This is a genomic window from Methylobacterium sp. HJ2, from assembly GCF_056431005.1.
Genome location: NZ_JBWJYM010000009.1, coordinates 1 through 57,671, shown reverse-complemented (window position 1 = coordinate 57,671; position 57,671 = coordinate 1). Strand labels below are relative to the sequence as shown.

45 protein-coding genes and 1 pseudogene (1 of these 46 running past the window's edge) are annotated in these 57,671 nt (G+C 71.0%); 30 read left to right on the top strand and 16 right to left on the bottom strand.

What is annotated here, in order from left to right; genetic code table 11:
* Positions 1 to 685, top strand: the 3' portion of a protein-coding gene (locus ACS5RC_RS20400; RefSeq protein WP_478345746.1) for a WcbI family polysaccharide biosynthesis putative acetyltransferase. 299 nt of this gene lie to the left of the window's left edge; only the last 685 of its 984 coding nucleotides appear in the window; its start codon lies off the left edge, out of view; it ends in the stop codon at positions 683 to 685.
* Between the two features lie 33 nt (positions 686 to 718).
* Here the strand turns inward: ACS5RC_RS20400 and ACS5RC_RS20395 are convergent, their stop codons facing one another.
* A complete protein-coding gene (locus ACS5RC_RS20395; protein ID WP_478345745.1) occupies positions 719 to 1,114 on the bottom strand; it encodes a response regulator in 396 nt (131 codons plus the stop codon).
* A 396-nt stretch (positions 1,115 to 1,510) separates the two neighbouring features.
* Here ACS5RC_RS20395 and pal point away from each other — a divergent pair, with 396 nt between their 5' ends.
* The 5 genes from pal (at position 1,511) to glmM (ending at position 7,742) form a co-directional block, all read left to right on the top strand.
* Positions 1,511 to 2,011: a peptidoglycan-associated lipoprotein Pal gene (pal, locus tag ACS5RC_RS20390; RefSeq protein WP_478345744.1), complete on the top strand. Its 501-nt coding sequence runs from the start codon at positions 1,511 to 1,513 to the stop codon at positions 2,009 to 2,011.
* Positions 2,012 to 2,139: 128 nt separating this feature from the next.
* The gene (ybgF, locus tag ACS5RC_RS20385) at positions 2,140 to 3,081 is read left to right on the top strand and encodes a tol-pal system protein YbgF (protein WP_478345743.1); all 942 of its coding nucleotides are present in this window, start codon (positions 2,140 to 2,142) and stop codon (positions 3,079 to 3,081) included.
* A gap of 19 nt (positions 3,082 to 3,100) precedes the next feature.
* Positions 3,101 to 4,150, top strand: a complete 1,050-nt coding sequence (tilS, locus tag ACS5RC_RS20380) for a tRNA lysidine(34) synthetase TilS (protein ID WP_478345742.1) — start codon at positions 3,101 to 3,103, stop codon at positions 4,148 to 4,150.
* A gap of 81 nt (positions 4,151 to 4,231) precedes the next feature.
* Positions 4,232 to 6,154 (top strand): ATP-dependent zinc metalloprotease FtsH, encoded by a 1,923-nt coding sequence (ftsH, locus tag ACS5RC_RS20375; RefSeq protein WP_478345741.1) that lies wholly within the window; start codon positions 4,232 to 4,234, stop codon positions 6,152 to 6,154.
* A 247-nt stretch (positions 6,155 to 6,401) separates the two neighbouring features.
* The gene (gene glmM, locus ACS5RC_RS20370; RefSeq protein ID WP_478345740.1) at positions 6,402 to 7,742 is read left to right on the top strand and encodes a phosphoglucosamine mutase; all 1,341 of its coding nucleotides are present in this window, start codon (positions 6,402 to 6,404) and stop codon (positions 7,740 to 7,742) included.
* Between the two features lie 140 nt (positions 7,743 to 7,882).
* On the opposite strand, the gene ACS5RC_RS20365 is transcribed toward glmM, so the two are convergent.
* From ACS5RC_RS20365 to ACS5RC_RS20350, 4 genes are all read right to left on the bottom strand, one after another.
* On the bottom strand, positions 7,883 to 10,438 hold the full coding sequence (locus ACS5RC_RS20365) for a carbohydrate-binding domain-containing protein (RefSeq protein WP_478345739.1): 2,556 nt from the start codon (positions 10,436 to 10,438) through the stop codon (positions 7,883 to 7,885).
* Positions 10,439 to 10,703: 265 nt separating this feature from the next.
* On the bottom strand, positions 10,704 to 11,795 hold the full coding sequence (locus ACS5RC_RS20360) for a glycosyltransferase (protein ID WP_478345738.1): 1,092 nt from the start codon (positions 11,793 to 11,795) through the stop codon (positions 10,704 to 10,706).
* A 41-nt stretch (positions 11,796 to 11,836) separates the two neighbouring features.
* Complete coding sequence (locus ACS5RC_RS20355; RefSeq protein ID WP_478345737.1) at positions 11,837 to 13,147, bottom strand: polysaccharide biosynthesis protein GumE; 1,311 nt, start codon at positions 13,145 to 13,147, stop codon at positions 11,837 to 11,839.
* 72 nt (positions 13,148 to 13,219) lie between these two features.
* The gene (locus ACS5RC_RS20350; protein ID WP_478345736.1) at positions 13,220 to 14,500 is read right to left on the bottom strand and encodes a polysaccharide biosynthesis/export family protein; all 1,281 of its coding nucleotides are present in this window, start codon (positions 14,498 to 14,500) and stop codon (positions 13,220 to 13,222) included.
* 1,369 nt (positions 14,501 to 15,869) lie between these two features.
* Here ACS5RC_RS20350 and ACS5RC_RS20345 point away from each other — a divergent pair.
* From ACS5RC_RS20345 to ACS5RC_RS20310, 8 genes are all read left to right on the top strand, one after another.
* Positions 15,870 to 18,059, top strand: coding sequence for a P-loop NTPase (locus ACS5RC_RS20345; RefSeq protein ID WP_478345735.1), 2,190 nt, complete (start codon positions 15,870 to 15,872; stop codon positions 18,057 to 18,059).
* On the top strand, positions 18,059 to 19,378 hold the full coding sequence (locus ACS5RC_RS20340; RefSeq protein WP_478345734.1) for a glycosyltransferase: 1,320 nt from the start codon (positions 18,059 to 18,061) through the stop codon (positions 19,376 to 19,378). Before ACS5RC_RS20345 ends, ACS5RC_RS20340 begins: the two co-directional genes overlap by 1 nt.
* Before the next feature lie 65 nt (positions 19,379 to 19,443).
* Complete coding sequence (locus ACS5RC_RS20335) at positions 19,444 to 21,036, top strand: WecB/TagA/CpsF family glycosyltransferase (RefSeq protein WP_478345733.1); 1,593 nt, start codon at positions 19,444 to 19,446, stop codon at positions 21,034 to 21,036.
* Positions 21,037 to 21,115: 79 nt separating this feature from the next.
* Entirely contained in the window at positions 21,116 to 21,829 is a 714-nt protein-coding gene (locus tag ACS5RC_RS20330; protein ID WP_478345732.1) for a sugar transferase, read from the top strand.
* Positions 21,826 to 22,851 carry a glycoside hydrolase family 5 protein gene (locus ACS5RC_RS20325; RefSeq protein ID WP_478345731.1) on the top strand — a complete coding sequence of 342 codons (1,026 nt, stop codon included), beginning with the start codon at positions 21,826 to 21,828 and terminating at the stop codon, positions 22,849 to 22,851. The genes ACS5RC_RS20330 and ACS5RC_RS20325 overlap by 4 nt, the downstream gene beginning before the upstream one ends.
* A 90-nt stretch (positions 22,852 to 22,941) precedes the next feature.
* The gene (locus tag ACS5RC_RS20320; protein WP_478345730.1) at positions 22,942 to 24,459 is read left to right on the top strand and encodes a lipopolysaccharide biosynthesis protein; all 1,518 of its coding nucleotides are present in this window, start codon (positions 22,942 to 22,944) and stop codon (positions 24,457 to 24,459) included.
* Positions 24,460 to 24,533: 74 nt separating this feature from the next.
* Positions 24,534 to 25,706, top strand: coding sequence for an FAD-dependent oxidoreductase (locus ACS5RC_RS20315; RefSeq protein ID WP_478345729.1), 1,173 nt, complete (start codon positions 24,534 to 24,536; stop codon positions 25,704 to 25,706).
* Positions 25,703 to 26,803 carry a glycosyltransferase family 2 protein gene (locus tag ACS5RC_RS20310; RefSeq protein WP_478345728.1) on the top strand — a complete coding sequence of 367 codons (1,101 nt, stop codon included), beginning with the start codon at positions 25,703 to 25,705 and terminating at the stop codon, positions 26,801 to 26,803. Before ACS5RC_RS20315 ends, ACS5RC_RS20310 begins: the two co-directional genes overlap by 4 nt.
* Here the strand turns inward: ACS5RC_RS20310 and ACS5RC_RS20305 are convergent.
* A pseudogene (locus tag ACS5RC_RS20305) lies at positions 26,759 to 27,064 on the bottom strand (hypothetical protein); the annotation flags it as partial. The gene ACS5RC_RS20310 and the pseudogene ACS5RC_RS20305 overlap by 45 nt on opposite strands.
* 494 nt (positions 27,065 to 27,558) lie before the next feature.
* On the opposite strand from ACS5RC_RS20305, the gene ACS5RC_RS20300 reads away from it, so the two are divergent.
* Positions 27,559 to 29,343, top strand: coding sequence for a glucan ABC transporter ATP-binding protein/ permease (locus ACS5RC_RS20300; protein WP_478345727.1), 1,785 nt, complete (start codon positions 27,559 to 27,561; stop codon positions 29,341 to 29,343).
* A 176-nt stretch (positions 29,344 to 29,519) separates the two neighbouring features.
* On the opposite strand, the gene ACS5RC_RS20295 is transcribed toward ACS5RC_RS20300, so the two are convergent.
* Complete coding sequence (locus ACS5RC_RS20295; RefSeq protein ID WP_478345726.1) at positions 29,520 to 30,413, bottom strand: YihY/virulence factor BrkB family protein; 894 nt, start codon at positions 30,411 to 30,413, stop codon at positions 29,520 to 29,522.
* 126 nt (positions 30,414 to 30,539) lie between these two features.
* On the opposite strand from ACS5RC_RS20295, the gene ACS5RC_RS20290 reads away from it, so the two are divergent.
* The 3 genes from ACS5RC_RS20290 (at position 30,540) to ACS5RC_RS20280 (ending at position 35,582) form a co-directional block, all read left to right on the top strand.
* On the top strand, positions 30,540 to 31,430 hold the full coding sequence (locus ACS5RC_RS20290; RefSeq protein WP_478345725.1) for a DMT family transporter: 891 nt from the start codon (positions 30,540 to 30,542) through the stop codon (positions 31,428 to 31,430).
* A 174-nt stretch (positions 31,431 to 31,604) separates the two neighbouring features.
* Positions 31,605 to 33,284 (top strand): acyl-CoA dehydrogenase family protein, encoded by a 1,680-nt coding sequence (locus ACS5RC_RS20285; RefSeq protein ID WP_478345724.1) that lies wholly within the window; start codon positions 31,605 to 31,607, stop codon positions 33,282 to 33,284.
* Between the two features lie 366 nt (positions 33,285 to 33,650).
* Complete coding sequence (locus tag ACS5RC_RS20280) at positions 33,651 to 35,582, top strand: C1 family peptidase (protein WP_478345723.1); 1,932 nt, start codon at positions 33,651 to 33,653, stop codon at positions 35,580 to 35,582.
* A gap of 41 nt (positions 35,583 to 35,623) precedes the next feature.
* Here the strand turns inward: ACS5RC_RS20280 and ACS5RC_RS20275 are convergent, their stop codons facing one another.
* Positions 35,624 to 35,806, bottom strand: a complete 183-nt coding sequence (locus ACS5RC_RS20275; RefSeq protein WP_478345722.1) for a hypothetical protein — start codon at positions 35,804 to 35,806, stop codon at positions 35,624 to 35,626.
* Positions 35,807 to 35,987: 181 nt separating this feature from the next.
* On the opposite strand from ACS5RC_RS20275, the gene ACS5RC_RS20270 reads away from it, so the two are divergent.
* From ACS5RC_RS20270 to ACS5RC_RS20250, 5 genes are all read left to right on the top strand, one after another.
* A complete protein-coding gene (locus tag ACS5RC_RS20270) occupies positions 35,988 to 37,262 on the top strand; it encodes a glycosyltransferase (protein WP_478345721.1) in 1,275 nt (424 codons plus the stop codon).
* A 325-nt stretch (positions 37,263 to 37,587) separates the two neighbouring features.
* Entirely contained in the window at positions 37,588 to 37,941 is a 354-nt protein-coding gene (locus ACS5RC_RS20265; RefSeq protein ID WP_478345720.1) for a phasin, read from the top strand.
* Positions 37,942 to 38,073: 132 nt separating this feature from the next.
* Positions 38,074 to 38,946, top strand: a complete 873-nt coding sequence (locus ACS5RC_RS20260) for a hypothetical protein (RefSeq protein ID WP_478345719.1) — start codon at positions 38,074 to 38,076, stop codon at positions 38,944 to 38,946.
* Between the two features lie 117 nt (positions 38,947 to 39,063).
* Entirely contained in the window at positions 39,064 to 40,320 is a 1,257-nt protein-coding gene (locus tag ACS5RC_RS20255) for an N-acetylmuramoyl-L-alanine amidase (protein ID WP_478345718.1), read from the top strand.
* Between the two features lie 167 nt (positions 40,321 to 40,487).
* Entirely contained in the window at positions 40,488 to 42,911 is a 2,424-nt protein-coding gene (locus ACS5RC_RS20250; RefSeq protein ID WP_478345717.1) for a penicillin-binding protein 1A, read from the top strand.
* 251 nt (positions 42,912 to 43,162) lie between these two features.
* On the opposite strand, the gene purQ is transcribed toward ACS5RC_RS20250, so the two are convergent.
* From purQ to ACS5RC_RS20225, 5 genes are all read right to left on the bottom strand, one after another.
* Positions 43,163 to 43,843: a phosphoribosylformylglycinamidine synthase subunit PurQ gene (gene purQ / locus ACS5RC_RS20245; protein WP_478345716.1), complete on the bottom strand. Its 681-nt coding sequence runs from the start codon at positions 43,841 to 43,843 to the stop codon at positions 43,163 to 43,165.
* Positions 43,843 to 44,082, bottom strand: coding sequence for a phosphoribosylformylglycinamidine synthase subunit PurS (gene purS / locus ACS5RC_RS20240; RefSeq protein ID WP_478345715.1), 240 nt, complete (start codon positions 44,080 to 44,082; stop codon positions 43,843 to 43,845). Before purS ends, purQ begins: the two co-directional genes overlap by 1 nt.
* A gap of 163 nt (positions 44,083 to 44,245) precedes the next feature.
* Positions 44,246 to 44,485: a hypothetical protein gene (locus ACS5RC_RS20235; RefSeq protein WP_478345714.1), complete on the bottom strand. Its 240-nt coding sequence runs from the start codon at positions 44,483 to 44,485 to the stop codon at positions 44,246 to 44,248.
* 198 nt (positions 44,486 to 44,683) lie between these two features.
* On the bottom strand, positions 44,684 to 45,286 hold the full coding sequence (locus tag ACS5RC_RS20230; RefSeq protein ID WP_478345713.1) for an ActR/PrrA/RegA family redox response regulator transcription factor: 603 nt from the start codon (positions 45,284 to 45,286) through the stop codon (positions 44,684 to 44,686).
* Positions 45,287 to 45,324: 38 nt separating this feature from the next.
* A complete protein-coding gene (locus ACS5RC_RS20225; protein WP_478345712.1) occupies positions 45,325 to 46,710 on the bottom strand; it encodes an ActS/PrrB/RegB family redox-sensitive histidine kinase in 1,386 nt (461 codons plus the stop codon).
* A 293-nt stretch (positions 46,711 to 47,003) separates the two neighbouring features.
* On the opposite strand from ACS5RC_RS20225, the gene ACS5RC_RS20220 reads away from it, so the two are divergent.
* Both ACS5RC_RS20220 and ACS5RC_RS20215 read left to right on the top strand, forming a co-directional pair.
* A complete protein-coding gene (locus ACS5RC_RS20220) occupies positions 47,004 to 48,305 on the top strand; it encodes a polyhydroxyalkanoate depolymerase (RefSeq protein WP_478345711.1) in 1,302 nt (433 codons plus the stop codon).
* Between the two features lie 167 nt (positions 48,306 to 48,472).
* A complete protein-coding gene (locus ACS5RC_RS20215; protein WP_478345710.1) occupies positions 48,473 to 49,207 on the top strand; it encodes a M48 family metallopeptidase in 735 nt (244 codons plus the stop codon).
* Between the two features lie 25 nt (positions 49,208 to 49,232).
* On the opposite strand, the gene ACS5RC_RS20210 is transcribed toward ACS5RC_RS20215, so the two are convergent.
* On the bottom strand, positions 49,233 to 49,622 hold the full coding sequence (locus ACS5RC_RS20210) for a hypothetical protein (RefSeq protein WP_478345709.1): 390 nt from the start codon (positions 49,620 to 49,622) through the stop codon (positions 49,233 to 49,235).
* A 199-nt stretch (positions 49,623 to 49,821) separates the two neighbouring features.
* Between ACS5RC_RS20210 and ACS5RC_RS20205 the strand changes: the two genes are divergently transcribed.
* Genes ACS5RC_RS20205 through ACS5RC_RS20190 form a run of 4 tightly spaced genes read left to right on the top strand, consistent with a single transcriptional unit; the run spans position 49,822 to position 54,598 of the window.
* Positions 49,822 to 50,355, top strand: a complete 534-nt coding sequence (locus tag ACS5RC_RS20205) for an invasion associated locus B family protein (RefSeq protein WP_478345708.1) — start codon at positions 49,822 to 49,824, stop codon at positions 50,353 to 50,355.
* A gap of 17 nt (positions 50,356 to 50,372) precedes the next feature.
* Positions 50,373 to 51,008 carry a hypothetical protein gene (locus tag ACS5RC_RS20200; protein WP_478345707.1) on the top strand — a complete coding sequence of 212 codons (636 nt, stop codon included), beginning with the start codon at positions 50,373 to 50,375 and terminating at the stop codon, positions 51,006 to 51,008.
* Entirely contained in the window at positions 50,995 to 53,025 is a 2,031-nt protein-coding gene (locus ACS5RC_RS20195) for a glycosyltransferase (RefSeq protein ID WP_478345706.1), read from the top strand. Before ACS5RC_RS20200 ends, ACS5RC_RS20195 begins: the two co-directional genes overlap by 14 nt.
* A gap of 1 nt (position 53,026) precedes the next feature.
* Entirely contained in the window at positions 53,027 to 54,598 is a 1,572-nt protein-coding gene (locus ACS5RC_RS20190; protein WP_478345705.1) for a glycosyltransferase, read from the top strand.
* Here ACS5RC_RS20190 and purC read toward each other — a convergent pair.
* Positions 54,592 to 55,386: a phosphoribosylaminoimidazolesuccinocarboxamide synthase gene (gene purC / locus ACS5RC_RS20185; RefSeq protein ID WP_478345704.1), complete on the bottom strand. Its 795-nt coding sequence runs from the start codon at positions 55,384 to 55,386 to the stop codon at positions 54,592 to 54,594. The genes ACS5RC_RS20190 and purC overlap by 7 nt on opposite strands.
* A 235-nt stretch (positions 55,387 to 55,621) precedes the next feature.
* Entirely contained in the window at positions 55,622 to 56,428 is an 807-nt protein-coding gene (gene nth, locus ACS5RC_RS20180) for an endonuclease III (protein ID WP_478345703.1), read from the bottom strand.
* Positions 56,429 to 56,448: 20 nt separating this feature from the next.
* On the opposite strand from nth, the gene ACS5RC_RS20175 reads away from it, so the two are divergent.
* Positions 56,449 to 56,970, top strand: coding sequence for a DUF2244 domain-containing protein (locus tag ACS5RC_RS20175; RefSeq protein ID WP_478345702.1), 522 nt, complete (start codon positions 56,449 to 56,451; stop codon positions 56,968 to 56,970).
* The last annotated feature ends 701 nt before the right edge of the window (positions 56,971 to 57,671 follow it).

The window sequence follows — 57,671 nt, the reverse complement described above, 5'->3', positions numbered from 1 at the left end:
CCTGATCCTGTTTCCGACGATCGTGTTCTCGGCCTTCCACCCCGACATGGTCTATGCTGGGCGCACGCAGGATCTCGCCAGCCAGAAGCTCGCGCCGTCCCCCCTCGGCCAGTACCACTCGGCGATCGCGCTCTGTGCGCACCGGCTCGGCCTGACCGTCGCCGAGACGGCATCCCTGTTCCGGGCCGACGTGTTCCAGCGGCTCGGCTACTTCGATCATTGGGATGCGGCCGTTCGCGAGCTGGTCTCGACGTCCGCCTCACTGAACTTCGGGCTGGAGCGCGAGGTCGCGCGCTGGAGCCGGCGCGGCGCCTTCATGCACGTGATCAACCATCCCAAGGCCTTCGTGACGGCTGACATCGCGCGGCGGCTGCTCACCGAGTCGGCCTTCTCGCCCGAGACCGTCGAGGTCGAGGATTACCTCGGCGACGAACTCGCCCGCGACGTGATCTGGCCGGTCTACCCGCCGATCGCCGAGCTGTTCGGGCTGACGGGATCCTACCTGTTCAAGCGCAAGCCCCGCGGCGACGCCTTCCCGCAGCTCTTCGACCTGACCGGCTTCCTCGCGGAGAGCTTCGCGCTCTACGACGCTGCGGAACCCGGGGACCTCACCTGCGCCCGCGTCGAGACCTGGACGGGCGCCCCCTGGATCGCCGAGATATTCCTCGCGGCGAGAGGCCGCTGAGCCGGCGAACGCCAGCGCGGCCTCACCAGCGGCTCACACGGCCGCGCGCACCGGGCGATCCGCGATCCCGTCGACCATCATCTTCACCAGCGCGTTGATCTCGCGGATCTGGAACGGCTTGCGCAGGTAGAGGCTGCCCGGCACGGCGCGCGGGTGTTGCCCCGTTCCGGTCGAGGTGTAGACCACGGGCCGGTCGTGATGCTGCGCCCGGAAGGCGTCGGCCACGGTCCAGCCGTCGATCAGGCCCGGCAGGTTGATGTCCGTGAACAGCCAGTCGACGGCGGCGCCGCGCTCGCGCAGGATCGTCAGCGCGGCCTCGCCGCTCGAGGCCTCGATCACCGTCACGCCGCGCGATTGGCAGAGCTGGGCGATAATCTCAAGGAGGATGTAGCTGTCCTCGACGATGAGGACCTTCTGGGCGGGGCGCATCGGCTCGATCCGGGAATGCTCTCCCCGAACAACTGAGTCGATCGCGTTGAGAATGCGTTAAGCCTCTCCGGGCCCGAGGCGGGGCGGTCCGGTCGCGATGCGGCGCGGCACACGCTGTGGCCGGTCTGCCACGCCGGCGGGGTCCGCGCCGCGTCCCCGGCGGCCGCCGCGAGCTTGCCGTATTCGGAGCGCGTCAGGAACGGACCAGCGGCTCAGCTTCGGTCCGGGGTGCGCGAGCGCACGGCGCGACCGGGACGGAGCCGATCGAAACCTGCCGTCAAGGTTGACGGAACCTTCGCTTAACCGAGCCGGCCTATCAAGGCGGCCGGCAAATGTCGCGGGATCAGCCGCGAAGACCGGTCGCCGGCCTTCGGCCCCCGTCTCGAGGAGTGTGTCATGACCCAGCCCGCGCGCCTGCGCGCCCTCTCCCTCGGCCTCGCCCTCTGCGCGGCGCTGAGTGTCGGCGCCTGCTCGAACGACAAGGATCTGGCGGACGCCTCCGCCTTCGGGGCGGGCGCCGCGACGCCGGGCAGCGCGCAGGATTTCGTCGTCAACGTCGGCGACCGGGTGTTCTTCGAGTCGGATTCCACGGACCTGACCCCGACCGCCACCGCCACCCTCGACAAGCAGGCCGCCTGGCTGCAGCGCTACCCGCGCTACGCCTTCCTGATCGAGGGCCATGCCGACGAGCGCGGCACCCGCGAGTACAACTTCTCCCTCGGGGCCCGGCGTGCCCAGGCGGTGAACGATTATCTCGCCTCGCGCGGCATCGCCGCCGGCCGGATGCGGACGGTCTCCTACGGCAAGGAGCGCCCCGTCGCGGTCTGCAACGACATCTCCTGCTGGTCGCAGAACCGCCGGGCCGTCACCGTGCTCGACCGCGGCGCCGGGACCTGAGCCGGCGACCTGCCCCGGAGCCCTGACGCCGGGCGCACGCGCCCCACTTTTGCCGCGGCGGCGCGCATCTGCTACCGGCGGGCCGGCGCCGCAGCGTCGGACCGCCGCAACGATCGGTGCCCTGAGCCATGCTTCGCCGCCTCCTGCTGACCACCTGCTTGGCCCTCGCGGCCGCCGCGCCCGCCTGCGCCCAGGACGCGTCGGAGTTCGTGGTCCGCCTCAATCGGCTGGAGAACCAGTCGCGGATGATGGCCGGGCAGATCGAGACGCTGCAGTACGAGAACCGCCAGCTTAAGGAGCAGCTGCGCAAGTTCCAGGAGGACGTGGAGTACCGCCTGTCCGAGGGCAAGCAGGAGGGCAAGGGCGCACGGTCGCCGGCCTCAAGCGGCCCCGTCAACGGCGGAAATCCGGGCTCCGGCAACCCGGCGGCCAAGCCGCAGCGGCGCGGCGACGCGTTCGATCCCGAGCAGAGCCCCGGCCAGCCCGGATTGCCGCAGCAGCTCGGCGCCACGATGCCCTCGGCCCCGATCGCGGGCGCGGCGCCCCAGCCGGTGCAGCGCCTGCCCCAGGGAGCGATCGAGGAGGGCGAGGCCGCGGACGAGCCGGTCGATCTCGCCCCGCCGCCGCGGATCGGCACGACGGGGGCCCTCCCGGCCGCCAGTGTGGCGGCGACCGCCACCGGCGATGCGCGCTCCGATTACGATGCGGCCTTCGCGCATATCCAGGCGCGCCAGTACGAGCAGGCCGAGATGAGCCTGCGGCAGTTCATCCAGTCCCACCCGCGCGACGGCCACGTGCCGGCGGCCACCTACTGGCTGGGCGAGAGCTATCTGCAGCGCAACCGCAATCGCGAGGCGGCCGAGCAGTTCCTGAAGGTGTCCACGGACTATGCCCGCTCGTCCCAGGCCCCCGAGGCCATGCTGAAGCTCGGCGTCTCGCTCAACGCCCTCGGGGCCCGCGAGCAGGCCTGCGCCACCCTGGCCGAGCTCGAGCGCAAGTTCCCGGCCGCCGGCCAGACCGTCCGCCAGGGCGTCGCCCGCGAGCAGAAGCGGGCGCGCTGCGCCGCCTGAGCGGGCGACAGGCCCGCGGATGGGCGGCGACCCGCTCACCGAACAGCTCACCGCCGCGCTCCTCCCGCACCTGGGCGCCGGGCCCTGCCTGCTGGCCGTGTCCGGCGGCCCCGATTCGACGGCCCTGATGCATGCCGCCGCGGCCATGGGCGCCGGCCCGGTGCAGGTGGCGACGGTGGATCACGGCCTGCGGCCCGAGGCGGCCGACGAGGCCCGCATCGTAGCCGGCCAGGCGGCCACCCTCGGCCTGCCGCACGCGATCCTCGCCTGGACGGGTCCGCACCCCGCGAGCGGGATCCAGGCGGCGGCCCGCGCGGCCCGCTACCGCCTGCTCGCCGCGCGGGCCGCGGAGATCGGGGCCCGCCGCATCCTGACCGGCCACACGCGCGACGATCAGGCCGAGACGCTGCTGATGCGCCTCGCCGCCGGCACCGGCCCCGCCGGCCTCGGCGGAATGCGGCGCGAGCGGCGGCTCGGGCCGGAGCTGATCCTGGCCCGGCCCTTCCTCGACCTGCCCAAGAGCGATCTCGTGGCCTGGTGCGAGGCGCGGGCCGTCGCCTACCTGCGCGATCCCTCGAACGCGGATCCGCGCTTCGCGCGCACGCGCCTCCGGCGCCTGATGCCGCTGCTGGCGGCGGAGGGCCTGACCGCGGATCGGCTCGCCCGCCTCGCCGAGCGCGCGGCCCGTGACGAGGCGGCGCTGCGCGCCATCGCCGAGGCCGCCCTCGCCGGGGCCCTGCGCGGGGACGACCCCCTCGCCCTCGACGGCGTCGCACTGGCCGCGCTGCCCGACGCCGTCTTCCTGCGCGTCCTCGACCTGGCGTTGGACCGGGTCATCGCGGGCATGGGCGAGGGCGGCGAGGCTGCGACGCCGCGCCTCGCGCGCCTGGAGCGTCTCGCCTTCGAGGACCTGCTGCCCGCGCTACGGGCCGGGCGCCCCCTGCGCCGCACCCTGCGCGACCGCGTCGTCGCCGCGGATGCGGGCGGGCGCCTGACATTCGGGGCCGCTCCGCCGCGACGCCGTGCCGGCCGCGTCGCAGGCCCGGCCGCGTTACTTGGCAAGGGGTAGGCCACTGCCTACATTGGCGACGAGTGCCGGATCGACCCGCATGGTCGGGCGAGGGGGCCAGCGCTCGCTAAGGATTGGTCGATGAACCCGAACTTTCGCAATTTTGCCTTGTGGGTCGTCATCTTCCTGCTCGTGCTCGCGCTCGTCACCCTGTTCCAGAATCCGGGACATCGGGGCGGCGGCAGCGAGATCGCCTACAGCCAGCTCCTCAACGATGCTGATGCGGGCAAGATCCAGTCGGTCGTGATCTCCGGGCAGGACGTCAGCGGCACCTATGTGGGTGGCGGCAACTTCACCAGCTACGCCCCCAACGACCCGAGCCTCGTGTCGAAGCTGCAGGGCAAGGGCGTGCAGATCACCGCCCGTCCGCCCTCCGACAACACGCCGTGGTTCATCCAGCTGCTGGTGAGCTGGCTGCCGATCCTCGTCTTCATCGGGGCCTGGATCTTCCTGTCGCGCCAGATGCAGTCCGGCGCCGGCCGCGCCATGGGCTTCGGCAAGTCGAAGGCGAAGCTCCTCAACGAGGCGCATGGGCGCGTGAGCTTCGACGACGTCGCCGGCGTCGAGGAAGCCAAGGAGGACCTGCAGGAGATCGTCGAGTTCCTGCGCGACCCGCAGAAGTTCCAGCGTCTCGGCGGGCGCATCCCGCGCGGCGTGCTCCTCGTCGGCCCGCCCGGCACCGGCAAGACCCTGATCGCCCGCGCCGTCGCGGGTGAGGCCAACGTGCCGTTCTTCACCATCTCGGGCTCCGACTTCGTGGAGATGTTCGTCGGCGTCGGCGCGAGCCGCGTGCGCGACATGTTCGAGCAGGCCAAGAAGAACGCGCCCTGCATCATCTTCATCGACGAGATCGACGCGGTCGGTCGCCATCGCGGCGCCGGTCTCGGCGGCGGCAACGACGAGCGCGAGCAGACCCTCAATCAGCTCCTCGTGGAGATGGACGGGTTCGAGGCCAACGAGGGCGTCATCATCATCGCGGCGACCAACCGCCCCGACGTGCTCGATCCCGCCCTGCTGCGGCCCGGCCGCTTCGACCGCCAGATCATGGTGCCGAACCCCGACGTCACCGGGCGCGAGCGCATCCTGCGCGTCCACGTCCGCAAGGTGCCGCTGGCCCCCGACGTCGACCTCAAGACCATCGCGCGCGGCACCCCGGGCTTCTCGGGCGCCGACCTCATGAACCTCGTCAACGAATCGGCGCTGCTGGCCGCCCGCCGCGGCAAGCGCATCGTCACGATGCACGAGTTCGAGGACGCCAAGGACAAGGTCATGATGGGCGCCGAGCGGCGCACCCTGGTGATGACCGAGGACGAGAAGCGGCTCACCGCCTATCACGAGGGCGGCCACGCCATCGTCGCCCTCAACGTGCCGGCGACCGATCCCGTCCACAAGGCGACGATCATCCCGCGCGGCCGGGCACTCGGCATGGTCATGCAGCTCCCCGAGCGCGACAAGCTCTCGATGAGCTACGAGCAGATGACCTCGCGCCTCGCCATCATGATGGGCGGACGCATCGCCGAGGAGATGACCTTCGGCCCCGAGAAGGTCACCTCGGGCGCCCAGTCGGACATCGAGCAGGCGACGCGGCTGGCCAAGATGATGGTCACGCGCTGGGGCTTCAGCCCGGAGCTCGGCACCGTCGCCTACGGCGACAACAACGACGAGGTCTTCCTCGGCATGTCGATGGGCCGGCAGCAATCGGTCTCGGAATCGACGGCCCAGAAGATCGACGCGGAGGTGCGCCGCCTCGTCGAGGCCGGGCTGGAGGATGCGCGCCGCATCCTCGGCGAGCGTAAGGACGAGCTGGAGGCGCTGGCTCAGGGCCTGCTCGAGTACGAGACCCTGTCCGGCGAGGAGATCCGCAACCTCCTCAAGGGCCACCCGCCCGTGCGCGACGGCGGCGACGTCCCTCCGACCCCGGCCCGGGGCTCCTCGGTGCCGACGGCTGGGCGCGGCCGGCCTCGCGAGAGCGACGGCGGCCTGGAGCCGCAGCCGCAGGGCTGAGCGCCGCGGCCTGCCGAAGCCGGGACATGAAAAGGGCGCCTTCGGGCGCCCTTTGTGCGTCGGTGCCCCGACGGGGATCCGACCCCGCGCGGCGCTTGAGCGAGGCCCGGATCCGCCAGTCCGGCGGGATTGTCCGGCCGCCGTGTGACAGGCACCGATTCACCGTGATGGCGGACTATCGACCGGACGCGCCCGGGATCGGATAGGGTGGCCGTGGGCGCGCGCGGTCGTTTGTGCGGAGAGGGATGTGCGGAAGTATTTCGGGACGGACGGCATTCGCGGCCGGGCCAACGGGGTGATCACGCCGGAGCTGGCGCTGAAGGTCGGCCAGGCGGCGGGCCTCGTGTTCCAGCGCGGCGACCACCGCCATCGCGTCGTCATCGGCAAGGACACCCGGCTGTCCGGCTACATGATCGAGACGGCGCTCATCGCGGGCTTCACCTCGGTGGGGATGGACGTGCTCCAGCTCGGCCCGGTGCCGACGCCCGCCGTCGCCATGCTGACGCGCTCGATGCGGGCCGATATCGGGGTGATGATCTCCGCCTCTCACAACCCCTTCGAGGACAACGGCATCAAGCTGTTCGGGCCCGACGGGTTCAAGCTCAACGACGAGGTCGAGCGCGAGATCGAGGCGCTGATCGACGGCCCGATGGACAAGCGCCTCTCGGGCTCGCACGACCTCGGCCGGGCCAAGCGCATCGAGAGCGTGCATGCCCGCTACATCGAGTTCGCCAAGCGCACGCTGCCGCGCCACGTCACCCTCGACGGCCTGCGCGTGGTGGTGGATTGCGCCAACGGCGCGGCCTACCGCGTCGCGCCCGAGACCCTGTGGGAACTCGGCGCCGAGGTGATCCCGATCGGGGTCGAGCCCGACGGCTTCAACATCAATCACGCGGTCGGCTCCACGGCGCCGGCCGCTCTGGTCGCGAAGGTCCGCGAGCGGCGCGCCGATATCGGCATCGCGCTGGACGGCGACGCCGACCGGGTGCTGATCGTCGACGAGAAGGGAACGGTCGTCGACGGCGACCAGCTCATGGCGGTGGTCGCCCGCTCCTGGCAGGAGGACGAGCGCCTGACCCGGCCCGGCCTCGTGGCCACCATCATGTCGAATCTCGGCCTCGAGCGCTTCCTCGGCGGCCTCGGCCTCAGCCTCGCCCGCACGGCGGTGGGCGACCGCTACGTGCTGGAGCACATGCGCGAGCACGGCTTCAATCTCGGCGGGGAGCAATCCGGCCACATCATCATGTCGGACTACGCCACCACCGGCGACGGCCTCGTGGCCGCCCTGCAGGTGCTGAGCGTGGTGAAGCGCTCGGAGCGGCCGGTTAGCGAGGTCTGCCACTGCTTCGACCCGCTGCCGCAGATCCTGAAGAACGTGCGCTACCGGTCGGGCGAGCCCCTCGTCCAAGAGGGCGTCGTCACGGCGATCGCCCAGGCCCGCGCCCGGCTCGGCAATTCCGGCCGCCTCGTGATCCGGCCCTCCGGCACCGAGCCGGTCATCCGGGTGATGGCCGAGGGCGACGACCGCGTCCTCGTGACCGAGGTGGTCGACGAGGTGGTCGACGCGGTCGCCAAGGCCGCCGCCTGAGGCCGACCGCCCCGGGCGCTCGCGTGGCTCGGGAGACTGCGTGCTCGGGGGACTCAGGCCGGCTCAAGTGCAGCGCGTGAGCACGCCCATCCGGGGCGTGCTCGGGTCTAGCGTGTGAGGACGCCCGGTCCGGGGCGGGCTCAGGTGTAGCGCGTGAGCACGTCCATCTGGGGCTTGTCGGTGACGGTTGGGGTGCCCAGGCCTGTGGGCTCGACGGAGAACATGTAGTCGCCCCACCAAGGCCCGCCCGCCCAGTAGGTCGCCCCCTGCCAGACCGCGTGCTGGTCCATGTAGCCCAGCATCGCGTCCAGCGCCGTCAGGCTGGCGGCATCCTGCCCCGCGCCGAACTCGCCTAGGAACAGCCGGTTGCCCGTCTGCTCGGCCCAGTGCGTCACCGCCTGCAGGCGCTCCACCCCGATCGTCGGCGACACCACGGCGGTGCTGGTGCCCGAGCTGTCGGCGTCGAGATACTGGTGCACCTCGAAGGCGTAGTTGTGCGCCGGATCGACCACGCCGGCCCCGATCACCGTGTCGTTGTCGCTGCTCACCCAGCTGTGGGCCCCGTCCCAGTAGCTGCCCGAGACCAGGATCTCCTGCTGCGTCGCGCCCGCCGCCCGGATCGCCGCGATGGCCGCGTTGGCCGAGCCGAGCCACTGGCTGGCGCTCTGCTGGTGGGGCTCGTTCATCAGCCCGAACAGCACGTTGTCGGCCCCCGCAAAGGCCCGGGCGATCTTGCCCCAGACGTCGGCGAAGCTGCTGTCGGGCGTGCCGGCGCTGCCCACGAGGTTGCCGAAGCCCGAGCCGAAATTGTGCATGTCGAGCACGACGTCGAGGCCCTTGCTGCCGGCGTAAGTTACGATGTCCTTGAGCGCGGCGAGGTCGCTGGCGTTCAGCGCGCCGCCCTGGCTGTGCTGCAGGCGCTCCCACAGGAAGGGCAGGCGGATCACGTCCAGCCCCTTGGCGGCGTAGTAGTCGATCTCCGCATGCGTCGGGTAGGTGTAGTCCGTGCCGACCGTGCCGATGCCCCGCTCGGGCGCAAAGTCGCCGCCCGCGAGATTCACGCCGAGCAGTTTCAGGCCGGATCCCGCCGGGACGTCGAGGCCCGGGACGGGCGTGCCCACCATCCGGCCGAGGTCGAAGGCAAGGACGCCGTTCCGCGTCAGGCCGGCGGCCCCCGCGACCGTGCTCCCGGCATCGTTGCGCGCGTCCGCACCCTGATAGACCTTGCCGCCCACCGTGATCCGGTCGACGTAGAGATTGCGGTCGGTGCCGCTCGAGCCGCCCCAGGCATCGTTGAGGAAGCGCACCTCGACCGTCTTCGGCGCGGCGCTGAAGTTGCCCGTGAGCGCGATGTCCTGCCACTGACCCGCACCGTGCGCCGCGCTGGCCGTCTGGGTGGACCCGATCTGCACGCCGTCGACATAGACCGCGAATTGCGCGTCGCCCTGGTAGGCGTCCTGCGCCACGCGCAGCGTCAGCGTGTTGCTCGGCAGCGCCGTAGCCGCGGTGCTGGCCATCTGGCCGAGGTTGAAGCCGAGCGTGCCGTTCGACAGCAGGGCGGCGGCCCCCGCGACCATGCTTCCGGCGTCGTTGCGGGCGTCCTCGCCCTGGTAGACCTTGCCGCCCAGGACGAGGCGATCGACGTAGAGGTTGCGGTCGGCGCTGCTCGAGCCGCCCCAGGCATCGTTGAGGAAGCGCACCTCGACCGAGCGCGGGTCGGCGGCGAAGACGCCCGACAGGGTGATGTCCTGCCATTGGCCGGCCGCGTGGGCGGCACTGGCCGTCTGGGTGTCGCCGACCTGCACGCCGTCGACGTAGACCGCGAATTGCGCATCGCCCTGGTAGGCGTCCTCCGACACGCGCAGCGTGAGGGAGGCGGCCTTCGGTTGCGCCGCCGCGGCCGCGGCGGCGACCGTCATGCCGGGCATCCGGCCGAGGTCGAAGGCGAGGACGCCGTTCCGCGTCAGGCCGGCGGCCCCCGCGACCGTGCTCCCGGCATCGTTGCGCGCGTCCGCGCCCTGGTAGACCTTGCCGCCCACCGTGATCCGGTCGACGTAGAGGTTGCGGTCGGTGCTGCTCGTGCCGCCCCAGGCATCGTTGAGGAAGCGCACCTCCACCGTCTTCGGCGCGGCGCTGAAGTTGCCCGTCAGCGCGATGTCCTGCCACTGGCCCGCACCGTGCGCCGCGCTGGTCGTCTGGGTGGACCCGACCTGCACGCCGTCGACATAGACCGCGAATTGCGCGTCGCCCTGATAGGCGTCCTGCGCCACGCGCAGCGTCAGCGTGTTGCTCGGCAGCGCCGTCGCTGTGCTGCTGGCCATCTGGCCGAGGCTGAAGCCGAGCGTGCCGTTCGACAGCAGGGCGGCGGCCCCCGCGACCGGGCTCCCGGCGTCGTTGCGGGCGTCCTCGCCCTGGTAGACCTTGCCACCCAGGACGAGGCGATCGACGTAGAGGTTGCGGTCGGCGCTGCTCGAGCCGCCCCAGGCGTCGTTGAGGAAGCGCACCTCGACCGAGCGCGGGTCGGCGGCGAAGACGCCCGACAGGGTGACGTCCTGCCATTGGCCGGCCGCGTGGGCGGCACTGGCCGTCTGGGTGTCGCCGACCTGTACGCCGTCGACATAGACCGCGAATTGCGCGTCGCCCTGGTAGGCATCCTCCGACACGCGCAGAGTGAGGGTATTGAGTTGGCTGGTCATAACGGATTGCGTCCAAATCTGGGCGCAATCACGTTCACTTTACATCGGTTAACAAAACACTAATCGAAACTAACATGCGATAACTTTGTGCATAGCGTTCGCGGGAAAGCTTATATTCCCCTGCTTCGATGCCGAAACCTTTCGGTTTTGCGCGGGAAGCCTCGGGCGGCACGCCTGCGGGCGCCGCCAGGGCCTTGGGAACACCTTCGGGCCGATCGGCGCCGGGCCGAACGCTCTGCCGACGGCGGGGTCGAGACGACGGGCCTCAGCCGCCCAGCGCCGACCCGGACGAAGCGCCGTTCCGTGAGGTGGCCGCCAGGCGCTCGCCCAGAAGCGCGATCACCGCGTCGCGGTCCTGCGCCGCCTCGGCGTTCCAGCGCAGGATGTTCGCCGCCGCCGCGTCCCGGCTCGCCGCGCGCCAGCCGGGCTCGCCGATTTTCCGCGCCACCGCCTCGGCCGCGCCGGCCGGATCCGCGATGTCGACGAGGAGGCCGGATTCCCCCAGCACCTCCCGGAACACCGGCTTGTCGGGCGCGACGACCAGCAGGCCGCCGAACTGCATCTCCAGCAGCGGCAAGCCGAGCCCCTCGTCGTGCGAGCTGCAGAGGAAGAGATCGAAGGACCCGATCGCGCTCTTGGCCGCAGCGTCGTCGAGGAAGCCCCGCATTCTGACCTGCGGATGCCGCTCCAGCGCCTCGGCATCCGCGCCCCAGCCCCGGCGCCCGATGATGTGCAGCTCGACCGGTCGGTTCAGCGCGCGGGCCAGCGCCTCGCAGAGCGCGGCGGCGCCCAGAAAGTTCTTCCGCGGCTCGATCGTGCCCATGGCGCCGACGATCAGGGGGCCCTCCGGCGCGGGCTCGTGACCGGACGGGGCGAGACCGAACACGTTCCGGATCGCGGGGCGGTAGGTCAGGATCCGCGCATCCGCCCGCACGACGTCGCGCAGCGCCTCCGCGGTCGTCCGGGAATTCGCCAGGAAGTAGCGCAGACGCGACAGCGCCTTCAGGAAGGGGCGGACCATGTAGAGCTTGGCCGAGCGGTTCAGTTCCTCCTGCCGCGTGATCAGGAAGAGGTCGTGTACGTAGAAGACCGTCCGCTCCGGCAGCCAGCCCAGCTGAGGCGCCGGCGGGTAGCCCGAGAACACCCAGACCTTGCGCCGGTCGGCCAGAGCCGCCGCCGGGATCCGCAGCCGCTGGTTCACCATCATCGACAGGCGCGAGCCGCGCGCATCCCAGCCCGTGACGGGCAGGGGCGCCAGGGCCTCGTCGGAGAACAGCTCCCGCGTGATCCGCTCGATCCCGGAGGCGCGGCGCCCGAGATGGGTCCGATCGATGACGATCGCGGGTCCTGAGATCATGGAAATCTGCTGCGGGAGGTTGCGGGGAATGCCGCGCCGCCTCACGCCGCCGCGGCCGGGTCGATGGTCTCCGCACCCGACTCGGGTGAATCCTCGGATTCGAGCAGACCCTTGACGAACCAGAGCAGGGCGGCGGTCTTGATGCTCAGGAAGCCGTAGCTGACGAGCGAGTTGAAGCAGACATACAGGCAGGCGGCGTGGCCGTAGCAGATCTGCTCGCGATTCCTGTAGCGCGAGTAGCAGGAGCAGAACAGCCAGAACAGGACCAGGCCGACGATCGATTGCGTGGTGATGATGTAGGAGACGCCGCTGTCGACGGCCTTCGAGATGAACTCCTCCGACATGCCCAGGAACTCCTCGACCGTGTAGCTGCGCAGCAGATCGACCGTCCAGGCGATGCGACCGGCGAAATCGTCCTGTCCGCGCAACGGGTTGACGATGTCCACGAACAGGAACGCCACCAGCACGATGGCCGGCAGGTAGAGGACCGGGACGTAGCGCGAGAACCGGCGCCAGAACAGGCAGACGACCAGGAGCGCCACGAAGCTCACGAGGGCGAGGCGGCCGTCGCAGGCGACCATCAGGAACAGGTTCGTGATGAGCAGGTAGGCCCGGCTCCGGATGTCGAGCTTCGGCCACAGGGCGAACAGGTAGGCGGTGATGACGATGCAGTAGGTGCCCAGGGAGACGGGCTCGAGGAAGATCGACGACACGCGGTGATCGGCCATCACGCTGTCGGCGATGCTCAGGAAGCGCGCGTTCGGCCGCGTCGCGCTGACGAACAGGTCGGATTCGGTGTTCCAGAAATCCTGCTCCGTCAGCCCCCGCGTCGCGATGAAGTAGTCCTTCACGTGGAACAGGCGCGAGTAGAGTTCGGTGTTGAAGGCCTCGATCGCCCCGACCACGAAAACGACCGTGTGGCCCGCGATGACGTAGCGGTTGAGGTAGACGCGCTGGGTGCACATGCCCAGCATGAGGAACGTCGGCGCGATCAGGATGTCGCGGAAGTACTTGATGCTCGTCGCCGGGTCGACCACCGCGCTGCGCAGGATCATGAACAGAAACAGCCAGACGATCAGCGCGACCGCGAGGTCCATGTCGCGGCGATAATGGGCGAGCGCCACGATTAGGCTGCCGCCGATCAGCAGCATCTCGGCCCCCATCACCACCGCGGGCGTGAGCGGCTTCACGTTGCCGTTCACGAAGGCCAGCAGCGCGTTGAACGTCAGGGCGCCGAGGAGGAGGACGAAGGGCAGGTGCCGCAACCGGCCGCTCGCCGCGGCGTGCGGCGCCGCGTCCGCGACGGCCGCGCGCGGCAGGAACACGCCGGATACCGGCGATGCGCTCGACATCAGGACCTCCACTGGCTGGCGAGCGGATGCCGGTCGCGGCATCCGCCCGTCCGGACCGCGCCGGGATCGCGCTCAGCGCGTCGGTGCATCGGGCGATTCGTCGAACTGGAGGGCCACGTCGACGACGTCGCCGGGCTGGAGCTCGGTGTCGTTCTGCGCCGTGATGCGCTCGACCTTGCCGTCGATCCTGCGCACGATGGTCAGGTTCGGCTCGCCGTCGAGGCCACGCATCAGCTGCGACCGCACCATCCCGGTGTAGCGCAGCTTCTCGCTGGTCGATTGCAGCGTGTCGCGGATCGCCGCGAGCTTGACGGTGGCCTCCTGCAGCGCGCGCAGCGTCTCGAGGCGGCGGGTATCGTCGATCGCGGTGAGGCGGTACTCGAAATTGCCCTTCTCGCGCTCGGAGGCCGCGCGGGTCGCCGAGGTCTGAAGCGCACGGGTCGAGGACAGGAGCAGCGCGCGGCGCGCGTCGATCAGGCGCGTGGTCGGGATGGTGCCGCGCTCGAACAGCTCCTGGTTACGCTTGAACTCGTCGCTATCGGCCTGAACGCCTTCCTTCTCGCGGCTCTCCTGCTCGGTCAGGACCTTGACGCGGTCGGCCTCCTTCTGGCCGGCGCTGGTCAGATAGACCTTCTCCTTCTCGTTCTGGGTGTTGCGCGTCGCCAGGATGCCGCGCTCGGTGTTCAGCAAGTCGTTCGTGAGCGAGGGCGCGAGCGGCATGTCGTTCAGCGCCTTCTTGTCGATGTCGCGCTTGCCGTCGAGTTCGGCCCGCAGACGGGCGATCGTCGCCTGTTGCTGCGCGTACTCGGCCCAGGCCGTGTTGTGCTTCTGGCGCAGATCCGACAGCTGGAGGAACGGGTTGTCCATCTTGAACCGCAGGAGGTCGAACCCGCCCGCGAGAGCGACCGCCTGTCGGATGGTCATGCCCGGCCGGAAATCCTGCTCGCCGGGCTTGGCGACGTCGCCGTTGAGGTAGACCGGCCGATACTCCTCGATGGAGACGGTGATCTCGGAGGGCGACAGGATGATCGGAAATTCGCGCCCGTCATTGGTCCTGCGCCGGAACTCCTTCGTCGGCAGCAGGGCCTGAACCTTGGCCTGCACCTCCGACAGCGTCAGGCCGCCGACATGGACCTGACCGACGAGCGGCATCGACACGTCCCCGTCGACGCCCACGATGGTCTTGGTCTTCATTTCCGGCACCGAGACCGCTTCGAGCGAGAGCGTGTCGCCGGGCGCGATCTTGTAGGCCGCCAGGGTCGCCTGCGGCACCAGCCCGAGGCAGGCCCCCACCAGCAGGGCTGCGGAGACGCGTCGGCGCGCGGGTTTCCGCGCGAGCGCTTCAGAGTTCATGACCGCTTCTCCTCATGGTCCGTACGCCCCCGGGTCCGGTCTCTCGGACCCGGTCGGGCCTCTCGCGTCGGGTCGAGGCCCGACCGATAGGTCATAAAACCTATTCTCCTGAGCGTTTCCTGCCGACGGGCGGTGGTCCCGCGAGACGCTCCGGCCGCGTGGCGGCGCTCAGGTGATCCGAAAACTCCGGGCGGTCCCGCTCAACGACCGCGCCTGGCGGATGGGACAGTACTTGGAGGCGTCCACCATTCTGGCAAGACGAGACCGTTAAATAGTCAGGCCGCGCATGGATTTTGCGCTGCACCCTAATCACATTCCCAAGTCGGCATCAACTCTAGGGTCGACCAAGCGGGCAAAATTCCTGATTGGAAACTGCTACGCGGCGTACGCGGCGCTGCATTGCACGCGCCCCGCAACCCGCGCGGCGCCCCTCGGCAGCATGATGGGCGCAGTGCGTTGCACGGCGCCCGATCCGCTCGGGCAGAACGCCCCCGCCCGAACGAAGCCAGATTCATGCCATCAAGGAACCACCCTTCCGGAGGGTTGCCGACACGACCGCACCGATCCGAACCGGCCTCGTGCGCGCCTGCCACACCCGCGTGGAAATCCCCAACGCCGGTCTTCGAGGCGCGGATCGACCGCCCGAGCCAGGCCGCAATAAGCCTTGATACGGCAAAGGATTTTCGGACGCTTGCCGCAAACGGGCTTTGATGGGCGCCTCGAAAAGCCATCGGACGCGGCCAAAACGTTAACACTTGTCCGCAAAAATTGCATACCAGATATGCGCTATATGCAAGATTGGAACGCGCTGCATCGCGGGATTCCGGCACTGAAACGACCGGTTGCGCCACGCTTTCGCCACAACCAGAAACGCGGGGTCCGCTGCGCCAAAAAGGGTTAACCACCTTGCGCCGCACAAAAAAGCGCGGCCCGACCCCCGAGTTGCGGTTTTACTTGGAGGGCGTCGCGAAGTCTCGAAATGGTTCCCTAAAAATTCGGTGCGCGGATCGTCCGCCGGGTTCGCACCGCACCACCGGCGCCGCGCGGCCCGGCCCGACCTTGTGCAGCCGGATCGATTAGGTCAGGCTACAGTTCTAGAGAGCACAACAAGTTCTGCTCGGTGACTGGGCTATCCCACCAGAGGCATAGTTCAGGACCAGCATTAGAGTGCGACATTCGCACTCCACAGGCTGCTTCCGGGCAGCGTTACCTTTGCATGTCTGCGTCCGAGCGCCACAGGCGTAGGATTCAGATCCTGCCACAACAAGATCAGACCGGGAGGCTGCGACGTCGACGGTTCGGACTTCCGAACCCGATCTCCTCGCGTGCCGAGGTCCGTTCCACGATTCCGGGTGATCCGAGACGCTTGATGAATGTCAATCCAGATCCCATCCGGTTGCAGGTCGGTCGCAGGCCGGAGCCGGTCCAGGACCGCGACCTCTGGACGATTTCGTCCATCGTCGAAGTCGCTCTGCGCCGACGCGCCCTCGTCGGCCTCGTCGCGGCCCTGACGATCGCGCTGGCGATCACCTACATCGCGCTGGCGACGCCGAGCTACACCTCGGAATCGAGCGTGATCATCGACACCAAGCTGTCGCCGCCCTCTCCGGGGCAGGTGGCGTCCGAGGTGACGATCGATCCGGCCGTCGTCGACAGCCAGGTCGAGATCCTGAAGTCCAACAAGATCGCGCTCGACGTGGTGGACCGGCTGAACCTCGCGACCGATCCTGAGTTCATCGGCCGCGGCCCCTCTCCGATGCGGGCCGCCCTGAACCGCGTCCTCGACCTGTTCGAGACCAAGTCCGGCCTCCCCGCGCGCTCGGATCCGCGCCAGGCCGCCGCCGCCGCGCTCAGCCAGAAGGTGAAGGTGCTGCGCACGGGCCGCAGCATCCTCGCCGAGATCACCGTCACGACCTTCGATCCGCAGAAATCGGCGGACATCGCGAACGCGGTCGCCGACGCCTACATCCAGGATCAGCTGAGCAGCCGCATGGAGGCGAGCCAGCGCACGACCGACTGGATGCAGCGCCGCCTCTCCGAGGTGCGCGACCGGATGAGCGCCGCCGACGCCGCCCTGAAGGCCTTCCGCGATCGGAATGCGGCGCCCCCCGCCGACCCGAGCCAGATCGAGGCTTCCCGCGCCAGCGCCGCCGCCCGCCTCGACCAGAGCCGCGCCGCCCTCGAGGGCGCGAACCGGTCGCTCGCCGCCCTGGACCGCGGGCCTCCCGACGCCGACACCCTCGCGGCCATCGACGGCCTGAACGATCCCGCCCTGTCGCGGCTCGCCGCCGCCGCCCGGTCCACCCCGACGGCCGAGACCGTCGCCGGCTTGAAGGAGCGCCTGCGCGGCGTCGTCGAGGAGCGCCGCAAGGCCAGCGCGGCGGCGGAGCTGCGCCGGACGCTGCTCGACAAGCAGAGCCAGGACCTCAAGAATCCGGATCAGCAAGCCCGCGATCCCGCCTCCGCCGCGACGGCCGGCGCCCCGTCGAAGCGCGAGCAGGACCTCGAGCGCACCGCCCAGGAGACGCGCGCCAATTTCGAGGCGATGCAGAACCGCGTGACCCGGGTCAGCGCCTTCCTGCAGCAGCAGGCGATGCCGGTCACCGAGGCCCGCATCGTGACGGTCGCCCTGCCGCCGCTGTCCAAGAGCGCGCCGAAATCGACGCTGATCCTGCTCCTGTCCATCGTCGGCGGCCTCGGCGCGGGCGTCGGCGCGGCCTTCCTGCGCGAGGCCTTCGATCGCCGCGTGCGCTGGCCCCAGCAGATCACCCACACCCTCGGACAGCCGTTCCTGGGCCCGATGACCCCCTGCAAGGGCCGGTCGCGGGAGTTCCGCAACGACCGGCTCGAGACCCCGGCCGGCCGGCGCGCGCCGTTCCCGCTCTTCATCACGGGGGGCTCGGGCTCGCCGACGGTGCTGGAGACGCTGCGCTCGATCAAGGTCGCCCTCGACCAGTCGCTGCGGCGCGAGGCCTGCCGCGTGGTCGGGGTGATCTCGGCCAACGAAGGGGAGGGCAAGACCACGCTCGCCGCCAACCTCGCGGTGCTCCTGGTGGAGATGCGGGCCCGGGTCCTCGTGATCGACGCCGACCTGCACGGGCACGGCCTCGCCTACCTCGCCGCCGGCGAGCCGGGCCCCGGCCTCGCCCGCATCGTGACGGAGCGGCGCCCGCTCGCCGAGGCCGTCGTGCAGAGCCGGCTCGGCTTCGATCTGCTGCCCGGCGTGGTCGGAACGCCTCCGGCGCACCCGGTCGAGATCCTCGCCTCCGCCGAGCTCCGGCGCCTGCTGGCCGAGGCGCGGGACCGCTACGACTACGTGGTGGTCGAGGTCCCGGCCATCCTCAGCGCAGTCGACGCCCGCGTGGTGTCCGACCTGATCGACGCCTTCCTGATGGTGGTGAATTCCGGGCGCACGCGGGTCGACGACGTCGAGCACGCCTTCGCGAGCTGCCCGGCCGTCGCCGACCGGATCACCGGCATCGTCATGAACCGCTCGAAGCTCGGGCGCCGCCGCGTCCGCGCCAGATCCGCCCGCCTCTACGCGCAGGGAGTCGCCTGATGACCCAATCGACCCTCGCCCGCACCGCGCGCCTGGCCGTCCGCCCCGTGGCGCGGGCAATCCGCCGCCATGTCCTGCCCCGGGTGATGCCCGCAACCCGGCACCCCTTCCCGGAGCGCGTCGGGCACGTGCGGGTGGTCGGCCTGCTGTCCTCCTCGTCCGGACTCGGCGAGTCGGCGCGCCTCTGCATCGAATGCCTCGCGGGCTCGGGCTGCGCGATCTCGACCGCGAACGTCGCGGGCCTGTTCCAGAGCGACGACGGCATCGCCTTCCCGGTGGACGAGCCCGAGACGGCGCCGGCCGACGTCGCGATCTACCATCTCAATCCGACCATGCTGCTGCCGAGCCTGATCCAGTCCGGCCTACGCAAGCATCTGAAGACCTACAGCATCGGCTACTGGGCCTGGGAGCTCGAGACGCTGCCGCGCGAATGGGTCGAAGCTCTGCGCTTCGTCGACGCCGTGATGGTGCCGAGCCGCTTCTGCCAGGCGACGGTCCAGGCCTATACCGACAAGCCCGTCGTGGTGGTGCCCCACCCCGTCGACCGGCTGATGCCGGCCGAGCCCGCGGCGCCCGAGCCGCGCGGCGCCGCGTTCCGGGCCGTCAGCATCTTCAATCTCGGCTCGTCCTACCTGCGCAAGAACCCGGCGGCGGCGATCAAGGCCTTCCGCCACGCCTTCGGCGACGACCCGGACGCCGAGCTGATCCTCAAGATCAGCGACGGCGCGCGCTACCCGAAGGAGCGCGACCTGATCCTCGAGCGGATCGCCGGCATGTCCAACGTCCGCCTGGTCGATGCGGTGTGGGAGCGCGACCGGCTGCAGGCGCTGCTCGCCTCGGCCGACGTCTACCTGTCGCTGCACCGCTCGGAGGGGTTCGGACTGACACTGGCGGAAGCCGCCCTGCAGGGCGTCCCCGTCGTGGCGACGAACTGGTCGGGCAACACCGACTTCTGCCCGCCCGGCCTCTGCTACCCGGTCGACTACACGCTGGTGCCGTTCACCGATCCGCACCCGGCCTATGCGGGCCTGACCTCGGCGCGCTGGGCCGAGCCCGACATCGCCCACGCCGCCGAGCTGCTGCGCCGGGTGCGGGCGGGCGGCGACGAGGCGCGGGTCAAGGCCGAGGGACTGCGCACCTGGCTGACCGGCTACCTCCGGCGCCAGAATTATCGCGGCGCGCTGGCCGAGATCGCGGCGCGCTCCTCGGGCGTCACCGGCACCCGGAGCCTGAACCCCGACCGCATCGGCGCCGGCGCCGAGACGCACCGGCACGGTGCCGTCCCGCTCCGCGCCGACCCGGCGCCGACCCGGCGCTGACGCTTCCAGCATCCTTGAGGAGGACCGACGCATTGGCCCAGAGTCCGACACTCGGCGCGCTTCCCATGGGCGGGACTGCCGTGACGGCGACGGCGCGCCCGGCGCAGGCGCGAGCCGGCGCCGATGAGCCGTCCCGGCCGAGCGTGTCCCTGATCGTCTGCACGGTCGACCGCCTCGACCCGCTCGAGCGCCTTCTCGTCTCGCTGCGCGCGCAGACCCTGCGGCCGCTGGAGATCGTGATCGTCGATCAGAACCCGGCCCGGTACCTCACCGGTCTGCTCGCCCGCTTCCAGGACCTGCCGCTGGTGCACCTCGTCGATCTGGCCGAGGAGCGCGGCCTGTCGCGCGCGCGCAATCTCGGCCTGTCCTACGCGCGCGGGGATGTCGTGGGCTTCCCCGACGACGATTGCTGGTACGGGCCCGACGTCGTCGCGCGGGTCTCCGCCCTGTTCCGGCAGGGCGGCTCCGATCTGATTACCGGGCGCACCACCGATGCGGCGGGCCGCGAGACGGTGAGCGCCCATCCGGCACGGACCGGCGCGATCGGCCGCGAGACCGTCTTCAGCGCAGGCAATTCCAACGGCCTGTTCGTCCGCCGCACCCTCGCCGCGCAGGTCGGCGGCTTCAACGAGGGCCTGGGTCTCGGCGCGCCGACGCCGTTCCAGTCCGGCGAGACCGGCGACTTCATCCTGCGCTGCCTCGCCGTCGAGGCCGCCTGCCGGCACGAGCGCGACCTCGTCGTGCATCACGCGCGCAATCGGCCGTCCCGGGCCGACGGCCTTCGGAGCCGGCTGCGCGCCGTCGCGGCCTCATTCACCCGCGGCCGGGTGGATGCCACGGAGTCCCGCTCGACGGAATCCGGTCCGGCCGTCTTCGGGCTGCGCTTCGCCTCCGTCGACCAGGGCGGGCTGGCCGAGCAGCTCACCGCGGTCCCCGTGCCGCCCGGCACCGGTCCGCGCATCCTGGCCACCGCCAATCTCGACCATATCGTGCATCTCTCGCGCAACCGCGCCTTTCGCGAGGCCTACGACCGCGCCTGGACGATCACGGCGGACGGGATGCCGGTCTATCTCTACGCCCGCCTGCGGGGTGCCCCCGTCCCCGGGCGCGTCACCGGCTCGGACCTGTTCACCCGCCTGATGGGGATGCTGCAGCCGTCGCGCCACCGCTGCTTCTTCGTCTGCAGCTCGGACGTCGTGGCCGAGCGCCTGGAGCGTCAGCTCCTCTCCCGCGGCTTCGCGCGGGACGCGATCGCCTTCGTCGTTCCCCCCTACGCCTTCGAGCGGGACACGGCCTACTCGGACGCGCTCGCCGCGCGTATCCGCCGGCACCGAGCCACGCACCTGTTCCTCGGTGTCGGCGCCCCGAAATCCGACCTCTGGACCGATCGCTATCGGGCCGTCATCGGCGATTGCTACGTGCTGAACATCGGGGCCGCCCTCGACTTCCAGGCCGGCACCCAACGGCGCGCGCCCGTCCTGATGCGGCGGGTCGGCCTCGAATGGGCGTGGCGCTTCGCGAGCAACCCGCGCCGGCTCTACCGCCGCTACTTCGTCGATTCCTGGCAGTTCCTCTGGCTGGTCGCGCGCGACCTGATCCAGCCCGCCCGGATGGCCGGCGCGGGCGGCCGAAAGATCGGTGCCGGGCCCGATGCGTGACCGCCTGAACCGGGCCGCGCGGCGCACGCCGTCGGCCCGCGAGACCGAATTGATACCGTCATACGTTGGAGGTCGAGGAATGCACCAAGGGGTCGCAGTCAAGTTCGAGGGACAGGATCGCCTGCTCTACCGGGCAGCGCCCGATGCCGTCGACCGGCCGCGACACGCGGCGCGGCCGATCGAGTGCCGGGCGCGCGCCGCCAACGGCGCCGCGGTGAAGCGCGGGATCGACATCGCCATCGCGGCGACCGCACTGGTCTTCCTGATCCCGGTGTTCCTGATCGTCGCGATGCTGATCAAGGCCGAGACGCGCGGGCCGGTCTTCTTCCGCCAGCGGCGCTACGGTCTGAACCGGCAGCCCTTCGAGATCTTCAAGTTCCGCACGATGACGGTGCTCGAATCCTCGGGCGCCTTCAGGCAGGCCACGGCCAACGACGCGCGCGTCACCCAGACGGGTCGCTTCCTGCGGCGGTCGAGCCTCGACGAGATGCCCCAGCTCATCAACGTGCTGGTCGGCGACATGTCGCTCGTCGGTCCCCGGCCGCATGCCATCGCGATGGACGACACCTACACCACGATGGTCGACCACTACGACGACCGCTTCCTCGTCCGCCCCGGACTGACCGGCCTCGCCCAGATCACCGGCTGCCGCGGCCCGACCGATACGCACGACAAGATCACCCGGCGGATCAGCCGCGACCGCGCCTACATCCGCCGCTGGTCGCCGCTGCTCGACATGGCGATCGTGATGCGCACGCCCGTGAGCCTGGTGAAGGACCCGAACGCCCTGTGAGCGCGCACGGATCCCATTCTCGACGCGCGGGTGCAGCCCGGCATCCGACGCGCCGCGCCGCCCTGTCGGGCCTCGCGGGCGCCGCCGGCCTCGGCCTGCTGCGGGCCCCCGCACGGGCCGCGGCGGCCGGCGGGATCGCCTATCCGGGCGTCAACCTCTCGGGCGGCGAGTTCGGCGATCTCGGGCGTCCTCTCGGCCAGGGCTATATCTATCCGGCGGATACGGCCTTCGCCTATTACGCCCGCCACGGCATGAAGCTCGTGCGCCTGCCGTTCCGGGTGGAGCGCCTGCAGCCCGAGGCGATGGGCGCGCTCGCGCCGAAGGACCTCGGCGAGATCGTCCGCTGCGTCGCCGCCGCGAAGGCGGCCGGCCTCGTGATCATCCTCGACGCCCACAATTACGGGAAGCGGGCCGACCGCCCGATGGAGGCCACCGATCTCGCCGACCTCTGGAGCCGGATCGCCCGGCGCTTCCGGGACGAGCCGCACGTCTCCTACGGCCTGATGAACGAGCCCGTCGCCTTCACGGCGGCGGCGTGGCGTCCCGTGGTGGACCGCACCGTGAAGGCGATCCGCGATCTCGGCTCCGACCAGCGCCTCATGGTGCCGGGCGGCGGCTGGACGGGCGCCCATGCCTGGGTCTCGGACGGCAATGCCGACGCCTTCGCCGACTTCTCCGACAGCAACTTCCTGTTCGAGGTCCATCAATACCTCGACCCGAACAGCTCGGGGACCGATCCCCAGGCCTACGCACCCGGCGCCGGCGGACAGCGCCTGCGCGCCTTCACCGACTGGGCACGGGCCCGCAAGGCGCGCGCCTTCCTGGGCGAGTTCGGCTTCGCGCTGCCGGCCGGGCGGGACGAGGCCGGCGCGCTCCTCGGTTTCATGGCCGCCAACGCGGATGTCTGGACCGCCTACGCGTACTGGGCCGGCGGTCCGTGGTGGGGCGACTACCCGTTCAGCATCGAGCCGGACCAGAACGGCGACAAGCCGCAGCTGAAAATGCTGCAGCAATACATGTGATCGCCGGATTCAGATCAGGAACACCATGACGATGACGACACCACCTGTCGCGACGACTTGCGACACCCGTGCGCGCCGCGGGGTGCGGCCTTGAGCGGTCTCGCCCGGCAATCCGTTGCCAATGCGGTGGCGACGGGATCGATCCTGCTCGCGGGCGCGATCAGCACGGTCGTGGTGGCCCGTCTGCTCGGCCCCGTGAACCTCGGCGTCGTCACCTACGCGGCCTGGCTCGTCAGCATCACCCTGATGGTGGCCGATCTCGGCATTCCGGGGGCGCTCGCGCGCTATCTGCCGGAACTGCGCCGCTCGGGCGATCCGGGTGCCGCGGACGGGCTGACCCATTACCTGTTCCGCCGTTACCTGCTGGCAGCCGGCATCGCCGCCGCCGCGATGCTCGCGGTCGCGCTCTGGCACCTGCCCGACCGGCAGCCGGGCGGCATCGATCCGGCGACCTACAAGACCGATCCGGTGTTCTGGGCCTTCGTGGCCGCCGCCATCCTGAGCCAGAGCAGCTCCAGCTTCCTCCAAGGCGTCCTGCGCGGGCGGCAGGCCTTCGGGTCGATGGCGCGCGTCATGCTCATCGCCGCGGCGGTCCAGATCGGGATGACCATCGTCGGCGCGCTGCTGTTCGGGATCGCGGGGGCGCTGCTCGCCGCCGTCCTCGTCGGCCTCGCGCCCGCCCTCTACCTGATGGGCACGCTCCGATCCGGCGATCCGGTCCCGCCGGCCCTGCGCGGGCGGATCCTGCGCTATTGCGGGCTGACCTGGACCTCGTACCTGCTGTCGGCGATCACCTGGGCGCGTACCGAGATCCTGTTCCTCGAGCGCAGCTGGGGCACCGAGGCCGTGGCGCTGTTCTCGGTCGGGCTCACGCTGGCGAACCTCGCCGTGCAGGCGCCGCTCCTGCTCACCGGCACGCTGCTGCCGTATCTCGCCGAGCACATCGCGGCCGACCGGCACGCGCAGGCGGTGGAGACCTACCAGACCGGGATGCGCTACCTCGCGCTCGCCGCCTTCCCGGCCTGCTTCGGCGTGGCGGCGATCGCCCCGGTCTTCGTGCCGCTCGTCTACGGCCCGGCCTTCGCGGCGGCCGTGCTGCCCGCCGCCCTGCTGATCGTGGCCTCGGCCTTCTCGGCGCTCACCGCCGTGACCTACATCTTCATGAACGCGGCCGAGCGGAACCGCTTCACGGTGTGGTCGGGGGTCGCGGGCGCCGTCACGATCCTCGCCTCGGGGCTGACCATCGTGCCGGCCTACGGCCTGATGGGGGCCGCCACGATGCGCGCCGTGGTGCAGATCGTCACGGCCGGCGCCTCGATCTGGTACGTCCGCCGCTACCTGAACGCGCCCGCGCCGCTCGGCCAGATCGTGCGCATCGTGGCCGCCGCCTCGGCCTGCGGCGCCGTCGCGTTCGCCATCCTCCGGCTCGTGCCGCAGCCGGCCGCGCTCGCGCCCGCGATCCTCGCCGGCATGGCGACCTACGCGGTGGCGCTCAAGCTCCTCGGCTGCATCACCCCCCGCGACGCCGAGCGCATCCGCCAGATGGTGTCCGCGCTGCCCTCGCCGCTGGCCGGGATGATGGCCGGCGCCGTGCGCTTCTACGGCTGAGCGCCAGCCCCCGAGCCGCGCGCGGACGGAACCGCCGCCCGCGCCCACAGACCAGACACGGAGTTCGGAAGCCGATGCGTTCCTCGTCCATTCTCGTTGTCGGCGCAGGCTTCGCCGGCGCCGTCGCCGCCCGCCTCCTCGCCGAGGCCGGCCACGACGTCGACGTGATCGACAAGCGCCCCCACATCGCCGGCAACGCCTACGACGAGGTCGACGCGCAGGGCGTGCGGATCCACCGCTACGGCCCGCACCTGTTCCACACCAACAACGAGCGCGTGGTGGCGTGGCTCTCCCGCTTCACGACCTGGACGCCCTACGCCCACCGCGTCACCGCCCGCCTGCCCGACGGCGAGCACGTGCCGCTGCCGGTGAACCGGCGCACGCTCGAGGTGGTGTTCGGGCGCCCCGTGCGCGACGAGGCCGAGGCGAAGGCTCTGCTCGCCGAGAAGGCGGTCGCGCTCGATCACGCGCCCCGCAACGCCGAGGAATACCTGCACGCCAATATCGGCCGGGAACTCACCGACCTGTTCTTCGCGCCCTACACACAGAAGATGTGGGGCCTGTCCCTGAGCGACATGGACGCGGCGGTGGTCAAGCGCATCCCGATCCGCTTCGACGACGAGGACCGCTACTTCCCCAATGACGGCTTCCAGGCCCTGCCGAGCGACGGCTACACCGCGATGATCGGCCGGATGCTCGACCACGACCGCATCGGCGTCACCACCGGCCGCGCCTTCGAGCGGGAGATGCTGGAGGGGCGCCCGTTCAGCTTCCTCTGCTGCCCGATCGACGAGTATTACGACTTCCGCTTCGGTCCGCTGCCCTACCGCTCGATCCGCTTCCACCACGCGGCGATCCCGCGCGCGGAGGCCGCGGTGCCGACGCCGACCGTGAACTTCACCGACCGCTCGCCGCAGACCCGCAGCACCTACTGGCACCTCCTGGCCGGCCACGACCTCGCGGGCGGCCCGATGGTCACGCGCACCACCGAGGAACCCTGCGACTACCGGGACAACGATTTCGAGCGCTACTACCCGGTCAAGACCGCGGACGGCCGCTACGAGGAGCGCTACAAGGCCTACCGGGCGCTGGCCGATGAGGACGACCGCCTCGATTTCATCGGCCGCTGCGGCACCTACCAGTATCTCGACATGCATCAGGTGGTGAGCCAGACCCTCACCATCGTCGAGCGCTGGCTCGCGGCCCGTTCGGCCGGGCGCGTGCTCGCCGAGAGCCGCATCGCTTGAGCGGGGCCCCGGCCGTGACGCGGATCGACGTGATGATGCCGGTCTTCAACGGCGCCGCCACGATCGCCCAGGCGATCCGCTCCGTGCAGGCCGACCGCTACGGGACCATCGGCATCGTGGTGGTGGATGACGGGTCCACGGACGGGACGGCGGGCATCGTCCAGGGCCTCGCGGCCGAGGACCCGCGCATCCGCTACATCCGCCAGGAGAACCGCGGCATCGCCGCCGCCCGGCAGCGAGCGCTGGAGGCGACGGAGAGCGCATACGTCTCCCAGCTCGACGCGGACGACATCTCCGACCCCGAGCGCCTGTCCTGCCTGATGGCGCATCTGCACGACGCGCCGGGCTGCGTCGCCGTCTGCGGCGCAGCCCGGCATATCGACGCCGACGGCCGCCCCACCGGGCACGTGGTCCGCCTCGCCGCGCCGGATGAGGCCGATCCGCACTGGTACCCGGCGCGCGAGCCCGCCCAATTGCCCTTCGCGCTCTGGCGCCGCGACGCGCTGATGCGGGTCGGCGGCTACCGTCCGTTCGTCTACGGCGAGGATGTCGATCTGTCCTGGCGACTCGCCGAGATCGGCTCCGTCGACAACCTCGACGCGGTGGTGGGCTCCTACCGCTTCCACGCGAGCAGCACCGGCGGCTCGCTCGTGAATTCCCGCATCCTCGCGGTCGATACCCAGCGCGCCGCCCTGTCGGCCCGGCGCCGGCGCGCGGGCCGGCCCGACATCCCGTTCGAGGCCGACCTGAAAGCGGCCTATCGCGGCGCCGAGACGATCGCCGGCATGTGCGCGCTGCTGGAGGCGCATCTCACGCCGGAGGAGGGGCAGGTCCTGCGCGCCGCCACGGCCTTCAAGCTGCTCGGATGGCTGCAGGATCGCCACCAGATTCCGGACCCGTCCGACTGCGCCTTCATCCGCGCGGCCTACGAGGCAGCGCCCGGCATGAGCCGGCGGAACCGGAAGGAAATCGACCGCACCCTCTCGGTGGTGGCCGCGCGCCTGCTCGAGGCCGGGCATTGGGCCCTAGCGGTCCGGCTCGCGCCGCCCGCGCTACTGCCGGTCGCCGCGGTGCGGGCGCTGACGCGCCGGCACTGAGCGCCGATCGCCCTCGGGCAAGCTCCGCCGGGGCACCGGCGGCGCCTCGGCCAAGAGGGTGACGGTCACCCGCCGGTTCGGGGCCAGATAGGGATTGTCGGGAAACAGCGGCTCGGTATCGGCCTTGCCGGTGACCGAGGCGAGGCGATCGTCCGGGACGCCTGCGCCCGCGCGGATCTCGCGCATTGTCCCGGCGCGGCTCGGCCCGTCGGGGACCATCGCCCGCCCGCCCTGATCGACGATCGACACGGCGAGGCCCTTCCCGGTCCGGACAATGCAGGATCACCGAGACGGAAATCGGATCATCGTCGCGACGGTGGCGCCGCCGAACACCACGACCGCGGCAGGCTCCGAGGCGCAGGCCCCGAAATGGCCGCCGTCGAGCCTGATCAGCCTCACCACGACGCCGAGGCCGGACAGGAGCCCGCGTGCGGTTGCGAGATCCGTGGACGGGCAACCGGCTGGATTTTCGACGATCGGGCTCGAGCGGCGCTTGTCGCGGGCTCCCCGGCAGCGTTAGGAAATCTTGCTGAACGAACCGTAAAGAGCGCGCCCCGGGCCGGCCGCCCGTCATGCGGCGTTCAGCCTGGGCCGGTCATATGAGGGTCCGCAGCTGGACGTTCGGGCCTGCCCGAGCACCCGGCGGCAAGAGACAAGAGTGAGACGCGCGCCCGGACGGCCGCGGATCCACGGAGGGGTCGGCGCAGGAAACCCGGAGAACGGGACCGCGCCGAGGAGCGGGTACCGGAGTTCGCATGTCGCTGGTTCGTCTCTACGCGCGGGTGCTGGGGCTGCTCGGCACCGACCGCAAGCTCGCCTGGGGCCTTGCCGGCGCGAACGTCATGCTGGCGGTGGCCTCCTTCGCCGAGCCGCTCCTGATGGGTCGCATCATCGACCAGCTCACCCACCTGAAGCGGGGCGGCGACGCCATGGGCACGATGCTGCCCCTGATCCTCGCCTGGGTCGGCTTCGGCTTCTTCACCATCGCGGCCGGTGTCGCCATCGCGCTCCATGCCGACCGGCTCGCCCACCGCAACCGGCTGGCCACCATGGCGCGCTATTTCGAGCACGTGCTTGACCTGCCGCTGGCCTTCCACGCCTCGAACCATTCCGGCACCGTGCTCAAGGCGATGCTGGAGGGGACCAACGGCATGTCGGGCTTCTGGCTCGGCTTCTTCCGCGACCATTTCGCGGCGCTGATCTCCCTCGGCGTGCTGCTGCCGATGACGCTCCTGGTGAACTGGAAGCTCGGCTCGATCCTCGTCGTGCTGGTGCTGGTGTTCACGGCGCTCACCACCTTCGTGATGCGCCGGACCGAGACGCTTCAGGATCGCGTCGAGCACTACAATTCGGGCCTCGCCGCCCACGCCTCGGACGCGCTCGGCAACGTGGCGGTGATCCAGTCCTTCACCCGCGCCAAGGCGGAGAAGGACGCGATGCGCGACATCATCCGCAACCTGCTGGCCGCGCAGATCCCGGTCCTGTCGTGGTGGGCGCTCGCCAACGTGGCGACCCGGGCCTCCGCGACCCTGACCATGACGGCGATCTTCATCACCGGCATCCTGCTCTATCAGGCCGGCACCACCACCGTCGGCGAAGTCGTCGCCTTCATGAGCCTCGCCACTGCCCTCGTCTCGCGCCTCGACCACGTGGTCGGCTTCGTCAACGGCGTGTTCCAGCAGGGCCCGAAGATCGCCGAGTTCTTCGCGATCTTCGACACGGTGCCGAGCGTGCGCGACCGGCCGCAGGCGCAGCAGGTCGCCCGGTTCGAGGGCGACGTCAGCTTCGAGGACGTGGCCTTCTCCTATGACGGCCGCCGCCGCGCCCTGGACGGCGTCTCGTTCTCCGCCAAGGCCGGCGAGACGGTGGCGCTCGTGGGCACCACGGGCTCGGGCAAGTCGACGACCCTCGGCCTGCTCCACCGCAGCTTCGACCCGGCCTCCGGCGCGATCCGGATCGACGGCATGGACATCCGCGACGTCGGCCTCTCCAGCCTGCGCCACAACATCGGCGTGGTGTTCCAGGAGCCGATGCTGTTCGCCCGCTCGATCCGCGAGAACCTCCAGGTCGGGCGGCCCGATGCCAGCGACGCCGAGATGCTCGACGCCCTCGACCGCGCCCAGGCCAGCGCCTTCATGGCCCGCCAGCCGAACGGGCTCGACACCATCATCGGCGAGCGCGGCCGCTCGCTCTCCGGCGGGGAACGCCAGCGCCTCTCGATCGCCCGGGCCCTGCTGAAGAACCCGCCGATCCTGATCCTCGACGAGGCGACCTCCGCTCTCGACGCGGCGACCGAGCGCCGCCTGCAGGGCGCCCTCGAGGCGGTGATGGAGGGGCGCACCACTTTCGTGATCGCCCACCGCCTCGCCACGATCCGCGACGCCGACCGCATCCTGGTGTTCGACGAGGGACGGATCGTGGAGTCCGGGAGCTTCGACGATCTGGTCGCGCAGGGCGGCCGCTTCGCCGAGCTCGCCCGCGCGCAGTTCATGGCCGCCGAGGTCGAGGACAGCGACGCCGAGATGGCACTCGCCGCCTGAGCCCCGCGCAGAAAAAAGGCCCGCCTGGGTGAGGCGGGCCTGAGGTGCTCTTGGGGATCGCATGGAGTACGGGCGGTCAATGCGGGCGATGCCCGCGGGGTTCCGCCCAGGCGTGGCCATTGCCGGAAACGTGATCGTGCGCGGACCGATCCGGAGCGTCCGATCGGTCCGGCGGGTCAGGGCGGCGCCACGCCCGCCCGCCGCGCCTGCATCCGGGCCTGAAGGCGGGCACGGCGCGCCGCGATCACCGTGCCGTTGATCTCGCCCCCGAACAGGAACATCGCGGCGAGCCAGTAGAGGAAGACGAGGAACACCATCGCGGTGGCGAGGCCGCCATAGGTCGAGCTGTAGGCGTTCGAGAACCGGTCCAGGTAGAAGCCGAACCCGAGCCCCGCGAAGAACCACAGCATCAGCGTCACGCCGACCCCCGGGAGCACGTAGACGATCGAGCGGCGCCCGGCGGCCACGAATTTGTGGGCGATGACGAGGACCAGGGCGAGCAGGAAGGCGGTCACGCCGATCCGTCCGATCGCCACGGTGAGGCCCAGCGGCTCGAGCCCCGGTGCCACGTTGACGATGGTGCGCCAGATCAGCGGGCCGAGCACCACGAGAAGCGCGAAGGCCAGCATGGCGAAGGCGCCGCAGACCACGTAGCCGATCGATTCGAGGCGCGTCAGCCACCAGGGACGGCTCTCGCGCAGGCCGTAGGCGCGGTTGAGACCGACGCGCAGGCTCTCCACGCCCGACGACGAGAAGTAGAGCGCCAGCACCGCGCCGATCGTGAGCACGCCACCGCGCTGCTCCGTGAGCACCCGGTGCATCTCGGTGACGATGGGGCGCGCGACCTCGCGCGGCCAGGCGTCGAAGATGAGGACGCTCGCCTCGTCCGCCAGGGATTTCGAGCCGAAGAGGCCGCCGAGCGCCGCCAGGAGGATCAGGAACGGGAAGAGCGAGGTCAGGGTCGAGAGCGCGATGTGGCTCGCGATCGCCCAGCCGTCATGCGCGACGAAGCGCTGCGCGGCGATCGCGGCAATCCCGAGGATGCGGCGCGGACTCGATTGGACTGACATGGCGGGACGGGTCTTTACACCGGATCCCCGCCGAGGCGAGAGCGCCGTCCGATCGCCCGCGCCGGGTTGGCCCCACGGCCGAGTTCCCGCTACAGGGTCCGCCCTCTCTCCCCCGTCACAGGTCCGATGGCCCGCTCCGCGTCCGATCCGGCACATCCCGCGCTGCGCCTCGTGCCGGGGCTCTTCGTCCTGATCTGGTCGAGCGGCTTCATCGTCGCCCGGCTCGTCGCGCCCCATGCCGAGCCCTTCACCTTCCTGAGCCTGCGATACCTGTGCACGGTCTGCGTCCTCAGCAGCGCCGCGCTGCTCGCGCGGGCGCGCTGGCCCGTCGGATGGCGGGGCTGGCGCGACGCCCTGCTCGCCGGGATCCTGCTGCAGGGGGTCTATCTCGACGGCGTGTTCTGGGCGGTGAGCCGCGGCCTGCCGGCCGGTCTGACCGCGCTGATCACCAGCCTGCCGCCGCTGCTCACGGCGCTGGTCGCGGGCCCGCTGCTCGGAGAGCGCGTCTCACCCCGGCGCTGGCTCGGGGTCATCGTCGGCGGGGTCGGGGCCGGGCTGGTCCTCGCCCCGAAGCTCGGCTCGGGCGCCGACGCGCTTCCGCTCGACGCGCTCGCCGCATGCTTCGGGGCGACGCTCGCCCTGACGGCCGGCACCCTGTGGCAGAAGCGCTCCGCGACGGGAGTCGACCTGCGCACCAACGCGGCCGTGCAGTTCCTCGGGGCGGGGCTGATGACGCTGCCGCTCGCTCTTCTTCTGGAGGAGGGACGGTTCGACGCCTCCCCGCAGGCCCTCGCCGGGCTCGCCTGGGCGGTGCTCGGCCTCTCGGTCGGCGGCGTGTCGCTCCTGCTCTGGCTGATCCGGCGCCAGGCGGTCGCGGGCGTCTCGGCCCTGTTCTACTTGGTGCCGGCCGTCTCGGCCGTGATGGCCTACGCCCTGTTCGGCGAGGCGCTCAGCCTCGTGCAGATCGCCGGAATGGTGGTGGCGGTGCTCGGCGTGGCGCTCGCGAGCCGGGGCTGAGGACGATGTGTCGCGCGGCTGCGGGCGCGAACGGCCGCCCGCCTTGCACCATGGTGCAAGACGGGCCCAATTCACTTTCCTTGACGCCCGAGGCAAATAAAAAAACATCTCCGGCCAAGCGGATCGCCCTATAACGGGGCCAACCCGATCCGACCCTTTCGAGAAGGTGCGCGCATGTCAGCCTCCCCCGTCCTCCAGACCGCGCCGCAGGATATCGTCACCCTGGCGACCGAAGCCGGCACCGCGGCCAAGAAGCTCGTGGCCGAGGCCACGCGGCGCGTGCGCACCCGCGTGCTCGGGGCCGACGGCAAGATCGACGCGGGCAAGCTCGAGGCCGAGCAGCACGCCGCCCACGGCCTCGCCTGGCTCGCCGTCTACGGCGAGGCCGTGCGCGAGCTCGGCACCTACGCGCAGAACCTGCAGGCCGCGGGCAAGCTCGGCGAGACCGAGACGCTGCTCGTGAAGATCGGCGCCGGCGAGTATCTCGACCAGATGTTCGGCGGCATCCCGATGAGCCAGGGCGAGATGGTGCGCCCGACCGGCTCGCTCGGTCTCTCGTCGAAGGAGCTGGCGCAGTTCCGCACCGAGGCCGTCGAGGCCCTGATCGCCGACGGCAACACCCCCGAGAACCGTGCGGCGCTCGTCGCCCGGATCCGCCAGGGCGGCGGCTCCGCGACGATCGGCGAGACCGGCCTCGACGAGGACATGGAGGCGATCCGCTCCGAGATGCGCCGCTTCGGCAAGGCCGAGGTGGTGGACCAGGCCCACGAGTGGCACCTCAAGAACGACTACATCCCGATGGAGGTGGTGCAGAAGATGGCCGAGCTCGGCGTCTTCGGCCTGACCATCCCGGAGGAGTACGGCGGCATGGGCCTGCCGAAGATCTCCATGTGCGTGGTCTCGGAGGAGCTGTCCCGCGCCTATATCGGCGTCGGGTCCCTCGGCACCCGCACCGAGATCGCCGCCGAGCTGATCCTGTGCGGCGGCACCGAGGAGCAGAAGCAGCGCTTCCTGCCGCGCCTCGCCTCCGGCGAGATCCTGCCGACCGCGGTCTTCACCGAGCCGAACACCGGATCCGACCTCGCCTCGCTGCGCACCAAGGCGGTCAAGGACGGCGACACCTGGAAGATCTCGGGCAACAAGACCTGGATCACCCACCCCGTGCGCGCCGACATCATGACGGTCCTGGTGCGGACGAAGCCCGAGGAGAAGGGCCATCGCGGCCTCTCCATGCTGATCGCCGAGAAGCCGCGCGGCGGCGACGCCAACCCGTTCCCGGTCGAGGGCCTGTCGGGCGGCGAGATCGAGGTGCTCGGCTACCGCGGCATGAAGGAGTACGAGCTTGCCTTCGAGAACTTCCCGGTGCCGGCCGCCAACCTGCTCGGCGAGGTCGAGGGCAAGGGCTTCGCCCAGCTCATGCAGACCTTCGAATCCGCCCGGATCCAGACGGCGGCGCGCGCCGTCGGCGTGGCGCAATCCGCGCTCGACCTCGGCCTGCGCTACGCCGAGGAGCGCGTGCAGTTCGGCAAGGCGCTGATCGAGTTCCCCCGCGTCGCCGACAAGCTCGCGATGATGGCGGTGGAGATCAACATCGCCCGCCAGCTCACCTACTTCTCGGCCCGCGAGAAGGACGAGGGCAAGCGCTGCGACCTCGAGGCCGGGATGGCGAAGCTCCTCGGCGCCCGCGTCGCCTGGGCCGCCGCCGACAACGCCCTGCAGATCCACGGCGGCAACGGCTTCGCGCTGGAGTACCAGATCAGCCGCGTGCTCTGCGACGCCCGCATCCTCTCGATCTTCGAGGGCGCGGCCGAGATCCAGGCCCAGGTCATCGCCCGCCGCCTGCTGGAGCAGTGATCGGATCCCCGATGGGTGCCCCTCATCGCAGCCCGTACCGGTTCTGATCGATCCCCGTCTTCCCGGAACCGCTCGGGGAAGACCGTCACCGAGTGGTTCGGCGCCCTCCCGAGTCCTCTTGGGAGGGCCGCTCCGACCGATTCCGGCAACGGCGTCCCGGCGCCGGATGCGGATCTTCGGCATTAGGCGGGCCTGCCCGCAGGTGTCTCCGTCGACGTGGGTCATGCCCAGAAAGGCCCGGCCTGCTCGGCAACCAGCGACCGCCAGCCGGCAGCCGAGATTGATTTCCCTAACGTGAGGTTGGCCTAATCACGCCTGTCGAATCGGATCCGCGGACGAATGCAGATCTGACGACGGGAGGACGCCATGACGAAGTCTGTCTCCGCGAAGCAGCCGCGAACCTTCGACACGCTGCGCGACACGGTCGATTTCCGCGATACCCTCTATGTGCCGACCCTCGTGCGGGTCCGCCCCGCATCCGACCTCGCGGCCTATCGGGCCAGGAAGGTCCCCGTCCTCGACCAGGGCCGGGAGGGCGCGTGCACCGGCTTCGGCCTCGCCACCGTCGCCAATTACCTGCTGCGAGCCCGCGGCGAGAGCCCGGACGCCGACGCCGTCAGCGCCTGGATGCTCTACACGATGGCCAAGCGCTACGACGAGTGGCCGGGCGAGAGCTACGACGGGTCGAGCGCCCGGGGCGCAATGAAGGGCTGGCACAAGCACGGCCTCTGTGCGTGGCGGCTCTGGAAGGACAACCACGACACGACCTTGACGGAGATGCGGGCGGCGGACGCGATCCAGAGGCCGCTCGGCGCCTATTTCCGCGTCAATCACAAGGACCTCGTCGGGATGCATGCGGCGATCACCGAGGTCGGCGTCCTGTTCGCCACGGCGACGGTGCACGAGGGCTGGCAGGCTGTGAAGAGCGGCGACGAGGAGATCGCCTTCCGGCCCACGCCGCTCGGAGGCCATGCCTTCGCGATCGTCGGCTACGATCGCGAGGGGTTCTGGATCCAGAACAGCTGGGGCACCGCCTGGGGCGCGGGCGGGCTCGCGCGGCTGTCCTACACCGACTGGCTCGTCAACGGGACGGATTGCTGGGTGGCCGCGCTCGGCGCGCCGGTGCATTTCGAGCAAGCCTTCGCCAACGCGCCGATGATGTCGGGCGCGCCGCACAGCTACGAGAGCCGGACCTATTCCGACCTGCGGCCACACATCGTGATGGCGACGGACGAGGGCCTTCTCGACCCCAACGGCAGCTTCGGCCTGACCGAGAAGGGCCTGCGCAACATCGTGGCCGAGCGGCTGCCGAAGCGGGTCGAGGCGTGGTCGCGCAAGCGCGTCGTGCTCTACGCCCATGGCGGCCTCGTGAAGGAGGAGAGCGCGATCCAGACCGTGGCGAACAATCTCGAAGCGCTGATGCGCGAGGAGGTCTATCCGATCTCGTTCATCTGGCACTCGGACGCGATCTCGACGCTGCGCAACATCCTTCGCGACGCGATCCTGGGACGCCGAAGCGAGGGCGTTCTCGACGCGGCCAAGGACTTCATGTTCGACCGCATCGACGACACATTGGAGCCCCTCGCCCGGATCCTCGGCGGAAAGGCGCTCTGGGACGAGATGAAGGAGAATGCCGAGGGCGCGACCCGACGGGCCAAGGGTGCCGCCCGCCTGACGGCCGGCCACCTCGCCGATCTCCATGCACAGGGCAAAATCGACGAGATCCACCTCGTCGGTCATAGCGCGGGCGCGGTCTTTCACGCCCAACTCGCGGCCTACCTCGTCCAGAAGGGTGTCCCGATCAAGAGCGTGTCGCTCTGGGCTCCCGCCTGCACGATCAAGACCTTCGACGATGTCTACAAACCGCTGATCGAGGGCGGCCAGATCGAGGCCTTCGACCTCTACACGCTGGACGACGCGACCGAGCAAGCTGACGATTGCGCCGACATCTATCACAAGTCCCTGCTCTACTTGGTCAGCGCGGCCCTCGAAGCGATTCCGCGGGTTCTGGGCGGCACGCCGCTGCTGGGATTGCAGCGCGATGCGGGCACCCTGATACCGGACGCTTTCTGGCGAAGCGGGAGGGCGACGTGGTTCGTCGCCCCGGGCAATCACAGCAAGGCGACCCATCACGGGGACTTCGATGACGACCCGACCACGCTGCTCACCACCCTCGCGCGGATCACGGGGCGGACGGTCTCGGGCGCGGCGAAGCAGGCCGCCGGCATGACGCGGATGGAATCGCCGGTCCGCATCCGCCGCGGCCGCCGCAGCTTCGCGGCCGCGCTGATGCGCTGAGCCGCGAGAGAGCAGGCGGCCCCGGCCGCCTGCCGCCGCGCCTATTTGGTGATCTTGACGGAGACCGGATCGCTCGACGGGAAGGTCTCCTCCAGGGCGTCATCCAGGCGCTCGTCCAGCTTCTCCTGCTTGTTCTCGGGATTGGCCTTGTCGCCGGGCTTGGCGCTGCCCTGCTGGAATCCCGGCTTGTCGGCGCCCTCGGGCACGGTGCTGTTCTGGCTCATCGGACGCTTCCTGACGCGATCGCGCACCCTCGGGTGCTGTAGGGCGACAACGCGAGCGGCGGCGGGCCGTTGCAGGCGAGGGCCCGAGGCCGGCGTTTACCCGGCGGCAGCAGGATGGGCGCTAGGCTGCCGCGAGGGTGCGGCGGCGGAGAGGCCGATCCGGCCTCCGTCGAGGCCGCCCATGCACGTCGTCATCCTGGCCGAGTTCGCCGCGCCGAGCGGCGGTGCCGAGAAGGTCGCTCTCGAATCGGCCCGCGGGCTCGCCGATCTCGGCCATGCCGTGACCTACCTGCAGGCGATCGACGGGCCGGTCGATCCGCTGCTCGATCACCCGCGGATCGACCGGGTGGTGCTGGGCCTCCCCGATATCTGGAGCCGCAACCCGGTCGCGGGCGCCGCGTCCGGCATCTGGCACCGCGCCGCGGCGGCGGCAGTGGCGCGGGCGCTCGCCGGCCTCCGCCAGCCGGCCGATTGCATCCATGTCCACCAATGGACCCGCAGCCTGTCGCCCAGCGTGTTCCCGGTCCTGACCGGCACCGGCCTGCCCGTGCTGGTGACGCTGCACGATTATTTCCTGGCTTGCCCCAACGGGGTCTATTACCGCTTCGACCGTGAGGAGCCCTGCGGCTTGCGCCCGCTGTCGGCCGCCTGCATCGCCGCCCCCTGCGATCCCAAGACGCGCCTGCACAAGATGGTGCGGGTCGCGCGCGGCGCGGCAATCCGCCGGGCGCTGGGCTCGCACCGGCTCCACGCGGTCCATGTCTGCGACGCCAGCCGCATCCGGATGGGCGCGATGCTCGACGGGTACGACCTCGTGCATCACCGCGTCGACAACCCGGTCCGGGCGGTGCAGGGCGCGCCCGCCGCACCGGAGCGCGGCGACGCCGTCGCGTATGTGGGCCGGCTGACCCGCGAGAAGGGCGCCGATCTGGTGGCCGAGGCGGCGGCCGCGGCCGGAATCCCGGCCGTGTTCATCGGGACGGGACCGCTCGAGGCGGAGCTGCGCGGCCGGCCCGGAGTCGAGTTGCTGGGCTGGCAGGCGCCGGATGCCGTGCAGGCGATCCTGCGCCGCCGCGCCCGGGCCCTGGTCGCACCGTCGCGCTGGTACGAGACCGGCCCGCTCACCGTCTACGAGGCGCTCGCGGCCGGAATCCCGGTGATCGCCTCGGACCGCTCGGGCGCGTCGGAGAAGGTGGCACACGGCGTCGGCGGCTTCGTCGTCCCGCCCGAGACCGCGGCCGTCGCCGCGGCCATCGCGGAGCTGGCCGACGATGCGCGGGCCGCGGAGCTCGGTCGGGGCGCGCATGAAAGGTTCTCGGCCGCACCGCTCGGCATCGCCGCGCATGCCCGCGCCATCGCGGACCTGTACGCGCAGATCACCGCGCGATGCCGCGACGCAGCGCACCATGCATCGCCGGCCGCAATCTCGTCGCACTACGCAGGCGCGGGACTCTAGTCTGCACTGTCGAAGCTCTTATCCGCACCTTGCCTCGGCCGCGGAGTTGCGCGAAGGTCACGCCGATCGATGCGCCGGCTCAAACCGGGACTGTGCAGGGCTGTATGACGGACCTGCCGCGGAAACCTTGGCCTCGACAGACGTGACGCCCGGCTTGGCCGGCTCAACGTTGGTCGCTCGGCCGACAGTCACGCCGATTTGTCATGTTGCGGCGCAACATTTTCCGGCGCTCGCCTTGACGCCTTTATTGCAATGCAACATATCTCCCGTTGCCAGTCGTGGCCGAGTCGGTCGGGTTGTCCCCGGCCCTGGAGCGGAGAGACAGATGCAGACCCCGAACTTCGAGATCCCCACCGAGATGCGCAATTTCGCCGAGAAGAGCGTCGACCAGGCCCGCAACGCCGTCGGCGCGCTGATGAGCAACGCGCACAAGGCCGCCGAGCAGGTCCAGACCGGAAGCCAGACCTTCCAGTCGACCATGACCGCCGCCATCGCCAAGGGCTTCGACCACGCCCAGACCAACGCCAACGCCGCCTTCGACTTCGCCCAGAAGCTCGTGCGGACGAAGGATCTGCGCGAGGCCTACGAGCTGCAGACCGAGTTCGTCCGCAGCCAGTTCGCGACCCTGCAGTCGCAGGCGAAGGACTTCGGCAGCCTCGCCCAGAGCGCCGTTCGCTGAAGGCGACACGGCCCGTCACGGGTCGACTGGCCGGGAGCCTGCGCAGCGCGCAGGCTCCCCAAAACGGCTTAGACCCCTGTCCAGGCCCGGGCGACGTCCCGGCCTGAACCGGGTTCCGGAAGGAGGCGAGTGATGGCTAGGCAGCGCAATTCCAAGGGCAGACGCTTCGAGGGAAGCACGGCACCCGGAGACGAGCCGGATTCGGCGTCCCTGTCCGAACAGCCCGAGGGAACCGACGCGCCGGCCGAGCCGCAGGACGCGGCGCCCGATCTTCAGGACGCGATGCCGGAGGCGGCGCCGGAGCCGCTCCACGAGGAACTCTTCGCCTCGACCTCGACCGGTACGCTGGAGGTCGCGATCCAGGCCGACGGCGCGCCGGATCTGCCGAGCGCGCCGGCTGGGGACGACGCGTCTCACGACACGGTGACGGCGGAATCGGGCGAGCCCGAGGACGACACCGCCGCGTCCGAACCCGCACCCGAGCCCGTTCACGAGGCGGCCGAGGGCGATGGGACCGCGCAGGCCGATGGGCCTGTGCAGGCCGAAGGGCCTGTGCAGGCCGAGGCGAACGCGGCCGATTCCGAGCCGGCCGTGCCCCATGTCTCGGAGCCGGAGCCGGTCCAGGCCGAGGCTGCAATCGAGAGCCTGCCCGAGGCGGCCGTCGAGCCCGCCGCGGCGGCGATGGCCGACACGGCGGAGATCCTGTCGGTCGCGGCCTCCGAGGCTCCGGCCGAGGCGGTCCCCGCATTGATCGAGGCCCGGACGGCACGCGCCGCCTACGCCCCGATGTGGATCGATCTGGAGGGCATCGGCGCGGTCCTGATCCGCTACATGCGGGACGAGAGCGCGGCGGCTCTGAGCCACATGCGCACCCTGAGCGAGGTGCGCTCGCCCGCCGACATGATCCGCCTCCAGGTCAACGAGATGCAGCGGGCCGCCGATGCGTCCCTGACCTGCTGGGCGAGCCTCGCCCGTCACGCGGGCGTGTCCCTGCCCCGGCACTGAGGGTGCCTGTCGCCGCCGCGCAACAGCCGCGGCGGCATCGAACGGAACGCGGCAACGCGCGGTTAACCACGTTTCCCCTATGCCGTAACGGAAGGCACGGGAGACAGCAGCCGATCGATGCCGAGCCGCGCACGCCTGATTCGTTCCGTGATCCTCGCCCTCGCCCTCGCGGGCGGCGCCGCGACCGCGCCGCGCGCCCAGGACGGGCTCCGGCCTAACGCGGTCGCGATCGCGGCCGATCTCGCCAGCGCCGGCAGCGCCACCAAGCTCACCCTGACGCTCTCCCGCGCGGTCGAGGCGCGCGCCTTCGTGATGGAGCGGCCGGACCGCGCGGTGATCGACCTGCCCGAGGTCAATTTCCAGCTCGGACCCGATACCGGCCGGCGGCGCGACGGGGTGGTCCAGTCGTTCCGCTACGGGCTGTTCGCCCCCGGGCGCTCGCGGATCGTGGTCGACCTGGCGGGGCCGGCGACCGTCGGCCGGATCGAGACCGTGACCCGCCCGCGCGACGGGGCGGTGCTGATGACGATCCCGTTCCAGCGCGTCGAGCGCGAGGCCTTCCGCAAGGCGGCCGCCGCGAGCGACCCGGCCCCCGCTCTCGCCAAGGCGACCGTGCCCGAGGCCGCCGATCCGCGGCCCCTGATCATGATCGATGCCGGGCATGGCGGCACCGATCCGGGCGCGATCGCGGTGGGCGGCGTTTTCGAGAAGGACATCGTGTTCGGCTTCGCCCAGTCGCTCGTGGCACGCCTGGAGAATAGCGGGCGCTACCGCGTGCGCATGACGCGCGACCGGGACGTCTTCGTCCCCCTGGCCGAGCGGGTCCGCATCGCGCGCGAGGCCCGGGCGGACCTGTTCGTATCGATCCACGCCGACTCGATCTCGGCGGCGCCCCAGGTGCGCGGCGCCACGATCTACACCGGCTCCGAGAAGGCGACCGACAGCGAATCCGCCAAGCTCGCCGAGCGCGAGAACCGGGCCGACGCGGCCGCGGGCGCCGATGCCAACGAGGGGCCGGCCGACGTCGCCGACATCCTGCAGGAGCTGACGCTGCGCGAGACGCGCGGCTTCTCGTCCGGGTTCGCCCGGACCCTGATGGGGCAGCTCAGCCCCGTGATGGAGATGAGCACCAAGCCCCACCGCGAGGCCGGCTTCCGGGTGCTGCGCTCGCCGGACGTGCCGAGCGTGCTGGTGGAACTCGGCTACCTCTCCAGCAAGCGCGACCTCGAGATGCTGCAGACGCCGGAATGGCGCGACAGCGTCACGGGCTCGATGGCGAAGGCGATCGCCCTGTTCTTCGACAACCGCGCGACCCTCGGGCGCCCGGCCGTCGCCACGCGCCGCGCCGCGGCAATCGCCCCAGTTTCACCATAGATCCGGTGTCGATACGGGGCATCGAATTGCCCTGCCGGATCGACCGCTTCGACGGTGCCGGATAGGGTATGGTCGTCCCGAAGGCTCCGTGAGCCTGCTGCCGGGACGCCCGAACCCCAAGCCGAGATCGGTCACCGCGGCCGAGCCACCGACGGGCGGAACACCGGATGCGCTTGATCCTACGCTTCTTCGGCTTCCTGTTCAGCGCCTGTGCGGTGCTGTTCGTGGTCGGCGCGGCCGCCGGGGCGTTCTTCTACTGGAAGTACAGCCAGGACCTGCCGGACCACGCCGCGCTCGCGAATTACGAGCCGCCGGTGATGACGCGCGTCCACGCCTCGGACGGATCGCTGCTCGCCGAATACGCGCGCGAGCGGCGCCTGTACCTGCCGATCCAGGCGATGCCCAAGATCGTGGTCGCGGCCTTCCTCTCGGCCGAGGACAAGAACTTCTACAAGCACGGCGGCATCGATCCCGAGGGCATCGTGCGCGCGGTGCTGACGAACGCCAAGAGCGGCAAGAAGCAGGGCGCCTCGACCATCACCCAGCAGGTGGCCAAGAACTTCCTGCTGTCGGCCGAGCAGACCTACGACCGCAAAATCAAGGAAGCGCTGATCGCCCTGCGCATCGAGGCGGCCTATTCCAAGGACAAGATCCTCGAGCTCTACCTCAACGAGATCTTCCTCGGCACCATCGTTCCGGGCCGCAACCTGCACGGCGTCGCGGCCGCCGCGCTCGACTATTTCGGCAAGTCGGTCCACGAGCTGACCATCAACGAGGCGGCCTATCTCGCCGCCCTGCCGAAGGGCCCGAACAACTACCATCCCTACCGCAAGACCCAGGCGGCGCTCGATCGGCGCAACGAGATCATCCGCCTGATGCGCGAGAACGGCTACATCACCCGCGAGGAGGAGGAGGCCGCCAAGAAGCAGCCGCTCGGCGTGAACCCGCGCGTCGCCTTCCCGAACGCCGCCAACGCCAATTACTTCACCGAGGAGGTCCGCCGCGAGATCTCCGAGCGCTACGGCGAGAAGAAGCTCTACGAGGGCGGACTCTCGGTGCGGGCGACCCTCGACCCGAAGATGCAGTCCTGGGCTCGCAAGGCCCTCATCGACGGTCTCGTGCGCTACGACCAGTCCCACGGCTGGCGCGGCGCGGTCACCAAGGTCGACCTGACCGGCCGCGACTGGGGCATGGCGGCGGCCGAGGTGCCGGCTCTCGGCGACGTGGCGCCGTGGCGCCTCGCGGTGGTGCTCTCCACCACCGGCGGCGCCGCCCAGATCGGCCTGCAGCCGCGCCGCGAGGCCTCGGGCCAGATCTCGAAGGACCGCGAGACCGGGACCATCCCGGCGGAGGGCCTGCGCTGGACCGGCCGGTCGGCCGCCTCGGCGCTGTCGCCGGGCGACATGGTCTATGTCGAGGCGATCGATGGTGGCCGCGGCACCTTCCGCCTGCGCCAGAAGCCCGAGGTCTCCGGCGCCATCGTGGCGATGGATCCCTATACCGGCCGCGTCCACGCGATGGTCGGCGGGTTCTCCTACGACGAATCCGAGTTCAACCGCGCGACGCAGGCGATGCGCCAGCCGGGCTCCTCGTTCAAGCCGATCGTCTACTCGGCCGCGCTCGACAACGGCTACACCCCGTCGTCGATCGTGCAGGATTCGCCGATCACCATCGAGGCCGGCCCCGGCCAGGAGGCCTGGACGCCGTCGAACTACGACGGCAAGTCCGGCGGCCCGCATACGCTGCGCTACGGCATCGAGCACTCGAAGAACCTGATGACGGTGCGGCTCGCCAAGGATGTCGGCATGCCGCTGATCGCCGAATACGCCCGCCGCTTCGGCGTCTACGACGACATGCTGCCGGTGCTGCCGATGTCGCTCGGCGCCGGCGAGACTACGGTGATGCGCATGGTCACCGCCTACTCGATGCTGGCCAATGGCGGCCGCCGGATCCGCCCGACCCTGATCGACCGGATCCAGGACCGCACCGGCGAGACGATCTACCGGCACGACAACCGCAAGTGCATCGGCTGCGACGCCGAGAAGTGGTCGGGACAGGACGAGCCGAAGCTGGTGGACGATTCCGAGCAGGTGCTCGACCCGCTGACCGCCTACCAGATGGTCTCGATCATGGAGGGCGTGGTCCAGCGCGGCACCGCGACGATCCTGAAGCAGATCGGCAAGCCGCTCGCCGGCAAGACCGGCACCACCAACGACGCCAAGGATGCGTGGTTCGTGGGCTTCTCGCCGGATCTCGCGGTCGGCATCTATATCGGCTTCGACAAGCCGCGCTCGCTCGGCGACCGCGCCACCGGCGGCGGGCTCGCCGCGCCGATCGCCCTCGACTTCCTGAAGGTCGCCCTGAAGGACAAGCCGCCGACGCCCTTCCGCGTCCCGCCGGGCATCAAGCTGATCCGCGTGGCTCTGGGCTCCGGCATGCGCGCCGGCTCGGGCGAGGGCGCTGGCACCATCCTCGAGGCCTTCAAGCCCGGCACCGCGCCGCCGGACTCCTACGTCGCCCGGCCGGAATCGGCGCCCGCCGCAGTCGCGCCCGACGCCGACCGGGCGGCCCAGGCCGGCGGCCTGTACTGAGGCAGCATCGATCGGACCGCCTGAAGCCCGGTCGCCCGCGTGGCGGCCGGGCCTTTGCGTGGCCGCTCGTGCCGTCTCCGGGCGCCGCGCAAGAAAAAAGCCGCCCCAGAGGGCGGCTTGTGAGGAGTCATCAGGGAGGCATCAAAAAGAGTGGACGGAAGAACCACTCGACATCCAGACCATCTGGACTGTCTCTTTCGTACCCCGGAAACCTTAACGCGCGGTTAAGCACGTCCGGAAACAGTGTCCGCTCACGCCGCGAGGCTCTCGAACAGCCCGCGCCCGTCGGTGCCGCCGACGAGGCCCTCGACGAAATTCTCCGGGTGCGGCATCAGGCCGAGGACGTTGCGCCCCTCCGAATAGATCCCCGCGATGGCGTTGAGCGAGCCGTTGCGGTTGGCGTCGACCGTGAGGGCGCCGGTCCGGTCGCAGTACCGGAACGCGACGCGACCCTCGCCCTCGATCCGCGCGAGCGTCTCGGGCTCGGCGAAGAAATTGCCCTCGCCGTGCGCCACGCAGACATCGATCACCTGTCCCACCGCGTAGGCGTTGGCGAACCGGGTGTCGTTGCGCTCGACCCGCAGGGTCTGGCGGTGGCAGATGAAGCGGCGGTTGACGTTCCGCATCAGGACGCCCGGCAGTAGGCCCGATTCGCAGAGGATCTGGAAGCCGTTGCAGATGCCGAGGACGAGGCCGCCGCGGGCGGCATGCGCCCGCACCGCATCCATCGCCGCGGCACGGCCCGCGATGGCGCCGCAGCGCAGGTAGTCGCCGTAGGAGAAGCCGCCGGGCAGGACCGCCAGATCGGTGCCGGCGGGCAGGTCGCGATCCGCGTGCCAGACGGGGACGACCTCGGCTCCGGCGAGCCGCAGGGCCCGCGCGACGTCGGCGTCGCGGTTGGAGCCCGGGAAGACGACGATCGCTGCGCGCATCAGGCGATCTCGATGGCGTAGTTTTCCACGACCGTGTTGGCGAGCAGCTTCTCGCACGCGCTCTTCAGCGTCGCCTCGGCGGCCTCGCGATCCTGCGCATTCACGTCGAGATCGAAGACCTTGCCCTGGCGGACGCCGCCCACGCTGTCGATGCCGAACGACTTCAAGGCGGCCTCGATCGCCTTCCCCTGAGGATCCAGCACGCCTGTCTTCAGGGTGACGATGATGCGAGCTTTCATTTTCCGGTGCTCATACGTGGGCTCCAACCAGCCGGCGCCCCGCGGCGCGCCGAACTCCGCGCCATTACTAGCCGAAGGAGCGGATCCGTGTCGATGAATGGAGCAGGTATATCAGCCCGGCGCCGGCAATACGCAGGGGCGATTCGGGAGGATTCGACGGGCCTCAGCGCGCGCCGCGCGCAGGCGCCTGCCGGATCGGCTCGATGCTGGTCGCCCGGCGCCAGAGCTGGAGCATGATCCAGGCGGCTCCGAGGCTGAATACGCCCATCAGGACATGGCCGACCCGGTCGCCGAGGTCGAACAGGCCGGCGAGCGCCCAGCCGGCGGCGATCGCGACGGCGAAGACCTCGGTCCCGACCAGCACCATCATGCTGACGATCGTGATCAGGGTGCGGGTGTTCACGGAGCCGGCTCCTCTTCCGCACCGATACGCGCGGCGCTCGGGCGGGCATGTGGGAATGTCTGTCCCGCGCCGTAGCGTGTTTCGCCCTCGCCGCGCAACCGTCGGCACGCCCCGGCCCGGAGGCGCGGGGCGTGCCGGCGATCTGCGCTGCGCGCTGGACCTGTCGCGGTGCGCTTGGCTTATCGCGGCGCGCTTGGCTTATCGCGGCGCGCGCTTGGCCAGGATGCGCTGCAGGGTCCGGCGATGCATGTTCAGCCGGCGTGCCGTCTCGCTGACGTTGCGCCCGCACAGCTCGTAGACCCGCTGGATGTGCTCCCAGCGTACCCGGTCGGCCGACATCGGGTTCTCGGGCGGGTCTGCGCGCTCGCCCGGCTGGGCCATCAGCGTGCCGTGGATCTCGTCGGCGTCGGCGGGCTTGGCGAGATAGTCGAAGGCGCCGAGCTTGACCGCGTTCACGGCGGTCGCGATGTTGCCGTAGCCGGTGAGGATCACGCCGCGGGCCTCGGGGCGCTGCTCCTTCAGGCGGGCGATCACGTCGAGACCGTTGCCGTCGCCGAGCCGCATGTCGATCACCGCGAAGGCCGGCGCGCGGCTCTCGACGGCGGACACGCCCTCGGCGACGCTCTCGGCGACCTGCACTTGGTAACCGCGGCTCTCCATCGCGCGGGCGAGGCGTGTGGAGAAGGGCTTGTCGTCGTCGACGATCAGCAGGCTGCGGTCGGCGAAGGCGGCGAGAGGATCGGTGTCGGTCTGCGCGATGGCGTCGGGCGTCGGCATCGAGGATCCAGTCTGCGTCAGCATGGGACGCGTCCTTTCGATTTCTCTGTTCTGATAGTCCTTTATATAGGCGCGGCGTTCGCCGTCGGGAGGGGGGCGTTCCGGGGAAGTTCCGGTGAGTGGCGCGGTGCAGCGCCGCGCTCGAAAATGTGCCGCGCCCAGGAGATTCGCACGACGGCGCCGTGGTTCGCCGGGCCCGCGCTGTTCGAGAGCGTGATCTGCGCGCCCGACCGCTCGATCAGCGTCTTGGCGATGAACAGGCCGAGGCCGAGCCCGGCTCCCACCGCGTCGCCGCTGCGGTCGCGCTCGGGGCTGCGGGTGGTGACGTAGGGTTCGCCGGCCCGCAGCAGCACCTCGGGCGGGAAACCCGGGCCGTCGTCCCGGATCTCGAGCGAGACGCGGTCGAGGCACCAGCGCGCCTCCAGCGTCACCCGCGCCTCCGCGAAATCGACGGCGTTGTCGAGGATGTTGGCGAGCCCGTACATCACGCCCGCATTGCGCCGGCAATCGGGCTCGGGCCCGTCGCCCTGGCTCGAGACGTCGAGGGCGATGCCGAGCGCGCGCTGCGGCGCGACCAGCTCCTCCACGAGATGGCTGAGGCTGACGGTCTCCAGGAAGCCGCCTCCGTCGCTACCCAGGGAGGTGAGCTTGCCTAGGATGCCGCGGCAGCGGTCCGCCTGCTCGCGCAGCAGGTCGAGATCCTCGCGGATCGCGGGCGTCGCCGTGGGGCCGAGCTGACGCACCAGCTCCTTCGTCACCACCATGATGGTGCCCAGCGGCGTGCCGAGCTCGTGCGCCGCGGCCGCCGCCAAACCGTCGAGCTGCGACAGGTGCTGCTCGCGCGCGAGCACGAGCTCCGTCGCGGCGAGCGCCTGGGCGAGCTGCCGGGTCTCCTCGGAGACGCGCCACGCGTAGACGCCGGTGAAGGCGGTGCCGAGCAGGATCGCGGTCCAGACCCCGGAGACGTAGAGGAAGGGCAGCTCGATCCGGCCGTCCGAGAACCACGGCAGCGGCCGGTGCACCAGGGCGAGCAGCGTCGCGAGGCCCACCGCGAGCAGCCCGAGCGCGAGCGTGCGCTCCGGCGGCAGCGCCGTGGCCGAGATCAGCACCGGCGCGAGGAAGAGCAGCGAGAACGGGTTCTGCAGGCCGCCCGTGAGGAACAGCAGCACGGCGAGCTGGACGATGTCGAAGGCCAGCAGCAGCGCGGCAGAGTCATCGCTGAGCCGGTAGCTGGCGGGGAAGCGGATGCGCAGGGCGAGGTTGAGCCACGAGGAGGCGGCGATCGCCAGGAAGCACCAGCCGAAGGGCAGGGCGAGACCGAGCCCGAACTGGGCGCCGACGACCGCCGCGCTCTGGCCCGCGATGGCGAGCCAGCGCAGGCGCACGAAGGTGTCGAGCCGCAGGTGGCGGGCATCGCGCATCAGGCGGGACGGATCCGTTTCGGGCATCGGGCGGGCAGGGGACTCGGCGAAGGACGGGTGTCGCGGGCGATCCTGATCCCGCGTCCGGGTGAACCCTGCGAAGGGGGCCACGGTTGCGGGCGGCGCGCCACGGTAACCGGCGCGCCCCGCCCCGGCGAAGGGTTTCGCGACGCGCCGGCGCAATGGCCGCAGGCTGGAACGCGCGGGCCGCGCCCGGGATTGATGTCCAGACTTTTCGTGCATGCCCCGTTCATGCATGCGGCGCAATAATGCGCCTTCGCGACCGGGATCTCGGCCGCGCCTGCCCAAGGAGGTCCGCGATGGACTTGGCCTATCTCTGGTTCGAGGGCGCCCGCGCCATGATGGCGCCCGCCCGCGTCGCCGCGGACCTGACCCGTTACGCCCTGCTGAACCCGGCCAACCCGATGGCCTATTCGCCCTATGCCCGCTCGATCGCGGCCGGGTGCGAGATGTTCGAGCGCGTCACCCGCCGCTACGGCAAGCCGGCCTTCGGCCTCGACCACACCGTGGTCGACGGCGTCCGCGTGCCGATCACCGAGCGGGTCGTCTGGGAGCGCCCGTTCTGCCGCGTCATCGCGTTCGACCGCGGCTTCCTCAGCCCGCCGACCGAGCCGCAGCCCAAGCTGCTGATCGTCGCGCCGATGTCGGGCCACTACGCGACGCTGCTGCGCGGCACGGTCGAGGCGATGCTGCCGAGCCATCAGGTCTTCATCACCGACTGGTCGGACGCCCGGATGGTGCCGCTCACCGCCGGCGCCTTCGATCTCGACACCTACATCGACTACCTGGAGGAGATGTTCCGGGATCTCGGGCCCGCGCTCCATGTGATGGCGGTCTGCCAGCCGGCGGTGCCGGTGCTGGCGGCGGTCGCCGTGATGGAGGCCGACCGCTCGCCGGCCGTGCCGGTCTCGATGACCCTGATGGGCGGACCGATCGACACGAGGCGCTCGCCCACGGCGGTGAACTGCCTCGCCCAGGAGCGCGGCCAAGCCTGGTTCGAGAAGAACACCATCTCGTACGTGCCGCCGACCTTCCCGGGCGCCTTCCGCCGGGTCTATCCGGGCTTTCTCCAGCTCTCGGGCTTCATGGCGATGAACCTCGACCGGCACGTCACCGCGCATGCCGACATGTTCGACCATCTGGTGACGGGCGACGGCGATTCGGCGGAGAAGCACCGGGAGTTCTACGACGAGTACCTGGCGGTGATGGACCTGACCGCGGAGTACTACCTCCAGACCGTCGAGACGGTGTTCGTCTCGCACGCCCTGCCGAAGGGCGAGATGATGCACCGGAGCGAGCGGGTCGATCTCGGGGCGATCCGGCGCTGCGCCATCCTGTCCGTCGAGGGGGAGAAGGACGACATCTCGGGCGTCGGCCAGACCCTGGCCGCCCTCGACCTGACCCCCAACCTCCCCGATTCTCGCAAGGCCTACCACCTGCAGGAGGGCGTCGGCCATTACGGCGTGTTCAACGGCTCGCGCTACCGCGCGGTGATCGCCCCGCGCATCGCCCGCTTCATCCGGGACATGGCGGCGGAAATTGCGGCGGAGCCGGCACACCGCGCGTCGCATCCGGTGCCGCACCTGCGGCAGGTGGTGTGACGGTCACCGCCGGGCGCGGCCGGCTCCCAGCCGGCTTTCGTCGCTGACGCCGCCGCGCGCGGCAGGGTCAAGGGCGTCGCGACGTTCGCCGTGAACCGGCCGGATCCGGCCGGATCCGGCCGGCGCGACGGCTGTGACGGCGCCCGGATCCGGACTAGAGTACGGCCATGCTTCTGGCCCTGCTGCGACGCCCCGAGCCCGACCATATCGAGATCGTCCACGAGGGCAGGCCCGTGCGGGTGGCGCTGCGGCGGCGCGACGCCGCGCGGCGGCTGACCCTGCGCGTCTCGGCGGCGACCGGGGAAGTGGTGATGACGGTGCCGCCCCGTACCGCCCTCGCGACGGCGCAGCGCTTCGCGCTGAGCCACGGCGGCTGGATCGCCGCGCGCCTCGACCGACTGCCGGAGCGAGTCGCCCTCGGGGAGGGGGCCGAGATCCCGTTGCGCGGCGTCCCCCACCGCATCGTCCGCCGCGACGGGCGCAGCGGCGCCACCCGGCCTGAGACCGGCATCGACGGGCCGCTCCTCTCCGTCGCCTGCGGCGAGGCGCACGTGGCGCGCCGGGTGCGGGAATTCCTGGGCGCCGAGGCGCGCCGCGACCTCAACGCGGCGATCGTCCGCTACGCGGCGGCGCTGGGGCAGGGGCCGGCGCGGGTGACGCTGCGCGACACCCGGAGCCGCTGGGGCTCCTGCACCGCCAGGGGCGAGCTCAATTTCTCGTGGCGGCTGATCCTGGCACCACCCCTGGTGCTCGACTACCTCGTCGCGCACGAGATGGCGCATCTGCGCGAGATGAACCACTCGCGCCGGTTCTGGACGCTGGTCGAGCAGATCTGCCCGCACGTGCAGGAGGCCGAGGCCTGGCTGAAGCGCGAGGGCGCCAGCCTGCACCGCTACGGGTGAGCGGGCGCCCCAGTCAGCCCCGGGCTCAGCCCTTGACGCGCAGGACGCGCTCGCGCGCCACCCGCTCGGCCGGCCAGACCGGCCGCGGATCGACCTCGCCGGGCATCAGCGTGCGCGGGGCGACGCTGTCGCAGACCTCGCGCTGGCGCACGATCGTGAGATGCCCGGCCTCGTCGCGGCGGCGGATCAGGCCGCCCTCGCGGCAGAACCCGGCGATGGCGGCGCTGCCGTTGCGGCGACCCAGCGGGTTCCGCTCTACGGGCGGGTGCTCGATCGTCAGGGTCCCGCTGCGGTTGAGCGAGCGCTCGACATAGGTCGTCTCCCCGACGGGAAGCGGGTCGGCGAGGGCGGGCGCGACGCCCGCCGCGACGAACAGGGCCGCGAGGGCGGGGGAACGCGATACGAGCAGGCGCATGGGCCGGATCCGGTGCGGGACGACAGGACGCGAATCTGTAGGGGCTCGCTTGCCCCCGCGATAGCGCTCTGTGGCAACAATAGGTCGGCGCGCGTCGCTTGACAGGGACGGGGCCCGCGTGGTCCCAACGCGCGGATTTTCTCGGGTTCCGGCCCGCGCGCGGCCGGCGCCCGCAGGCCCGGTGGCCATCGGAGTATGCATGAGAGGTCAGTTGCCCCGGCGCGCGCGGCTCGGTCGCGTCCGGTACGCGCTCGGTGCGCTCGTCCTCGCCGTCGTGGCGGCGAGCTCCGGTGCGGCCCTGGCGCAGGGAACGGTGCGCAAGACCTTCGATGACTGGCAGCTGCGCTGCGAGACGCCGGCCGGCGCCAAGGCCGAGCAATGCGCCCTCGTGCAGTACCTTGCCGCCGAGGATCGGCCGAACCTCTCCCTCGTGGTGATCGTGCTGAAGACCGCCGACAACCGCGGCTACCTGCTGCGCGTGGTGGCGCCGCTGGGCGTGCTGCTGCCCTCCGGGCTCGGCCTCAAGATCGACCAGACCGATATCGGCCGTGCCGGCTTCGTGCGCTGCCTCACCACCGGCTGCGTCGCCGAGGTGGTGATGGACGAGGGCCTGATCCGCCAGTTCCGCAGCGGCAGCCAAGCCACCTTCATCGTGTTCCAGACGCCCGAGGAGGGCGTCGGCATCCCGCTGTCGATGAAGGGCTTCGGCACCGGATTCGACAGCCTCAAATAGGCGGGAGATTGGCCAGGATGGACGCTCGCTCGGCTCTGCTCGGATTGGCGCTGGTCCTCGCCGCGCAGCCCGCCTGGGCGCAGGCCGCGCCGGAGGAGGGCAACGTCTTCTCCAACCTGCTCAAGTACGGCGGCACCACCATCCCGCCGTCGCAGCCCGCGCCGGTCGATCCGGCCTATTGCCCGACCGTCGACGTGCCGGAAGGGGGCGCCGCGATGCAGACCATGGGCGGGCGCGGGGAGGGTGCGGCGGCGATCCGCACGCAGCTCTCCCTCGGACGGCTCGCCCGCGAATGCAGCCGCCTGCCGGACGGATCGGTGCGCGTGAAGGTCGGCATCGAGGCGCGCGCGCTGCTCGGCCCCTCCGGCAGCCCCGGCCGCTTCGAGGTGCCGCTTACCATCGCGATCCGGCACGACGAGAAGGTGGTGAGCACCCGGTCGCGCCGCGTCACCGTGACGGTCGAACCCGGCGCGGCGCAGGGCTTCGCCTCGCTGGTCGAGGACGACATCCTCGTGCCGGCCGCGATCAGCGCCGATTACGAGATCGTCGTGTCGGTCGGCGGCGGCGGGAAGGCCGCCACCAAGCCGAAGCCGCGCCGCAAGCCGGTCGCGGCCACCGCGCCGGAGGGCGGGGAGGCCGGTGGCGCGCAGTGATCCGGTCACGCGCTCCGTCGACGATGCGCATCCCCGGCTCGGCCGCGCCACGCCCTTCCGGGTCGAACCGGCCGCCGATCCCGAGTTCGACCGACGCCTGATCCTGCCAGATCCGGCCCCCGGCCGCCGCTGGCTGACGATCGCCTACCGCGTGGCGCCTGGCACGCCTCCGCAGCGGCCGATCCTGCGCGCCCGCGCGGCGGACGGCGGCGTGCGGGACTTCGTGCTGCCGGGCGGAGAGCGGGCGCGCTGGCTCGGGCTGCTTCCGCCCGACGTGGCGGAGATCGGCCTCGCCGCTCCGGCGGGCTTCGCGATCGAGCATGTCGGCCGCCGCAGCGACGCCGACGTCCTCGTCGAGTGCCTGCGCCGTCGGCCGTGGCGCGCGGTCACCGCCCTCTTCGAAGCCGCGCGGGGCGACGCCCGCCGCTACCGCGATACCCTGCGGGGGGCCTGCGCTGTGACCGCGCTGCGCGATTTCGATCGTTGGGCCGCCGCCCGGGCGGAGCCGTCCGGCGCGCCCCCCTCGACGCGGGCGGTGCGGATTCTGATCCCGGCGCGGTCCGACGAGGCCGAGGCCGTCGGCCGCACGGTCGCGAGCCTGCTGGCCCAGCGCCACGCCGGGTGGCGGGCGCAGATCGCCTGGGTTGACGGGTGCGTGCCGATCCAGGAGCCCCCCGCCGAGGCGCGCCTCGCCGCGATCCCGTGGCGACCGACCCTGACGCTTGCGGATCTCGTCGCGCCTCACGAAGCCTTCGGGCTGCTCCTGCCCGGCGACCACCTCGACCCCGATGCCCTCGGCCTGCTGGCGGCGGCGCTCGACGGGGCGAGCCTCGCCTACGCGGACGAGCGGCGTTCCGACGGCCTCCCGCGCCTCAAGCCGGACTGGAGCCCCGACTTCGCCCTGGCCGGGGGCTATCTCGGCCGGCCCTGGCTCGCGTCGCCCGAGCGTCTGGCGGCGCTCGCCGGAGCCCCGCTCGGCGAGGCCGACTCTCTCGCCGCACGGGTCGATCTGGCACTCGCGACCGGAGCGGGCGGCGTCCGGCACCTGCCCCGGATCCTCGCTCGCACCGTCGCGGATCCGGCAGGGGAGGGGGGGCGCGCCGGTCCGCTCGCGGCGCATCTCCGGGCGACCGGCTCGGCGGCGGGCCTCGCGCCCGGCCCGGTGCCCGACCTGCTCTGGCCGCTGCCGCATCCGGCCCCGCGCGTCAGCATCGTCATCCCCTCGCGCGACCGGCTCGACCTCGTCGCGCGGGCCTGCCGCGGCGTGCTGCGGGAGACCGCCTACCCGGATATCGAGCTCGTCGTCGTCGACAACGGCTCGACCGATGCCGCGGTCCTCGCCTTCTACGAGGACCTGCGCACCGATCCGCGCGTGACGATCCTGTCCGATCCGCGTCCGTTCAACTTCTCCGCCCTGGTCAATGCCGGGGTGGCGGCCTCGACCGGGCGCGTCGTCGTCCTCCTGAACAACGATATCGCGGTGCTGGAGCCCGGCTGGCTGGAGGCGCTGGTCCGGCAGGCCTGCCGCCCGGAGGTCGGTGCCGTCGGGGCGAAGCTCGTCTACGCGGACGGCCGGATCCAGCATGCCGGGGTGGTGGTCGGCCTCGGCGGTCTCGCCGGCCATAGCCTGCGGCGGCGCCCCGGCGAGACCGCCGGGCATCTCGGACAGCTCCGCGTCGCCCACGAGGTCTCAGCGGTGACGGCCGCCTGCCTCGCCGTGACGCGCGACAAGTACGATGCGATCGGCGGCTTCGACGCCGAAGCCTTCCCGATCGATTTCAACGACGTGGATTTCTGCCTGCGCCTGGGGGCCGCCGGCTACAAGACCGTCTGGACGCCCGCGGCGCGGCTGGCCCATCTCGAATCCGTCAGCCGCGGCCCCTCGGTCGGTGCCGCGCGCCTCCGGTTCGAGGCCGAGGGACGCCGCTTCGCCGAGCGCTGGCGCTCGGTGATCCGGCACGATCCCTTCTATCATCCGCGGCTGTCGCTCACGACCTTCGGCGAGGATCTCGAGTAGGATGACGGCCACCCCGCCGGCAGGGCGCCGCGCCGCGATCCTCACCCTGCTGCGCAACCCGCGGCGCAGCCTCGCCATCCTGTGGGCGCGCCTCACCGGGCGGCGCCTGCGCGCGCGTCAGGCCCTGGCGGCCCTGATCGGGATCGATCATCGGCTCGCGCTACCACGGGCCGAGGCGCGGCGCCATCCCGTCGAGGCCGAGCCGTTCCGCGAACCCGGGCTGGTGCTGCTCGGGGCGGAGGGCCACGATCTCGTTGCCGGAGCCGCGGCGGCGATCCGGGGCGCCTTCGCCGATCCCGCCCTCCAGGCGCTCTACGGCGACGCCCTGGTCGAGACCGCCCCGGGCGGCCGTCTGAGCCCGCTGCTGCGGCCGGCCTTCGACCCGATCCTGCTCATGGGCACCGGCTATGTCGGCCCGGTCGTCGTCCTGCGCCGGTCCGCCCTCGCGGAAGCGGGCGCCGATCCCGCCCTGGGCTCGACGGAAGTGCTGCTGCGCGTGGCCGAGCGCTACGGCGAGCGAGCGATCGGCCATCTGCCGGAGATCCTGTCGCGCGCGCGATCGGCTCACGCGGCGGATCCGGACGGAGAAACGACCCGGCGATGCGCGAGCGTGCGCGGCCACCTCGACCGCACCGGCCGCGCGGGGGCGGCGATCACGGCCGAGGGCGGCCTCGTCACGATCCTCGATCCGATTCCCGATCCGGCGCCCCTGGTCAGCCTGATCGTGCCGACGCGCGACCGGCTCGACCTGCTGCGCCCCTGCGTCGAGAGCCTGCTCGGCGGGACCGACTGGCCGGCGCTCGAACTGCTGATCTGCGACAACGACAGCCGCGAGCCGGAGACGCGCGCCTATCTCGCCGACCTCGCCGCGCGCGGTCGCGCCCGGATCGTGCCCTGGCCCGGTCCGTTCGATTTCGCGGCGATGAACAACGCGACCGCCGCCGCCGCGCGCGGCCGGCTGCTCGCCTTCGTCAACAACGACGTCGCGGTGATCGGGCCGGACTGGCTGCGGCGGATGGCCGGGGAGGCGCTGCGGCCCGGGATCGGCGCCGTCGGGGCCAAGCTGATCGACGGCAGCGACCGCATCCAGCACGGGGGCATCGTGCTCGGCACCGGCGGGCTGGTGACCCATGCCTATCGGCACTTCCCCGCCGATGCGCCGGGCCATCTCGGGGAGATGCGGGCGACCCGCGCGGTCTCGGCGGTGACCGCGGCCTGCCTCGTGGTCGAGGCCACGAAATTCCGGGCGGTCGGGGGGTTCGACGCGGAATGCTTCGCCGTCGACTTCAACGACGTGGACCTGTGCCTGCGCCTGAACGCCGCCGGTTGGCGGACGCTGCTGGTCCCCGGCGCGGTGCTCCACCATTACGAGGGCCTGAGCCGGCGCCGCAGCGCGGAGGCCGAGGCCCGCCACGCCCGCGAGGTCGAGGCCCTGAAACGACGATGGGGGCCGCTGCTGGCGCAGGACCCCCATTATCACCCGGGCTTCGATCCGGATCTCTCGACCCATGCCCGCCTGCGCCGGACCGGGCCGGCCCCGGCGGGGCGGGCCGTCCGGCATTCGCCCTACTGAACGAGGCGCGGGCCGCCCGTCTGCACCTTCTCGTTCTCGGACATGATGCCGAGCCGCTTGGCCACCTCGGTATAGGCCTCGATCAGGCCGCCGAGATCCTTGCGGAAGCGGTCCTTGTCGAGCTTGTCCGAAGACTTGATGTCCCAGAGCCGGCACGAATCCGGGGAGATCTCGTCGGCCACGACGATGCGCATCATGTCGCCTTCCCAGAGGCGCCCGGTCTCCATCTTGAAATCGACGAGCCGGATGCCGACGCCGAGGAAGAGCCCGGACAGGAAGTCGTTGACGCGGATGGCCAGGGCCATGATGTCGTCGATCTCCTGCGGCGTGGCCCAGCCGAAGGCGGTGATGTGCTCCTCCGACACCATCGGGTCGTTGAGCTGGTCATTCTTGTAGTAGAACTCGATGATCGAGCGCGGCAGCTGGGTGCCTTCCTCCAGGCCGAGCCGGGTGGAGAGCGAGCCCGCCGCGACGTTGCGCACCACGACCTCGAGCGGGATGATCTCGACCTCGCGGATGAGCTGCTCGCGCATGTTGAGCCGGCGGATGAAATGCGTCGGCACGCCGATGTCGTTGAGGTGCTGGAAGACGAACTCCGAGATCCGGTTGTTCAGCACGCCCTTGCCGTCGATGATCTCGTGCTTCTTCGCGTTGAAGGCGGTCGCGTCGTCCTTGAAATGCTGGATGAGCGTCCCCGGCTCAGGCCCCTCGTAGAGGACCTTCGCCTTGCCCTCGTAGATGCGACGGCGGCGGTTCATAGGCGTGTACCGTGGTTTGAGGAAGTCCATGGGCCGTGACTCCTATGGGCGACGATGGGGCGGAATCCGCGGCGCGGCGACCGTATGGGTGGTCGGGCGGCGGGCACGCATCGAGGCCGACAAGCTCCCGCGACCGGCCGCCAAACTACCCGAAGCGGGCTGGCAGCACAACGCGTTAGCCCGCAGATGGGGATTGCTGAGGACGGCTGCCGGCCCCGCTGTCGCCGCGGTGCACCGCGCGTCCGAGGGCGCGGGGGTGGCGCGATCAGAGGGTTTTCGACGGGTAGCGGCAGAGATCGCGGATGGGGCAACGCGGGCATTCCGGACGCCGCGCCTTGCAGATGTAGCGGCCGAACAGGATCAGCCAGTGATGGGCGTTCAGCCGGTAGGGCTCGGGCACGATCGCCTCGAGCCCGGCCTGAACCTTGTCGGTGGTCGCGGCCACCACGAGGGGGATCCGGTTGGAGACCCGGAAGATATGGGTATCGACCGCGATCCGCGGCACGCCGAAGGCCACGTTGAGCACGACGCTCGCCGTCTTCGCCCCGACGCCGGGCAGCACCTGCAGCGCCTCCTGGGAGCGCGGCACAGCCCCGCCATGCTCCTCGATCAGGAGGCGGGAGAGCGCGATCACGTTGCGCGCCTTCGTGTTGAACAGGCCGATCGTGCGGATGAACCCGCGCACCCGCTCCTCGCCCAGGGCCAGCATCGCCTCGGGATTGTCCGCGATCGCGAAGAGGGGCGCGGTGGCAAGGTTCACGCTGCGGTCGGTCGCCTGGGCGGAGAGCACGACCGCGACGAGGAGCGTGTAGGGGTTCAGGTATTCGAGCTCTGCCCGCGGCTCGGGATTGGCGGCGCTGAGGCGGGCGAAGATCTCGGCGAGCGTCGCGCCGTCGACGGGGGCCGGCGCGGTCTCCACCTGCGCCGTGAGCGGGGATGCGAGCGTGGCGCCGACCCGGGCCTTCACCCGCCGGGGCACGGCGGGCGGTTCGGTCGCGGGGCTCGCGGCGGGCCGCGGCCTTTTGCCGGGCAGCGGCGTTTTGGTGGTCTCGCGCGTCTTCCTGGGTGGCATGGCCGCGTTATATTGGCTGCATGGCGAGCGGCAACCTTTCGGTCCATCCCGACGGACTCGATCCGGACAGCATCGACCGGCCGGTCTTCACGGCCACCATCCGGCCGCACCAATCCCTGAGCCGCACCGGCTTCCGCACGGTGATGGGTGGCCTCTGCCTCGTCTCCCTCACCGTCTCGATCTGGTGCTGGCGTATGGGCTTCTGGCCGATCGCCGGGTTCTTCGGCCTCGACATGCTGGGGATCTACGCCGCCCTCAAGGTCAGCTTCCGGCGCGGGCGCTCCTTCGAGGAGGTGATGATCTCGCAGATCGAGATCCTGCTGGCCCGCGTCAGCCACCGCGGCGAGCGCCGCGAATGGCGCTTCAACCCGCTCTGGACGAAGCTCGCTCAGGACGAGGACGAGGAATACGGGCTGCAGCGGCTGACGCTGGTGTCGCGGCGCGAGCATGTCGTCGTCGCCCGCGATGCCTCGCCCGAAGTCCGGGCCCAGGTGGCGCGGGGCCTGAGCAGCGCCCTGGCGCAGGTCAAGAAGGGCTATTGAGCCGATCCCGGCAGGATAGTTCGTCCGCCGATGCCGCCCCGGTTGCGCCAGGATGCGCACCGGCGCCCGTCACGGTCCTGTCGCGCGTTTTTCGTCCCACTGTCGTTTTGGGTGTTGACGGGCGGCGGGGGGATCCGTATACCCCTGGTCATCGGCGCCGGCCGCGAGAGTGGACCGGGCGCCGACGCGTCTTCTGACAGCGACGGACGGGATGCTCCGGTGAGAGCCGGGCGGTCCTCTGTTGTTGTCTCCGGAAGGGTGTGAGCCCCGGATCTTCCCCGCCTTGGCGGTTCGGACCCCGGGTTGACATGGAGGGCGGCGGGCTCTAGACGGCCCACCACCGCAGCGACGGACCAGCCCTCGGGGCGGTCGGTAGCACGGTTCCTCCAGACGGACAAGCGGGTGCGGGCTCTCGGGCTGGTGCCGGTGTTCGTCGGAACAGGTTTCGGGGCTTCGGCTCCATCCGGGACTTTACTCCCTCCGTGGGGTGACCCGGCGCTCTTTGACAAGTTGATCTGAGAAAGAGAAGCGTGGACGGCGTTGTTGTCCTTGCGGCTCCGGGTTTCGGACTTCGGTCCGGGTCGGAGCATCAAGAGACGAGGCCGACACGATCTTCTTTGGAAGCTCCGAGCATCTGGAAACGGCTGCTCGATGTGCTTCCGTCGAGATTTGTGATCGGCCAAGATCGAGCTCTTCAACTT

Bases quoted from the DNA above. Each gene is read 5' to 3' on its own strand.
- ACS5RC_RS20395 (WP_478345745.1), bottom strand. From the start codon at position 1,114: ATGCGCCCCGCCCAGAAGGTCCTCATCGTCGAGGACAGCTACATCCTC.
- pal (WP_478345744.1), top strand. From the start codon at position 1,511: ATGACCCAGCCCGCGCGCCTGCGCGCCCTCTCCCTCGGCCTCGCCCTC.
- ybgF (WP_478345743.1), top strand. From the start codon at position 2,140: ATGCTTCGCCGCCTCCTGCTGACCACCTGCTTGGCCCTCGCGGCCGCC.
- tilS (WP_478345742.1), top strand. From the start codon at position 3,101: ATGGGCGGCGACCCGCTCACCGAACAGCTCACCGCCGCGCTCCTCCCG.
- ftsH (WP_478345741.1), top strand. From the start codon at position 4,232: ATGAACCCGAACTTTCGCAATTTTGCCTTGTGGGTCGTCATCTTCCTG.
- ACS5RC_RS20365 (WP_478345739.1), bottom strand. From the start codon at position 10,438: ATGACCAGCCAACTCAATACCCTCACTCTGCGCGTGTCGGAGGATGCC.
- ACS5RC_RS20360 (WP_478345738.1), bottom strand. From the start codon at position 11,795: ATGATCTCAGGACCCGCGATCGTCATCGATCGGACCCATCTCGGGCGC.
- ACS5RC_RS20355 (WP_478345737.1), bottom strand. From the start codon at position 13,147: ATGTCGAGCGCATCGCCGGTATCCGGCGTGTTCCTGCCGCGCGCGGCC.
- ACS5RC_RS20350 (WP_478345736.1), bottom strand. From the start codon at position 14,500: ATGAACTCTGAAGCGCTCGCGCGGAAACCCGCGCGCCGACGCGTCTCC.
- ACS5RC_RS20345 (WP_478345735.1), top strand. From the start codon at position 15,870: ATGAATGTCAATCCAGATCCCATCCGGTTGCAGGTCGGTCGCAGGCCG.
- ACS5RC_RS20340 (WP_478345734.1), top strand. From the start codon at position 18,059: ATGACCCAATCGACCCTCGCCCGCACCGCGCGCCTGGCCGTCCGCCCC.
- ACS5RC_RS20335 (WP_478345733.1), top strand. From the start codon at position 19,444: ATGGGCGGGACTGCCGTGACGGCGACGGCGCGCCCGGCGCAGGCGCGA.
- ACS5RC_RS20330 (WP_478345732.1), top strand. From the start codon at position 21,116: ATGCACCAAGGGGTCGCAGTCAAGTTCGAGGGACAGGATCGCCTGCTC.
- ACS5RC_RS20315 (WP_478345729.1), top strand. From the start codon at position 24,534: ATGCGTTCCTCGTCCATTCTCGTTGTCGGCGCAGGCTTCGCCGGCGCC.
- ACS5RC_RS20300 (WP_478345727.1), top strand. From the start codon at position 27,559: ATGTCGCTGGTTCGTCTCTACGCGCGGGTGCTGGGGCTGCTCGGCACC.
- ACS5RC_RS20295 (WP_478345726.1), bottom strand. From the start codon at position 30,413: ATGTCAGTCCAATCGAGTCCGCGCCGCATCCTCGGGATTGCCGCGATC.
- ACS5RC_RS20290 (WP_478345725.1), top strand. From the start codon at position 30,540: ATGGCCCGCTCCGCGTCCGATCCGGCACATCCCGCGCTGCGCCTCGTG.
- ACS5RC_RS20285 (WP_478345724.1), top strand. From the start codon at position 31,605: ATGTCAGCCTCCCCCGTCCTCCAGACCGCGCCGCAGGATATCGTCACC.
- ACS5RC_RS20280 (WP_478345723.1), top strand. From the start codon at position 33,651: ATGACGAAGTCTGTCTCCGCGAAGCAGCCGCGAACCTTCGACACGCTG.
- ACS5RC_RS20275 (WP_478345722.1), bottom strand. From the start codon at position 35,806: ATGAGCCAGAACAGCACCGTGCCCGAGGGCGCCGACAAGCCGGGATTC.
- ACS5RC_RS20270 (WP_478345721.1), top strand. From the start codon at position 35,988: ATGCACGTCGTCATCCTGGCCGAGTTCGCCGCGCCGAGCGGCGGTGCC.
- ACS5RC_RS20265 (WP_478345720.1), top strand. From the start codon at position 37,588: ATGCAGACCCCGAACTTCGAGATCCCCACCGAGATGCGCAATTTCGCC.
- ACS5RC_RS20260 (WP_478345719.1), top strand. From the start codon at position 38,074: ATGGCTAGGCAGCGCAATTCCAAGGGCAGACGCTTCGAGGGAAGCACG.
- ACS5RC_RS20255 (WP_478345718.1), top strand. From the start codon at position 39,064: ATGCCGAGCCGCGCACGCCTGATTCGTTCCGTGATCCTCGCCCTCGCC.
- ACS5RC_RS20250 (WP_478345717.1), top strand. From the start codon at position 40,488: ATGCGCTTGATCCTACGCTTCTTCGGCTTCCTGTTCAGCGCCTGTGCG.
- purQ (WP_478345716.1), bottom strand. From the start codon at position 43,843: ATGCGCGCAGCGATCGTCGTCTTCCCGGGCTCCAACCGCGACGCCGAC.
- purS (WP_478345715.1), bottom strand. From the start codon at position 44,082: ATGAAAGCTCGCATCATCGTCACCCTGAAGACAGGCGTGCTGGATCCT.
- ACS5RC_RS20230 (WP_478345713.1), bottom strand. From the start codon at position 45,286: ATGCTGACGCAGACTGGATCCTCGATGCCGACGCCCGACGCCATCGCG.
- ACS5RC_RS20225 (WP_478345712.1), bottom strand. From the start codon at position 46,710: ATGCCCGAAACGGATCCGTCCCGCCTGATGCGCGATGCCCGCCACCTG.
- ACS5RC_RS20220 (WP_478345711.1), top strand. From the start codon at position 47,004: ATGGACTTGGCCTATCTCTGGTTCGAGGGCGCCCGCGCCATGATGGCG.
- ACS5RC_RS20215 (WP_478345710.1), top strand. From the start codon at position 48,473: ATGCTTCTGGCCCTGCTGCGACGCCCCGAGCCCGACCATATCGAGATC.
- ACS5RC_RS20210 (WP_478345709.1), bottom strand. From the start codon at position 49,622: ATGCGCCTGCTCGTATCGCGTTCCCCCGCCCTCGCGGCCCTGTTCGTC.
- ACS5RC_RS20205 (WP_478345708.1), top strand. From the start codon at position 49,822: ATGAGAGGTCAGTTGCCCCGGCGCGCGCGGCTCGGTCGCGTCCGGTAC.
- ACS5RC_RS20200 (WP_478345707.1), top strand. From the start codon at position 50,373: ATGGACGCTCGCTCGGCTCTGCTCGGATTGGCGCTGGTCCTCGCCGCG.
- ACS5RC_RS20190 (WP_478345705.1), top strand. From the start codon at position 53,027: ATGACGGCCACCCCGCCGGCAGGGCGCCGCGCCGCGATCCTCACCCTG.
- purC (WP_478345704.1), bottom strand. From the start codon at position 55,386: ATGGACTTCCTCAAACCACGGTACACGCCTATGAACCGCCGCCGTCGC.
- nth (WP_478345703.1), bottom strand. From the start codon at position 56,428: ATGCCACCCAGGAAGACGCGCGAGACCACCAAAACGCCGCTGCCCGGC.
- ACS5RC_RS20175 (WP_478345702.1), top strand. From the start codon at position 56,449: ATGGCGAGCGGCAACCTTTCGGTCCATCCCGACGGACTCGATCCGGAC.